Source organism: Streptomyces sp. NPDC048001, assembly GCF_043203115.1.
Taxonomy (GTDB): Bacteria; Actinomycetota; Actinomycetes; order Streptomycetales; family Streptomycetaceae; genus Streptomyces; species Streptomyces sanyensis.
The window spans coordinates 170351-228021 of the sequence record NZ_JBIDBN010000009.1 but is presented as its reverse complement, the minus strand read 5'-3'; the positions used below and the strand labels follow the sequence as shown (position 1 = coordinate 228021).

The following is a 57671-nucleotide window of genomic DNA, read 5'->3' as shown; positions in this document are numbered from 1 at the left end:
GAGCACGAGCTGGCCCTCGCGGCGAACGCCCGGGAGATGCTGGAGCAGACCGAGCGCGCCCTGGAGCGCCTCGACGCGGGGACCTACGGGCTCTGCGAGAGCTGCGGGAAACCCATCGGCAAGGCCCGCATGCAGGCCTTCCCGCGCGCGACCCTGTGCGTGGAGTGCAAGCAGAAGCAGGAACGGCGCGGCTGACGCCGGGAACGCGTGTCGTACCCTCGACCCAGGGCGTGTCGCCCTGGTCGGCACCTAGGTTGAGGGACACACGTGGCAGAGGCGGAGCGCACCATCGGTACGCCGGACGTTGACGACGACGGGACGGCACCGGCCGAGCAGCCCCGGGGCAGGCGCCGGATCGTCGCGCTGTTCGCCGTGGCCGTCGCGGCCTATGTGCTCGATCTCGTGAGCAAGATCATCGTCGTGGAGAAGCTGGAGCACCGCGAGCCGATCCAGGTCGTCGGCGACCTGCTCACCTTCCAGGCGGTGCGCAACCCCGGCGCCGCCTTCGGCATGGGCGAGGCGTTCACCTTCGTGTTCACCTTCATCGCCGCGGCCGTCATCGTGGTGATCATCCGCCTGGCCCGCAAGCTCTACAGCCTGCCCTGGGCCATCGCCCTCGGGCTGCTCCTCGGCGGGGCGCTGGGCAACCTCACCGACCGGATCTTCCGGTCCCCGGGCGTCTTCGAGGGGGCGGTCGTCGACTTCATCGCGCCCGCGCACTTCGCGGTGTTCAACCTGGCCGACTCCGCCATCGTGTGCGGCGGCGTGCTGATCGTGCTGCTGTCCTTCCGGGGCCTGGACCCCGACGGGACGGTCCACAAGGACTGACAAGGCATACTCGACGGGTGAGTACGCTTCCCGAGATCCGCACCCTGCCCGTACCCGACGGCCTGGAGGGCGAGCGCGTCGACGCCGCCATCTCCCGCATGTTCGGCTTCTCCCGCACCAAGGCGGCCGAGCTCGCCGCCGCGGGCAAGGTGCTGGTCGACGGCGCGGTGGTCGGCAAGTCGGAGCGGGTCCGCGGCGGTGCGTGGCTGGAGGTCGAGATGCCCCAGGCCCCGGCCCCGGTGCAGATCGTCGCCGAGCCGGTCGAGGGCATGGAGATCGTCCACGACGACGAGGACATCGTCGTCATCGTCAAGCCGGTGGGCGTGGCCGCGCACCCGAGCCCCGGCTGGACGGGCACCACCGTGATCGGGGGCCTCGCCGCCGCCGGGTACCGCATCTCCACCTCCGGTGCCGCCGAGCGCCAGGGGATCGTGCACCGCCTCGACGTCGGCACCTCCGGGCTGATGGTGGTGGCCAAGTCGGAGCGCGCCTACACCCTGCTCAAGCAGCAGTTCCGGGACCGCACCGTCGACAAGCGCTACCACGCCCTGGTGCAGGGGCACCCCGACCCGATGAGCGGCACCATCGACGCCCCGATCGGCCGCCACCCCACCCTCGACTACAAGTGGGCGGTCACCGCCGAGGGCAAGCCCTCGGTCACCCACTACGACCTCATCGAGGCCTTCCGCGGCTCCTCCCTGCTGGACATCAAGCTGGAGACGGGCCGCACCCACCAGATCCGGGTGCACATGGCCGCCCACCGGCACCCCTGCGTGGGGGACCTCACCTACGGCGCCGACCCCCGGCTGGCGGCGCGGCTGGGGCTCACCCGCCAGTGGCTCCACGCCGTGCGCCTCGGCTTCGAGCACCCCTCGGACGGGCGCTGGGTCGAGTACGAGAGCGCCTACCCCGACGACCTCCGCAAGGCCCTGGACGTCATCGCGGCGGAGAGCGCGTGAGCGCCTGGACCGTGCGACCCGCCGCCGGGCCCGCGGACCGGGCTGCCTGCTTCGCGGTCCGCAGGGAGGTCTTCGTCACCGAGCAGCGGGTCCCGGAGGAGATCGAGTACGACGCGCACGACGCCGAGGACGCGGCCACCGTCCATGTGCTCGCGGTCCGTGCGGACGGCACCCCGCTGGGTACCGGGCGGCTGCTCCACGGTCCCGCCGCCGCCTCCCGGACCGGCGGCGACCCGGGCGTCGGTGCGCTGGGGCGGCTGGCCGTGACCCGGTCCGCCCGCGGACTGGGCGTGGGCGCCGCTCTGGTGCGCGCCGTCGAGGACGCGGCCCGCGCGCTGGGCCTCGCGGCGGTCGACCTGCACGCCCAGACCCACGCCCTGGGGTTCTACGAGCGCCTGGGCTACCGGGCCTACGGCGCCGAGTTCCCGGACGCGGGCATCCCCCACCGCTCGATGCGGCGCGCCCTTCGGACCTGACGGGCCCGGCGGCCCGTGCGCCGCGCCCGGACACCGGCGCCCACCCGGTCGGCACGGCGCCGCCGCGGCTGCCGGCGCCCGTGGCAGGGTGTTGACCTCGATCCACGAGGTTCGCACGTCCGAAAGGCCACGCCGTGGACCAACTGGCGCTGCTGTTCACGCTGTTGCTCGGCGCCGTGGTCACGGTCCCGCTCGGCCGCCGGGCCGGGCTGCCCCCGCCGGTGCTGATGACCCTGCTCGGCGCCGTCCTCGCGGTGCTGCCCTTCGTCCCCGACATCGACGTCCCCCCGGACCTCATCCTCCCGCTGGTGCTGCCCCCGCTGCTCTACGCGGCGGTGCAGCGCACCTCGTGGCGGCAGTTCGCCGCCAACGCCCGCCCGATCCTGCTGCTCGCCGTGGCGCTGGTCCTGGTCACCACCGCGGCCGTGGCGGCCGTCGCCCACGCCGTCGTCCCCGGTCTGCCGCTCGCGGCCGCGGTCGTCCTCGGAGCGCTGATCGCCCCGCCCGACCCGGTCGCCGCCACCGCGGTCGCCGGCTCCCTCGGGCTGCCGCGCAGACTGGTGTCGATCATGGAGGGCGAGGGACTGTTCAACGACGTCACGGCGATCGTGGTCTACCACGTGGCCGTCGCGGCGGTGGTCAGCGGCACGTTCTCCTGGGGCCGGGCGGCCGGGGAACTGGTCCTGTCGGCGGTGGTCGCCCTGCTGGTCGGCGGGGTGCTCGGGTGGGCCGGGGAGAAGCTGACGGGGCTGCTGGACGACCCCACCCTCCAGACCGGGCTGACCCTCCTGGTGCCCTTCACCGCCTACGCCCTCGCCGAGCAACTGCTCGGTTCCGGGGTGCTCGCCGTCCTCACCTCGGCCCTCCACCTGGCCCACCGCACCGCCGATGCCGACGACGTGACGGGGCGCCTCGCCGGAAACGCCTTCTGGGAGGTGGTGGACACCCTGGTCACGGGGGTGGCCTTCGGCCTGATCGGGCTCGAACTGCACAACGTCTTCCGCACCGCCGAGGGCCGCCCGGGCGAACTCCTCGCCTGGAGCGCCGTGGTCGTGGCGGTCGTCGTCGGCGTGCGGCTGCTCTGGCTGCTCCCGGCCTCCTGGCTCGCGAGCCGCCTGCACCGGCGGCGGGACGTGGACGAGGACGTGCCCACCGGCTGGCGGGAGACGGTCGTCGTCTGGTGGGCGGGGATGCGGGGCGTGGCCTCGGTGGCGCTCGCCCTGGCCATCCCGAGGGAGACCGACGCCGGGGCGCCGTTCCCGATGCGGGACACCGTGATCTTCCTCGCCTTCGCGGTGATCATGACCACGCTGGTCTGCCAGGGGCTGACCCTGCCCCGGCTGGTGCGCCGCCTCGGGGTCCGCGCCGACGCCGACGCCGAGCGGGAGCTGGAGCGGGCCCTCGCGCTGAGGGCCGCCAGGGCGGCCCGCCGCAGGCTGCGGGAACTGGAGGCGGCCGAGGAGCTGCCGGAGGAGGTCAGCGAACGGCTGATGCGCAGCGCCTACGACCTCGGGGCGCGGATCAGCCCCGACGTGGCGGAGGAGGAGCGGCGCGAGTGGTTCGCCGCACACGTGAGGCGCCGTGAGACGCTGACCCGCATCCGCAGGGAGATGCTCTCCGCAGCGCGCCACGAGGTGCTCTCCGCGCGCAACGAGCCGGGAGCGGACCCGGAGATCGTGGACCGGGTGCTGCACCGGCTGGACGTCCGCAGCCTGCACTGACCCGCCCCCTCGGCGGACGGGCCGCGGGGCGGGCCGTGCTCGGCCGCCCGGTCGTGTCCGACACATCCCGCTTGGCGCGCGACGGGCGGCCGGCGCCAGGCGTCGGACACGGCCTAGCCGCGGCCGGTGCGCGGGGTGTCCGCCTCCACCGGGAGGGAGGGCTCCCGGGCCGGGCCGGGTACCGAGGGGCGGGCCGCGGCCGGACCGGTGGCCACCTTGGGCAGGGCGTAGGGGTGCTCCTCCTGGAGCCAGGCCACCATCTGCTCGCGCACCGTGCAGCGGGCCGTCCAGATGTCGTTGGCGTCCTTGGCCGTCATCACGGCCCGCACCTGCATCGTGGTCGGCGTGGTGTCGGTCACCGCGATGCTCCAGTCGCGGCGGTCCCAGGCCGGGCACTCCTCCAGGATCCGCTGCATCTTCTCCCGCATCAGCCCCACCGGCGCCGTGTGGTCCAGGTGGAAGTAGACCGTGCCCGTCATCTGGGCCCCGCCCCGGGACCAGTTCTCGAAGGGCTTGGAGGTGAAGTACGACACGGGCATGGTGATCCGCCGCTCGTCCCAGGTCCGCACCGTCAGGAAGGTCAGCGTGACCTCGTCCACCACGCCCCACTCGCCGTCGACGACCACCGTGTCGCCGATGCGCACCATGTCGCCGAAGGCGATCTGGAAGCCCGCGAACAGGTTGCCGAGCGTGGACTGCGCCGCCACACCGGCGACGATGCCGACGATTCCCGCGGAGGCCAGCATCGAGGCGCCCAGCTTCTCCATGCCCGGGAAGGTGAGCAGCATCGCCGCGGCCGCGACCACGGCCACCACGGCCGTGACGATGCGCATGATCAGCGTCACCTGGGTGCGCACCCGCCGGACGCGGGCCGCGTCACGGGTCGCGGCGGCGTAGCGGGCGTAGGTCGACTCCACCGCCGCGGAGGCGATCCCGAGGACCAGCCAGGCGCTCGCGGCGATCAGCACCAGCGACAGGACGTGGTCGATGCCCGCCCGGTGGTCCGCCACCAGCGGCTGCCGGATCTGGCCGTAGGAGGCGCGCAGCACCAGCCCGAGGACCACGGCCTGCAGGGGCGTGCGGCAGCGGCGCAGCAGCCCCCACAGGGGCGTCTCGGGGTGGCGGTCGTCGGCGCGCCGCATCAGCCGGTCGACGGCCAGGCCGACGAGCAGCGTCAGCAGCACCGAACCGCCGACGACGACCAGCGGGCGCAGTAGGTTCTCCATGTCTTCCTGACTCCGTGTCTTTCCTGGTGCGTGGGCCCGGCCGGCCGCAGGGGCGGTCACTGGCAGGATGTCGGGATGAACATCCTGCTCCTCCACTCCACGTACGGCCTGCGGCCGGCGGTGCACGCGGCCGCGGACCGCCTGAGGGCCGCCGGGCACGAGGTGCGCGTGCCCGACCTCTTCGACGGGCAAACCGCCGGGTCCACCGAGGAGGGCCGGGCGCTCATGGAGGGCATCGGCAGGGACGAGTTGCTGCGCCGCGCCGCCCTCGCCGCGGCACCCCTCTCGGAGGCGGGCCTCGTCTACGCGGGGTTCTCGCTGGGCGCCGCCCTCGCCCAGGACGTGGCCCTGGCCGACGAGAAGGCCCGCGGCCTGCTGCTCCTGCACGGTACCTCGGATGTGCCCGGCACGGTCGCGCCCGAGGACCTGCCGGTGCAGCTGCACCTGGCCGAGCCGGACCCCTTCGAGTCGGAGGACTGGCTCAACGCCTGGTACCTGCGGATGCTCCGGGCCGGAGCGGACGTGGAGGTCCACCGCCACCCCGGGGCGGGCCACCTCTTCACCGACCAGGGGCTGGACGACTGGGACGCGGAGGCGGCCGAGCGGACCTGGCGGGTGGCGCTGGGCTTCCTCGGCACCCTGTGAGACCGGCCCGGCCGGCGGGTCGCGCCCGACGCTCCCCGTGAGAAGGCTCACTCCGCCCGGGTGGCCGACGCCACGCGGCGGGGGCGCCCGGTGCCGCCGCCGGGCCGGGACGCGGTGCGCCCGCCCCGGTCCTCGACGACGGGGGCGGGCGCGAGGGGGTCCGCCGCGGTCTTCACGACGGGGGCGGGCGCGAGGGGGTCCGCCGCGGTCTTCACGACGGGGGCGGCGCGAGGCGTCCGCCGTGCGCGCGGGGCCTACCGCACCGGCGCGTTCACCCGCTCCACCTTCTGGGTGCCGCTGCGGGTGCGGTACGAGCGCGCCCACGCCGTGGTGGCGTCCTTGCGGGTCCGGTCGGAGACCGTGTAGTAGTCCATCTGCGTGCGCTCGGCGGTGACGTCCAGCACCCCGTAGCCGTGGGCGTCCATGTCCACCCATCTCACATGGCGGTTGGCGGCCTTGACCGCGGTCTCCGCCACCAGGGACAGGGTGTTCGGGGCCACGTGGAGCAGGTCGTCCAGGTTGTCCGAGGTCACCGAGGTGACCACGAACTCCGTCGCCGCGGAGCGGGACAGCGGGTAGGTCGAGGCCCGCACGGGGACGTCGTTGGCCCAGGCCATGTGGATGTCGCCGGTGAGGAAGACGGTGTTCTCCACGCCCCGGTCCGTCAGATGGGCCAGCAGTTCCCTGCGGTCGTCGGTGTAGCCGTCCCACTGGTCGGTGTTGACGGCGAGGCCGCCCTCCGGCAGGCCCAGCAGCTCGGTGAGCGGCCGCAGCAGGCGGGCGGGCATCGAGCCGAAGGCCACCGGGGAGATCATCACCGAGGTGCCGACCAGCTGCCAGCGGGCGTCGGAGGCGGTCAGGCCGGCCTTCAGCCAGTCCAGTTGGGCGCGTCCGGTGATGGTGCGGTCCGGGTCGTCGACCTCGCCGCTGCCGACGCCGGCCTGCTGGGAGCGGAAGGAGCGCAGGTCCAGCAGGTGCAGGTCGGCCAGGCGGCCGAAGCGCAGGCGGCGGTAGACGGTGCCCTCGGTGGAGGTGCGTACGGGCATCCACTCGAAGTAGGCCTGCTTGGCCGCCGCCACGCGGGCCGCGTAGTCGCCCTCGGTGCCGGGGGTGTGGTTCTCCGCCCCTCCCGACCAGGCGTCGTTGGCGATCTCGTGGTCGTCCCAGATGGCGACCACGGGGTGGGCGGCGTGCAGCGCCTGGAGGTCGGTGTCGGTCTTGTAGGTCGCGTGCCGGAGCCGGTAGTCGGCGAGGGTGAGGATCTCGTGCCGGGGCTCGTGCGGCCGCACCGTGTACTTCTCGGAGGGGTAGGAGCCCGAGCCGTACTCGTACAGGTAGTCGCCCAGGTGCAGTACCGCGTCCAGGTCGGAGCGTGCGGCCAGGTGCCGGTAGGCGGAGAACCAGCCGGCCTCCCAGTTGGCGCAGGAGACCACGCCGAAGCGGATGCCGGGGCCGGAGGAGTCGGGGGCGGGGGCGGTGCGGGTGCGCCCGGCGGGGGAGCGGACGTCTCCCGCGGTGAAGCGGAAGTGGTAGTCGGTGGCCGGGCGCAGCCCGCGTACGTCCACCTTGACGGTGTGGTCGAAGGCCGCGCGGGCGGTGTAGGAGCCGCGGGCGGCGATCCGGGTGAACCCGCGGTCCTCGGCCACCTCCCAGGCGACCGCGGTGTCGGCGCCTCTGCCCGACCCGGGCACGGCGTCCGGGCCTGGTGTCACACGCGTCCACAGCAGGACGCCGTCGGGCAGCGGATCGCCGGAGGCGACACCGTGGAGGAAGGCGGGCCGGGTGTCCGCGGCGGTGGCGGAGCCCGCGGCGGCAGCGGCGGCGGGGAAGGCGGCGGCGGTCGCGGCGGCGGCCTTGACGACCGTACGGCGGCTGGGAGTTGAGAAGAGTCGACTGGTCACGGCCGATCAGACTACTGACGAGTAGGCCGAATGTCTGGCCGAAAACCGAAAGTTTCTCGTGCCGTCGTGCCGCGGTGCCCCCGGCGTTCCCGGGCCGTCCCGTTTCCCCGTCTCCCCGTCTCCCCGCCTCCCTGCCTCCCCGGCCGGGAGCACCCCGGGCGCCCCGGGCGGGCTCCCCGCCGGGCCCGGTCCGCGCGCGGACGCGCCAAGGGCCGGCGGCCACCCCGCCCGGGGTGGCCGCCGGCCCTTCGGGCGCCGCCGCGGCCCTGCGGGACGGCCCCTACTTCACGCCGAGCTTCTCCAGCTCCGCGGGGAGCGCGGTCTGCTCGACGTCCTTGCCGTCGATGCGGACCGTGGGAGTGCCCTTGATCCCGGCCTCGTTGAACTCGTCGATCACCGTCAGGGCCCACTTGTCGTAGGTGCCCTTCTCGACGGCCTGGCTGAACTCCTCGCTGTCCTTCAGCGCGTCGACGTTCTTCGCGACGTCGAGGAGGTAGGAGTCGTCGGCGAACTTGTCGTCGATCTCCTCGGGGTGGTGCTCCGCCGAGTACAGCAGGCCGTGGTACTCGGCGAAGGCCTCCGGGCTGACGTTCAGGGCGGCGCCGAGCGCGCTGACGGCGTTCTTGGAGCCGCTGCCGCCGATGTTGTCGTCGATGATCGAGCCCAGGTGGACGCGGAGGGTGAGCTTCCCCTCCTCGGCGCCCTTCTTCAGCATCTCGCCGTTGGTCTGCTCGAAGGCCGCGCACGCGGGGCAGCGCAGGTCCTCGTAGATGTCGATCGTCTTGCCGCCGCCCTTGCCCAGGCTGACGGTGAGGCCGTCGCCGCCCGAGTTGGCGGGCTTCACCAGCGTCTGGTCCTTGGCCGCCTCCCATTCGGAGGGCTTGTTGGCCTGCACGACGGCGTAGCCGATGCCGCCGGCCAGGGCCAGCACCAGGGCGCCGGTTCCGGCGACGACCAGCTGCCGCCGCATCCTGTCCTTCTTGGCCTGGCGCTCGCGCTCCTCGCGCAGACGCTCGCGGGCCGCGGTCTTGCTGGCCTGGCTGTTGCGCTTGCTCATGGTGGTGTCACTCCGTGTGGGGATGGGGAACGGCTGGGTGCGCGCCCGGCAGGGCCGCGGGCCGCCCCGGGACGGGGGCGGGCGGAGGCGGGGCGCGGGGGTCGAACGGGGCGGGTGGCCGCACGCGGGGCGCGGGGGAGCCGCGCACGAGGGTCTCGGGCGCGGAGGGTCCGGGCGTCAGGCGCAGTGCGGCACGGCGCCCGGTGGACCGCGCCGGCCCACGGTGTGCACCAGCAGCCGGGTGCGGGCGGCCCGCGGTGCCCGGGCCGGGGGCCGGGGAAGCCGCCGGGGGCAGGGCGGGCGGACCGCGGCCACCGCCAGCAGCAGCGGCCGGAAGGCCAGGGCGCAGGCGGTGCGCAGCAGTTGCGCCAGCGCGGCCTCACCGCGCCGCAGCCAGGCCGCCGCCACCGCGCCGACGGCGATGTGCGCCGCGAGCAGCAGCCACGGCACGGCCGGGTCGGGGGAGCCGTGCAGCGCGGCGGGCGCCGGGCCGCCGCCCGCCCCGAGCGGGGCGAGCCCGCTGCCGACGCCGCTGCACAGCACGTCCAGGCCCACCGAGCGCAGCGAGCCGGTGACCGGCCCGCCGGCCGCCCCGTAGCAGGCGTGCTGCCCGGTGGTGAAGACCGTGTCCGCGGCCAGCTCCAGGGGGATCAGCAGCCCGGCGATCCGCCAGTAGCCCCGCTCCCGGCCGGAGAGGGCGTAGGCGACGCCGAACACGGCCGCCGACAGCAGCGCGACCGTGGCCACGGGCAGCGGGGCCTGCGAGAGCAGCACATGGGAGGCCGCGGACAGCGTCACGACCAGTGCCGTGAAGACCGCCGCCCGCAGCACCCGCGTCTGCGTCCCGGATATGTCCATCGTGGGTGAGTGTGCCACGCCTTCCTGTCGGGGCGGTGTCAGGCCCCGGGGCGGGCGGCCGGAAACACGGTGGGCGGGGCGGCCGCCAGTCCGGGTATCCGCCCGTTGCGGAAGAGGTCGACGAAGATCATGTGATCGGCCCGGGCGCGGGCGGCGTAGTCGTGCGCGAAGTCCACGAGCAGCTCCGCGAAGCCCTCCTCGTCCGCGGCGATCGCCGCGTCGATGGCGCGCTCGGTGGAGTACGGCACCAGCGAGTGGCCGCTCTCGTCGTCCGCCGCCGCGTGCATGGTGGCCGTGGCGCGCCCCAGGTCGGCCACGACGGCGGCCATCTCGGCGGGGTCGTCCAGGCCGGACCAGTCCAGGTCCACCGCGTACGGCGAGACCTCGGCGACCAGCTGGCCCGCCCCGTCCAGCTCCGTCCAGCCGAGCCAGGGGTCGGCGTGCGCCTGGAGCGCGCGCTGGGAGATCACGGTGCGGTGGCCCTCGTGGCGGAAGTAGGCGCGCACCGCGGGATCCGTGACATGGCGGGAGACGGCCGGGGTCTGGCCCTGCTTCATGTAGATCACCACGTCGTTCTCCAGGGCGTCGCTGCTGCCCTCCAGGAGGATGTTGTACGAGGGCAGGCCCGCCGAGCCGATCCCGACGCCGCGCCGGCCCACCACGTCCTTGACCCGGTAGGAGTCGGGCCGGGCCAGGCTGGCCTCGGGCAGCGTCTCCAGATAGCCGTCGAAGGCGTCCAGCACCTTGTAGCGGGCGGCCGCGTCGAGTTCGACGGCCCCGCCGCCGGAGCCGAAGCGGCGCTCCACGTCGTGGACCTCCGTCAGCGAGTCCAGGAGCGAGAAGCGGGTCAGCGAGCGGGCCGCGCGCAGGGCCTCCAGCAGGGGGCCCTCGGCGGTGTCCAGCATGAACGGCGGCAGCTCCTCGCGCCCCGCGCCGGCGGCCAGCGCACCGATCCGCTCCCGGTAGGCGGCGGCGCAGATCCGCACCAGTTCGCTGATCTGGGGGTCGCTGAGCGCCTTGGTGTGGCCGATCAGCGCCAGGGAGGCCGTGAGGCGCCGCAGATCCCAGGTGAACGGGCCGACGTAGGCCTCGTCGAAGTCGTTGGCGTTGAAGACCAGGCGGCCCGTGGCGTCCATGTAGGTGCCGAAGTTCTCCGCGTGCAGGTCGCCGTGGATCCACACCCGGCCGGTGCGCTCGTCCAGGAACGGCCCGCCCTCCCGCTCCTCGCGCAGGTCGCCGTAGAACAGGCAGGCGCTGCCCCGGTAGAAGGCGAAGGCCGAGGCGGCCATTCTGCGGAACTTGACCCGGAAGGCCGCCGGATCGGCGGCCAGGAGCTCGCCGAAGGCGGAGTCGAAGACGGCGAGGATCTCCTCGCCGCGCTGCTCGGCGTCGTGCTGCGGGAGCGGCATCGCGCGGTGCCTCCAGGGGGATCGCGGGGCGTGGCCTGTCGCCCGGTACCAACGCGCGGCGCCCTCCCGGAGTGCCCGCCCGCCGTCGGCGCCGGCACGTAGACTTCCGAGCTGTCCCCCCAGACCGCGCCCAGCCTGGCGACCGACGTTCCCCGGAGGCCTTCCGCCGTGACCAAGCCGCCCTTCACGCACCTGCACGTCCACACCCAGTACTCCCTGCTGGACGGTGCCGCGCGGCTCAAGGACATGTTCGACGCGTGCAACGAGATGGGCATGACCCACATCGCCATGTCCGACCACGGCAACCTGCACGGCGCGTACGACTTCTTCCACTCCGCGCAGAAGGCCGGGATCACCCCGATCATCGGGATCGAGGCCTATGTCGCCCCCGAGTCCCGGCGGAACAAGCGGAAGATCCAGTGGGGGCAGCCGCACCAGAAGCGGGACGACGTCTCCGGCTCCGGCGGCTACACCCACAAGACCATCTGGGCGGCGAACGCCACCGGCCTGCACAACCTCTTCCGGCTCTCCTCCGACGCCTACGCCGAGGGCTGGCTGCAGAAGTGGCCGCGGATGGACAAGGAGACCATCGCCCGGTGGTCCGAGGGGCTGATCGCCTCCACCGGCTGCCCCTCCGGCGAGCTCCAGACCCGGCTGCGCCTCGGCCAGTTCGACGAGGCGCTGAAGGCCGCCTCCGACTACCAGGACATCTTCGGCAAGGACCGCTACTTCCTGGAGCTGATGGACCACGGCATCGAGATCGAGCGCCGGGTCCGCGACGGCCTGCTGGAGATCGGCCGGAAGCTCGGCATCCCGCCGCTGGTCACCAACGACTCGCACTACACCTACTCCCACGAGGCGCAGGCGCACGACGCGCTGCTGTGCATCCAGACCGGCAAGAACCTCTCCGACCCGGACCGCTTCCGCTTCGACGGCACCGGCTACTACCTGAAGTCGACGGACGAGATGTACGCCATCGACTCCTCCGACGCCTGGCAGGAGGGCTGCCGCAACACCCTCCTGGTCGCGGAGCAGGTCGACACCACGGGGATGTTCGAGAAGCGCGACCTGATGCCCCGGTTCGACATCCCCGAGGGCTACACCGAGGTCTCCTGGTTCCGCGAGGAGACCCTGCGGGGCATGGAGCGGCGCTTCCCCGGCGGCATCCCGGAGGACCGCCTCAAGCAGGTCGAGTACGAGATGGACACGATCATCTCGATGGGCTTCCCCGGGTACTTCCTCGTGGTCGCCGACTTCATCATGTGGGCCAAGAACCAGGGCATCGCCGTCGGCCCCGGCCGGGGCTCCGCGGCCGGCTCGATCGTCGCGTACGCGCTGGGCATCACCGACCTCGACCCCATTCCGCACGGGCTGATCTTCGAGCGGTTCCTCAACCCCGAGCGCATCTCGATGCCCGACGTCGACATCGACTTCGACGAGCGCAGGCGCGTCGAGGTGATCCGGTACGTGACCGAGAAGTACGGCGCCGACAAGGTCGCCATGATCGGCACCTACGGCACCATCAAGGCCAAGAACGCGATCAAGGACTCCGCCCGCGTGCTGGGCTACCCGTACGCGATGGGCGACCGGATCACCAAGGCCATGCCCGCCGACGTGCTCGGCAAGGGCATCCCGCTCTCCGGCATCATCGACCCCTCCCACCCCCGGTACTCGGAGGCGGGCGAGGTCCGCGGGATGTACGAGAACGAGCCGGACGTGAAGAAGGTGATCGACACCGCGCGGGGTGTGGAGGGCCTGGTCCGGCAGATGGGCGTGCACGCGGCCGGCGTGATCATGTCCAGCGAGACCATCACCGACCACGTCCCCGTCTGGGTGCGCCACACCGACGGCGTCACCATCACGCAGTGGGACTACCCGAGCTGCGAGTCGCTCGGCCTGCTCAAGATGGACTTCCTGGGCCTGCGCAACCTCACGATCATGGACGACGCCGTCAAGATGGTGAAGGCCAACAAGGGGGTCGACATCGACCTGCTGAGCCTCCCGCTCGACGACCCGACGACCTTCGAGCTCCTCCAGCGCGGCGACACCCTGGGTGTCTTCCAGTTCGACGGCGGGCCGATGCGCTCCCTGCTGCGGCTGATGAAGCCCGACAACTTCGAGGACATCTCCGCCGTCTCGGCCCTGTACCGGCCGGGCCCGATGGGCATGAACTCCCACACCAACTACGCCCTGCGCAAGAACGGCCAGCAGGAGATCACCCCGATCCACCCCGAGCTGGAGGAGCCGCTCAGGGAGGTCCTGGACGTCACCCACGGCCTGATCGTCTACCAGGAGCAGGTGCAGAAGGCCGCCCAGATCATCGCCGGGTACTCGCTCGGCGAGGCCGACATCCTCCGCCGGGTGATGGGCAAGAAGAAGCCCGAGGAGCTGGCGAAGAACTTCACCATCTTCCAGGCCGGCGCCCGCAGGAACGAGTTCAGCGACGAGGCGATCCAGGCGCTGTGGGACGTGCTGGTGCCCTTCGCGGGCTACGCCTTCAACAAGGCCCACTCCGCCGCCTACGGCCTGGTGTCGTACTGGACGGCCTACCTCAAGGCCAACCACCCCGCCGAGTACATGGCGGCCCTGCTCACCTCGGTCAAGGACGACAAGGACAAGTCCGCCGTCTACCTGAACGAGTGCCGGCGCATGGGCATCAAGGTGCTGCCGCCCAACGTCAACGAGTCGCAGCCCAACTTCGCCGCCCAGGGCGACGACGTGATCCTCTTCGGCCTCACCGCGGTCCGCAACGTCGGCACCAACGTGGTGGAGTCGATCATCCGCACGCGCAAGGCGAAGGGGAAGTACAGCACCTTCCCCGACTTCCTCGACAAGGTCGAGGCCGTGGTCTGCAACAAGCGCACCGTCGAGTCGCTGATCAAGGCCGGCGCCTTCGACGAGATGGGCCACACCCGCAAGGGCCTGGTCGCCCACCACGAGCCGATGATCGACAACGTGGTGGCGGTGAAGCGCAAGGAGGCCGAGGGGCAGTTCGACCTCTTCGGCGGGATGGGCGAGGAGGAGAGCAGCGAACCCGGCTTCGGGCTGGACGTCGAGTTCTCGGACGTGGAGTGGGACAAGTCCTATCTGCTCGCCCAGGAGCGGGAGATGCTCGGCCTCTACGTCTCCGACCACCCGCTGTTCGGCATCGAGCACGTGCTCTCCGACAAGACGGACGCGGCGATCGCCCAGCTGACGGGCGGCGAGCACTCCGACGGCGCGGTCGTCACCATCGGCGGGATCATCTCCGGTCTCCAGCGCAAGATGACCAAGCAGGGCAATGCCTGGGCCATCGCCACCGTCGAGGACCTGGCGGGCTCGATCGAGTGCATGTTCTTCCCCGCGACCTACCAGCTGGTGTCGACGCAGCTGGTCGAGGACACCGTGGTCTTCGTCAAGGGGCGGCTCGACAAGCGGGAGGACGTGCCCCGGCTGGTGGCCATGGAACTCCAGGTCCCCGACCTGAGCTCCGCCGGCACCAACGCGCCGGTGGTCGTCACCATCCCGACCGTCCGGGTCACCCCGCCCATGGTCGCCCGCCTCGGCGAGATCCTCAGCCACCACAGGGGCAACACCGAGGTGCGGATCAAGCTCCAGGGCCCCCGCACGACCACGGTCCTGCGGCTCGACCGCCACCGGGTCCAGCCCGATCCCGCCCTCTTCGGCGACCTGAAGGTGCTGCTCGGCCCCTCCTGCCTGGCGGGCTGAGCCGACGCGGCGCTCCGCCGCCCCTCCCCGCGCAGCAGGGGCGCGCCCGACGGGCGCGCCCCTGCTGCGTGACCGAACCGGTCGCTGCGCTCAGTTGTGGCCGAAGCGCTTCTGGCGGCCCTTGCTCGCCACGTCGGCGGGCGTCACCTGCGTCATGCGCTGCTCGGCCTGGGCCTCCATCGACGACTTCTGCGCGTCCTGGCGGCCGCGCTCCGCCTGCGACTGCTTCTGGTGGGCGCGATCTCGGTTCTTGTTCTTGGCCATGGTCGTTGCCTCCTGTGAAGGTCTGCGGGCCTCGGGAAAGCGGTGCGCCCGGGGCCGCGACCAGACTCACACAAGCCAAGTACCCCCGCATTTTGGATCATTGCGGACAGTAGCGGCGCGAGGTGACGGCCCCGGCGCCCGATCCGCCACGCCGATGATCGAGTTCCGGCCGCCAACCCGTGCGCGGTCAGGCAGACTCGAAGGAAACCCGGGACAATTCCCGCTCCGGATCCCGGTCGACCCCCGGCCGCCGGAGCCGGGAGACGGCAGGGGAAGGCGGCGGGCCCCGGCCCGGTCCGCCCCGGCGGCCGGGGCGGACCCGGTGCCCCGAACGAGTCCCCGAAAGAGGGTGGAGCGCGTGGACCGATGCGTCGTCCTGGTGGACGCCGGGTATCTCCTGGGGGCCGCCGCGAGCCTGCTCGCGGGGGAACCCGCGCGCTCGCGGATCACCGTCGACCACGCAGCGCTCGTCCGGGGGCTGCGCGACCTCGCCCAGACCGACACCGAGCAGCCCCTGCTGCGCATCTACTGGTTCGACGGGGCACCCGACCGGGTGCCCCAGCCCGAGCACCGGCGGCTGCGCGTCATGCCCCGGGTCACCGTCCGGCTGGGTGCCCTGACCCGCAGCGACGGCCGCTGGGCCCAGAAGGGCGTCGACGCGGCCATGCACGCCGAGCTCACCGAGCTGGCCAGGAACCGCGCCTGCTCCGACGTGGTCCTCGTGACCGGGGACGGCGACCTCCTCCCCGGTCTGATGTCCGCCAAGGAGCACGGGGTCGCCGTCCACCTCTGGGCCGTGCAGGCCGCCGACGGCGACTACAACCAGTCCGAGGACCTCGTCGCCGAGGCGGACGAGCGCCGGGTGCTGGACCGCGTCTGGATCACCCGCGCCATCCGGGCCAAGGAACTCACCGCGGTCTGCGCCCCGCCGCCCGTGCCGCGCCCGGAGATCGCGGCCATCCTCTCCGCCCCGCTGCCCGAGTCCGCGCTCGCCGCCTCCGCCGAGCGCGCGGCCGCCGAGCGGGCCGCCCAGGCGCCGGACCGGGACACCGCCCCCGCCGCCGAGGACACCGCCCCCGAGGCCCCCGGCGCACCGGCGCCGCCCAAGGGCGTGCCCACGCCGAAGGACCTCGCCTCGCTGCACCCCCACGGCCATCCGCCGGCCGCACCGCAGCCCGCCGGCGCCACCCTGCGCTGGTCCTCCGACCGGGGCTGGGTGGAGCGTCCCGGCGGCGCGCCCGGGGAACCGCCCGAGACCGCCTCGCTGCCGACCCTCGCCCAGCTCACCAGCGCCGAGCAGCGCTGGGCCGACCGCGAGGAGGACATCACCACCGTCGGCGGCGACCCCTTCGAGGTGGGCCAGGTCTTCGCGCGCCGCTGGATGGAGCGGCTGCCGGAGTCCGGGCACGTCCAGCGCCTCGCCGGCCTCTACCCGCGCATCCCGCACCGCATCGACGGCGAGCTGCTGCGCTACGCCGCCCGCTTCGGGCTGCTGGCCCACAAGGACGACCAGATCGACGAGCACGACCGCTATGCGATCCGGGCCGGGTTCTGGCGCGAGATCGACGTGCGCACCGCGGCCGAGCACGCCCCGAGGAGTGACCACCCGGGGCCCGAGGGCGTCCGGGGCGGCCGGACCCCGTAGTCTCGTACCTCGTGAGTACGGTGTGCGTGGTGCGGGACCTGGTCAAGACGTACCCGGCCGCCCGCGGGCGCCGGGGTGCGCCGGGCACACCCGAGGTGCGGGCCACCGACGGGGTCAGCCTGGACGTGGGGGAGGGCGAGATCTTCGGCCTGCTCGGGCCCAACGGCGCAGGGAAGTCCACCCTGGTGCGCCAGCTCACCGGGCTGATGCGCCCCGACTCCGGATCGGTCGAGCTGCTCGGCCACGACCTCGTGCGCCACCCCGAGCGCGCGTCCCGCCTCCTGGGCTATCTGGGGCAGGAGTCCACCGCACTGGACGAGATGACCGTCTCCCTGGCCGCCGAGACCACCGGGCGCCTGCGCGGCCTCTCGGCGCCCACCGCCCGACGGGAGGCCGGCGGCGTCCTCGACGAGCTCGGTCTGGCCCCGCTCGCCGACCGGGCCCTGCGCCGCCTCTCCGGGGGGCAGCGCCGGCTCGCCTGCTTCGCCGCCGCCCTGGTCGGCCCCCGGCCCGTGCTGGTCCTGGACGAGCCGACCACCGGCATGGACCCCGTCGCCCGGCGGGCCGTGTGGGCCGCGGTGGACCGGCGCCGCGCGGAGAACGGGGCGACCGTGCTGCTGGTCACCCACAACGTCATCGAGGCGGAGACCGTGCTCGACCGGGTCGCCGTCCTCGACCGCGGGCGGGTCATCGCCTGCGACACGCCGATGGGGCTGAAGGAGCGCGTCGCGGGGGAGGTCCGGGTGGAACTGGTCTGGCGGGCGGGGGCCCCGGTGGAGGTCCCCGAGGTGGCCGCGCTGCGGTCCCTGGCCCAGGAATCCGGACGGCGCTGGGTCCTCAGGCTCGCCCCCGACCAGGCCCGGGCCGCCGTGGCCGCCGTCACCGGCGGGGCGGCCTTCGCCGCACTCGACGACTTCACCCTGGCCACGCCGAGCCTGGAGGACGTCTATCTCGCACTCGGCGGAGACACCACGAAAGGGCTGGTCAAGGCGTGAGCATCGTGTCCGCTGAGTCCGCGGGCCCCCCGGGGCCGCTCGGTACCGCGCCGAGCCCGGACGCGGCAGCCGCCCCGGCGGGGCGCGCCCCCGCCCCGCTCGCGCCCGCCGCCCGGCTGCTCCCCGCGCTCGTCGCGGTCTACCGGGCCCAGCTGTCCCGCGCCCGGGTGGCGCGGATCCCGCTGCTGTTCGTCGCCACCTTCCAGTCCGTCGGGATCATGGTCCTGATGCGCGGGGTGGTGGACGGCGGTTCGGAGGCGCGGGCGGTCGTCGCCGGGGCGAGCGTGCTGGTCGTCGCCTTCGTCGCGCTGAACCTGCTCGCCCAGTACTTCGGCCAGCTGCGTGCCGCCGGCGGTCTCGACCACTACGCCACGCTCCCCGTGCCGCCCGCGGCGGTGGTGCTCGGCGCGGCCGGGGCCTACGCCTCCTTCACCGTCCCCGGGACGGTGGTCACCGCCGTGGCCGGATCGGTCCTCTTCGGGCTGCCGATGGTGCACCTGTGGGTGCTGGCGGCGGTGATCCCGCTGTCCGGGGCGGCGCTGGCCGGCCTCGGAGCGGCGCTCGGCCTCCTCGCGCCCCGCCAGGAGCTGGCCACCCTGCTCGGCCAGCTCGGCATGTCCGCGGCGCTGCTGCTCGGGGTGCTGCCCGCGGAGCGGATGCCCGGGCCCATCGCCTACGCCCGGGACCTGCTGCCCTCCACCTACGGCGTGGAGGCGCTCGCCCGCACCTTCGAGGCCCGCCCCGACTGGGGCGCCGTGGGCGTGGACCTCGCGGTCTGCGCGGTGGTGGGAGTGGTGTCCCTGGCCGTCGCCACCCTGGCCTACCGGCGGGCCGCGGTCCGGTGAGGCGGGGCCCTGGCGGGCCTGGCACGATGGCGGGGTGACCGCACCGCTGACGCCACCCCACCGGCCCTCCTCCTCGTCCTCGTCCTCGTCCGGGGACGGCGATCCCTGGCGCGCCCCGGCGGGCGGCACGGTCCCGCACGGCGCGCCGTGGGGCGCGCAGGAGGACGCCGCCGAGGCCGAGGCCAAGGCCCGGGAGCTGCGCAGGGACCTCCGCGACGCGGCGGTCGTCCTGGCGGGGGTGACGGTGCTCGGTGTGGTCCTCGGGCTGCTGTGGCTGTGGCTGGCGCCGCGGGTCCCGCTGGTCTCGGACGGCGAAGCGGTCTTCCTGAGGAACACCGAGAGCGAGGAGGCCGTCGGCGCGGACGGGATGTTCGCCCTGCTGGCGGCCGGGCTGGGCGTGGTGAGCGCCGCCGCCGTCTTCCTCTTCCGCCGCCGGGGCGGCATCGCCCTGGTCCTCGCCCTCGCCCTGGGGGGCCTGCTCGCCTCGCTGCTGGGCTGGGGTGTCGGCGTCTGGCTGGGCCCGGGCACGGATGTCGCGGAGCGCGCCCGGCAGGTGGGGGAGGGCGTCACCTTCGACGCCTACCTCCAGCTGAGGGCGAAGGGGGCGCTGCTGGCGTGGCCGCTGGCCGCGATGGTGGCCCACCTCGGGCTGACGGCGCTCTTCGGGCCGGACGATCCCGAGCCCGTCCGGCCCGAGCAGCAGGAGTGGCCCCCGCGGGGGGCGTGACGCCTTCCTTCGCGGGAGTGCGCGGCAGAGCAGGGGCGGCCCGTCCGGGCCGCCCCTGCCGCGTCCGGGGGCTCGGGCGCCGCTCCGGCGGCGCCCGGGCCCCCGTGCCGTGGAGGTCGCGGGCCGTTCCCGGGGCGGCGGGGGTGCGGGGGCGGCGTCCTTGCGAGGTTCCGGTCCGCCCGGGCCCGGCGGTGCCGTACAGTAAAAAAATGTAACGACCGTTCAATCTTGTGCGGTCGCTCAATTTCCTGTGCCCGACCGCGGCCCCGGCCCGGCCGACGGTCTCCGACGGAACGAGGTGGCCCGTGGCCAATCCCTACCGCGAGCTCTTCCGCGCACCCGGCTCCGCGGCCTTCTCCGCCGCGGCGTTCCTGGGCAGGATGCCGATCTCCATGACCGGGATCGGCCTCGTCACGATGCTGTCGCAGCTGCGGGGCGCCTACGCGCTCGCGGGGGCCGTCTCCGCCGCCTTCACGCTCTCCACCGCGTTCTTCGGTCCCCTGGTGTCGCGGCTGGTGGACCGCCTGGGCCAGGGACGGGTGCTGCTGCCCGCGACGGGGGTGAGCGTGCTGGGGATGGGGGCCCTGCTGCTCTGCGCCCGCTACCAGGCCCCCGTCTGGACGCTGTTCGCCTGCGCCGTCCTCGCGGGCACGCTGCCGAACATGGCGGCGATGGTCCGCGCGCGGTGGACGCATGTCCACCGCGACCCCTCGGCCCTGCACACGGCCTTCTCCCTGGAGTCGGTGGTCGACGACCTGACCTTCGTCGTGGGCCCCGCCCTGTCGGTCGCCCTGTCCACCGCGCTCTTCCCGGAGTGCGGACCGCTGGTGGCCGCGGGCCTGCTCCTCCTCGGGGTGCTGCTCCTCGTGCCCCAGAAGCGGACCGAGCCGCCCGTCCACCGCGCCGGACCGGGCGGGGGGCGCACCGGATCGGCGATCCGCGTCGGCTCCGTCCGCCTCCTCGCCGCGATCCTGGCGGCCGGCGGTGTCATCGTCGGCACGGTGGACGTGGTGAGCGTGGCCTTCGCCGAGGAGCGGGGGGCGCCCGCCGCCGCGGGCATCGTCCTGTCCTGCTACGCGGTCGGGTCCGCGCTCTCCGGACTGGCCCTCGGCATGGCGAGGGTCGCCCTCCCGCTGCCCCGGCTGCTGCTCGCGGGCGCCCTGGGGACGGCCCTGACCACCCTGCCCCTGGTGCTGTCCGGCGGGATCGCCACGCTCTCCGCCTCCGTCTTCCTCGCCGGACTGTTCTTCGCGCCCATGATGATCGTCGTCATGCGACTGGTGGAGCGGACCGTGCCCCCGGCGCAGCTGACGGAGGGGATGACCTGGGCGATCACGGGGCTGGGCGTCGGGGTGGGCCTGGGCGCTGCCGTGTCGGGGGCGATGGTGGACCGCCACGGTCCCGCGGGCGGCTTCGCCGTGGCGATCGCCGCGGGCGCCGCGGTGGCGGTCCTCGCCTCCTGCTCCGTGCGGCCCCTCGGCCGACGTCTCGCCGCCCGGCCCGCCGGGGGCGCCCCGGCACCGGTCACGGAGCCCGGGGCCGCGGCGTGCACCGGGGACGCGCGAGCGTGACCCCGAAGGCGCGCGGGGTATCGTCCGGGGAGACGTACGCCGGAACGCGGGGGACCCAGGTGAGCGAGCCGACCACCGACGGGCGCCGCATCAAGGGCGAGCGCCGCAGACAGGAGCTGATCGAGGCCACCGTCCGCGTGGTCGCACGCGAGGGGGTGGCCGGGGTCAGCCACCGCGCCGTCGCCCGGGAGGCCGGCCAGCCCCCCACCGCGGCGGCCTACTACTTCACGAGCATCGACGACCTGCTCACCGCCGCCCTCACCCGCTGCCTGCGCGAGGACGCCGCGCGGATGCGCGCGCTGGCGGAGGAGGCGGGCGGCTCCGAGGCCGGGCTGCGGGCGCTGGCCGAGCTGATGTGCTCCGTCGTCGCCGGCCCCGAGCACCTGCTGGCCGAGTACGAGCTGTACCTGCTCGCGGCCAGGCGTCCGGAGCTGCGCGGGCCGGCCCGCGACTGGATCTCCGCGGTGGCGGAGTTCGGCCGCTGCTACACCGACGACCCGGTGCGGCTGCGGATCCTGCCCGGTGTGGTCGACGGCCTGCTGATGCAGGCCCTGCTCACCGACTGGCAGCCCACCGCCGAGGAGTTCACCGAGGTACTGCGGACCGTCCTGCTCTGAGGCCGGCGACGGGCCCGGGCCCGTCCCGCCCCGGGCCCTCGCGGGTCGGGTACTGCAACGGTGTTTGCCGTGACGAGGCTTCAGCTCCTGGACTGTGGCCTCGTCCCCCGCCACGGCGCTGTTCGGGAAGTCGTGGCCGTTCGGTCTGGATCCAACAGGTGTCACCGCGGTCGGCGGCCGCCCGGAGCAGAGCCTCAGCCCCCGCCTCACATGGTGGTGGTCATACCGCCAGATTGTGGAAGGCGCCGGCGGCGACGGCCTTCACCCCGGACAGCCCGGACACCTCCACCGGGACATCGGAGTTCTTCGTGGTGTCGTCGCCCAGCTGCCCGTAGAAGTTGTAGCCCCAGGCCTTGACCTGGCCGTTCTCCAGCAGCGCCAGACTGTGGTAGGTGCCGGCGGCGACGGCCTTCACCCCGGACAGCCCGGACACATCCACCGGGACATTGGAATTCTCCGTGGTTCCGTCGCCCAGCTCCCCGAAGCCGCTGGCGCCCCAGGCCTTGACCTGGCCGTTCTCCAGCAGCGCCAGACTGTGGAAACCACCGGCCGCGATGGCCTTCACCCCGGACAGACTCGCCACCTCCACCGGGACATTGGACTCGTTCACGGTTCCGTCGCCCAGCTGCCCGGAGCCGTTGGATCCCCATGTCTTCACCTGGCCGTTCTCCAGCAGCGCCAGACTGTGGTAGGTGCCGGCGGCGACGGTCTTCACCCCGGACAGACTCGCCACCTCCACCGGGACATTGGACTCGTTCACGGTTCCGTCGCCCAGTTGCCCGTAGAAGTTATTGCCCCAGGCTTTGACCTGGCCGTTCTCCAGCAGCGCCAGGCTGTGGCCGGTTCCGGCGGCGACGGCCTTCACCCCGGGCAGACTCGCCACCTCCACCGGGACAGTGGCGTTCTTCGTGGTTCCGTCGCCCAGCTGCCCGGAGTCGTTGTAGCCCCATGTCCTGACCTGGCCGTTCTCCAGCAGTGCCAGACTGTGGTAGGCGCCGACGGCGACGGCCTTCACCCCGGACAGCCCGGACACCTCCACCGGGACAGTGGAATTCTTCGTGGTCCCGTCGCCCAGCTGCCCGAAGGAGTTGGCGCCCCAGGCCTTGACCTGGCCGTTCTCCAGCAGCGCCAGGCTGTGGCCGGTTCCGGCGGCGACGGCCTTCACCCCGGACAGCTCGGACACCTCCACCGGGACAGTGGCGTTCTTCGTGGTTCCGTCGCCCAGCTGCCCGGAGTCGTTGTAGCCCCAGGCTTGGGCGATTGCCCCTTGTGCGTTGTGAGGCTTCTCCGTGGTCTGGGCAGTTGCGGCGCAGGACAGCAGCGCGGCAAGGATTCCTGCCGTGCCGACCAGTGCCGCGGTGCCGCGCCTGCGGCTACTCGGCCGCAAGAGTGCAGACAAGTTGAGGTATGAACACATACAGTCACATTTATCGCATCCTGACCTTCTGTGCCGGTTTTGGTAGTGCTTGGTCGCATCGCCGCGGAGAAGAGCACGCCGAAGGCCAGCCCCGGCGGCAGATGGTCGAGGGCACTGCACCGGACCGACGTGGGACGTCCGGACCGGCGCACGCGTCGGGGAGCCCAATGCCGGGACCGCACCCGAGGGCACGTTCCGCGTCCAGCGGGCGGTATGCGTCGCCGTGGAGAGCCAGGGGCCCTGGTGGGCGGTGAAGGCCGACGCGCTCACCGCACCGCAGCACACCATCGGCCCAAGGTGTACGAGGCGGGCTTCGGCTTGGACGCCTCGACGGTGCCGGCCTCGGTCGCGTTCTCACTGCTCGTCGATGCATCGTCCTTGATCAGGAGTTGCACCGAACGTTGTGCAGTCCCCGCCTTGACGGGCGGACCCTGCCCGATGCGGCACTAGGACCGGGCGATGGGCGCCAGCACGGCCGAGGTGAGCGACCGCAGGCAGTCCGGGGCGAGCTCCACCTCCAGCCCGCGCCGTCCGGCGGAGACGCAGATCGTCTCGTGCGCCCCGGCCGAGGCGTCCAGTACCGTCGGCAACCGCCTGCGCTGGCCCAGCGGCGAGATCCCGCCCCGTACGTACCCCGTGCTGCGCTCCGCGGCCGCGGGGTCGGCCATGGCCGCCCGCTTGCCGCCGACCGCGGCGGCGAGGGCCTTCAGGTCGAGCTGCCCGGCCACCGGGACCACGGCGACGGTCAGCGCCCCGTCCACGTCCGCGACCAGGGTCTTGAAGACCCTCTCGGGGGAGACGCCCAGGGCCACGGCGGCCTCCTCGCCGTAGGAGGGCGAGGCCGGGTCGTGCTCGTAGGAGTGCAGGGTGAAGGCCGCCCCGGCCGCGGTGAGGGCCACCGTCGCGGGCGTCCCCCCGGACTGCCTCTTCGTCTTCTTCGCCACGTGCCGTGCTCCTCGCGTTCTGCGTCCCGCGTCAGTTGGGGCTCGTCGGCTGCCGGGTCAGCTCGACGGCGGGCAGCGACGGCAGATGGCGGAGCACCGCCGTCTCGGAGCGCAGCAGCGCGAGCTCCTCCCGCAGCCGCGTCGCCGTGTCCGGCGCCTGGAGCAGCCGCTGCTTGGCCGGGGTGTCGAGCACCGCCGCCGCCGCGACCAGGTAGGAGACCACCGAGGGCTCGTCGGGGAGCTCGGCCCCGGTCGACAGGGACCGCTCACGTGCTCCGGCCAGCCGCTGCTGGTAGGCGCGGAAGGCCCGCAGCACCCCCTCCGCCAGCGCCTCCGCGCCGTCGCCCGCGGCCTCCGGGATCTCCTCCAGCTCGGCGGTGAGGTAGGGGCCGTCGGCGTCGACGGAGAGCAGCCTCACCCGGGTGGTCCCGGTGGCCAGCACCTCGAAGGTGCCGTCCGGGCGCTCGCGGACGGTCGCCGCGTCGGCGATGCAGCCCACGCGGTGGAAGGCCTGGAGGGGGTCGGTGCCGAACCCGGCGGCGGGACCGCGCTCGACCACCGCGGTCGGGTCGGGCAGCCCGGGGGAGGTCGGCGCGACCTCCCGCCCGTCGCGGATGGCGACCACGGCGAAGCGCCGGGGTTCCGACTCGTCCGTCTTCAGCAGCTCGCGCATCATGGCGCGATATCGCTCCTCGAAGACGTTCAGGGGCAGTACGAGGCCCGGGAACAGCACCGAGTTCAACGGGAAGAGCGGCAGGCGAACGGTGGTCACAGCGGTCAAGCGTAATGGCCGCCGGATCCGGCGCGGACCCCGCGCAGCGGGATTCCGCAGGCGACCTCGATCCGCACCCCGTCGCGGGCCCTGAGGAACTGCCCCAGCGGATCGTCGGTCACGGAGGACCAGGGGAAGGACGTGGCGTACGGCCCGATGCGCCGGAACTGCTCCAGGGCGTCCCGCCACCGCCCCCGGGTGACCAGGACGTGGGCGAGCAGGTTGCGGACCTCGGCGGGCCAGGGGTCGCCGGGCGCGTAGTCCGCGGAGACCTCGATGGCGAGGTCGGCGGCCGCCTCGATCCGCTCGCGCTGCACCGAGGTGGCGGGCTCGCCCGTGAGCAGCTGGGTGAAGGCGGCCCGGGCGGGCAGGGCGCGCACCAGGGAGCCCGGCAGGCTGTCGGAGGCCGCCCGCTCCGCGAAGTCGAAGCACTCGCGGTGTGAGCCGTACCACTGGGCGGACAGGTAGGTGAGCGCCGAGACATGGCAGCCGTAGTGGTGCGGGGAGCGGCGGACCGCCTCCCCCCAGAGGGCCTCGAACGCGCCGTGCGGTGCGTGGGTGCCCCGGGCGTGGTCCAGCGCGAGGCGCCAGGGCACCGGGTCGGCGGACTCGGCCCGGGCCGCCGCGTCGATCAGCGGGCCCACCTCGCGCAGCCGCTCCGCGTGCGCTGGGGACACCCAGGCGCGGTCCACGGCGAGCTGCGCCTTGAGCAGCAGCGCGTCCGGGTCGCGGGGCGCGGAGGCGAGCCAGTCCGCCAGCCAGCCGTCCCGGCTGCGGGCGAAGGCGGACAGCCGCCTCACATAGCGGTCCCGGTTCTCCCACTCGGCCGAGACCCGGGTGGCGGCCAGCAGCGAGGCCGCCCCCTCGTACGCCCCCCGGGCCGCCGCCACCAGCGCCGGACCGAGCCGGTCGTCGGGGGCGTCGAGCAGGACCGACGCGTCGGGCACCAGTCCGTCGGACAGCCGGGGCGTGTGCCGGATCATGCGGGCGGTGCGCACCGCGGAGCGAAGCAAAGACATGGTGCGGACCATTGAAAGACGCAGGTGAGCACCGCGCCAGAGGGCATATGTAAGGATTCCGTAGCGGCCGGAAGGTTGTCCGGGATCAGGTCAAGAGACGGCAAAGAACACGCCCCGTGCGTCGCTCCGGTCTCACCCGCGCCGCAGGAGCCGGGACGCACCGGCGGCCACGGTGGTCGCCAGGATCCACCCCAGTAACACCAGGGAGGCCGCGCCCCACTGCCAGGTGCCGTCCAGCCGCCAGTAGCCCTCCTGGCCGAGATTGACCACCGGGATCAGCAGGTCCAGCGCGTACAGCGAGGGGTTCCACACGGGGTGCTCGTCCTGCTTGATCGGCTCCGGTTCGACCTGGGCGAAGGCCAGTGCGCCGGCCGCCCACAGCACCGCCATCCACAGCGCCGCGCGCCCGGGGCGGTAGCCGTAGGCCACCGTCCAGTCCTGGAGGTGGCCCCACAGCTTGCCGGCCAGCGGCAGCGTCTCGCGCCGCCGGCGCTGCTTGGCCAGCAGCACCTCCCGGGCGTCGGCGTCCTCGCCGCTGTTGCGCAGCACCGTGGCCAGCCGCTCGTAGGGCTCGGGCGAGTACTCCGGCGTGGCCGAGGCCACCCACTCCAGCCGCCGGGACAGCGGGAACTCCTCCTGCGGGACCAGGTTCTCGTAGACGAAGCCGCCCATCGCCAGGCCGCCCGGCCCCGGCCAGCTCGCCGCCAGGTCGACCAGGGTCACCACCTTGGCGCCGTTGAGCACGACCCGGCCCTCCTCCGGGCGCTCCGCGTTGAACCGGAGCTCCGGCACGGTGATCCGCCGGAGCGAGAGCTCCTCGCGCGGCCCGAGGACGAAGCGCGCCCCGTTGAGGTCCACCGCGTCGCCGAAGCGCCCGTCGTCCAGCCGTACTCCGCCGTGGCACTCGAAGGGCTGGAGCCGCGAACCGCGGGCCGCTCCCGCGGCACCGGTGCGGATGCCGAAGGGCGGGGTGGCGCCCTGGTCGCCGGTGGCCTCGCTCACCCAGGCCCCGGTCAGATAGAGGGTCCGCTCCACGCTCAGCTGCGGCGCGTTGAGCGCGCGGCGGTCGCCCGCCGCCCGCAGCCGGCTGCCCCGCAGGCTCAGGGACACGCCCACCTTCGCCCCGCGCAGACTCACCTCCCCGTAGCTCTCGACGAGCTCGGCCTGGAGGTCCTGGGCGACCGCGAGGCCGTCCGCGGTGATCGCCCGTCCGCGCCGGTCCGGCCGCACATGGACCTGGTTCAGCAGCAGGTCCGTGCCGATCTGCGCGTCGGTGAGGCGGATGCCGTGCTCGACGCGGCAGCGCGGCAGGTGCAGGTCCCCCTCGGTGCGCAGCCGCGCCGCCTCGATCCGGGGGATGGCACAGCTGATCAGGCGCATCGTGGCCAGATGCGCCTCCGGCATCAGCAGCTCGCTCTCGAAGCGGCACCCGTGGAGCTCGACGTAGGGCGAGATCGTGCCGCCCGCGAGCTTCAGGGTGCCGGTGATCTGCAGGCCGCGCAGTTTCAGGGCCGCGACCCGGCCCGGTCTCGGCTCCGGCCCGTTGAGCAGGAGACGCGCGACCACGGAGGCCCGGACAATGCGCTCAGGCCCCCAGGGGAACGGGGAGAAGGGGTTGTTCTGAAGGGGGTCGGTGTCGCTCAGGTCGAAGGTTCTGCCGTTCCGATAGGCGTTCCACATGGCTGCTTCGGCCGGGCTCACTCCCTCCGGAGGCCCGCCGTCCAGCGGCTCGGTCAATGCCGCCCCTCCGATTCGTTGGCTCGTACAGCTGTTCTTCCCGCTCCGTGACGGCCTGAACGCTAGTGGTGATGGTCGTCGCCCGGGGAACAGGATGGCCAGATCGCGCCGCTGGGGGAGCCGGTACCCCCGTGGGGTCCGGTGCTCCAGGGGCGGAGGCGACACGCGGGACACGGCGCGCGGCGCCCCCGCCCACCGGGCGCTGCGGCGACGTTGCGTATCAGCCACTGATACGGGAGACGGACGCCTCGGGCCGTCTGCGAGAATTGACCGCGTGATCTCTCGAATCGACCTGCGCGGCGACGCCCTCCCCGAGGGCACCGCCCTGCGCGACCTGCTGCCCCGTGCCGACTTCGACGTCGCGGCCGCCCTGGAGAAGGTGCGCCCGATCTGCGAGGACGTGCATCATCGGGGCGACGCGGCGCTGATCGACTACGCGCAGCGGTTCGACGGGGTCGCCCTGGAGCAGGTGCGGGTGCCTGCCGAGGCCCTGGAGCGGGCGCTGCGGGAGCTCGACCCCGAGGTCAGGGCCGCGCTGGAGGAGTCCGTCCGCCGGGCCCGCATCGTCCACCGGGCCCAGCGCCGCAAGGACCACACCACCCAGGTCGTGCCCGGCGGCACCGTGACCGAGAAGTGGGTTCCGGTCGACCGCGTCGGCCTGTACGCACCCGGCGGCCGCTCCGTCTACCCCTCCTCGGTGGTCATGAACGTGGTCCCGGCGCAGGAGGCCGGGGTGCCCTCGCTGGCGCTCGCCTCCCCCGCCCAGCGCGAGTTCGGCGGACTGCCCCACCCGACCATCCTCGCCGCCTGCGCGCTGCTGGGCGTCGACGAGGTCTACGCCGTCGGCGGGGCCACCGCCGTGGCGATGTTCGCCCACGGCACCGAGTCCTGCGCCCCGGCCAACATGGTCACCGGCCCCGGCAACATCTGGGTCGCCGCCGCCAAGCGCTACTTCACCGGACGGATCGGCATCGACGCCGAGGCCGGCCCGACCGAGATCGCCATCCTCGCGGACGCCACCGCCGACCCTGCGCACGTCGCCGCCGACCTGATCAGCCAGGCCGAGCACGACCCGCTGGCCGCCGCGGTGCTGGTCACCGACTCCGAGGAGCTGGCCGCGGCCGTCGAGCGGGAACTGGAGCCCCAGGTCGCGGCCACCCGGCACGTCGAGGACCGGATCAAGCCCGCCCTCACCGGCCGCCAGTCGGCGATCGTGCTGGTCTCCTCGGTGGAGGACGGACTGAAGGTCGTCGACGCCTACGGGGCCGAGCACCTGGAGATCCAGACCGCCGACGCCGCCGCGCTCGCCGACCGGGTGCGCAACGCGGGCGCGGTCTTCGTCGGCCCCTTCTCGCCCGTCTCCCTCGGGGACTACGCGGCCGGCTCCAACCACGTTCTGCCCACCGGAGGCTGCGCCTGCCACTCCTCGGGCCTGTCGGTGCAGTCCTTCCTGCGCGGCATCCACGTCGTGGACTACAGCCGCGACGCCCTCGCCGAGGTCACCCACCACGTGGTGACCCTCGCCGAGGCGGAGGACCTGCCCGCGCACGGCGCCGCGCTCAAGGCCCGCTTCGGCTGGGAGGTGCCCGGACGATGACCGGCGCCACCACCGCGCGCGCGACGGCCCCCGGGCCCGTCGGCATCGACGACCTGCCCGTCCGCGAGGAGCTCCGGGGCAAGTCCCCCTACGGCGCCCCGCAGCTGGACGTCCCCGTCCGGCTCAACACCAACGAGAACCCCTACCCGCTGCCGGACGCCCTGGTCGACCGGATCGCCGAGCGGGTCCGCGAGGCGGCCCGGCACCTGAACCGCTACCCGGACCGGGACGCGGTCGCCCTGCGCACCGAACTCGCCCGCTACCTGACCCGCACCACGGGCCACCCGGTCGCCGCCGGGAACGTATGGGCGGCCAACGGCTCCAACGAGGTCCTCCAGCAGCTGCTGCAGACCTTCGCCGGGCCCGGCCGCAGCGCCATCGGCTTCGAGCCCTCGTACTCGATGCACAGCCTGATCTCCCGCGGCACCGGCACCGAGTGGATCTCCGGTCCCCGCAACGAGGACTTCACCCTCGACCCGGCCGCCGCGGCGGAGGCGATCGCCCGGCACCGCCCCCACGTGGTCTTCGTCACCTCGCCCAACAACCCGACCGGGACGGCCGTCGGCGCGGACACCGTGCTCGCCCTGTACGAGGCGGCCCAGGCGGCCCGCCCCTCGCTGGTCGTCGTCGACGAGGCGTACGTCGAGTTCAGCCACGGCGACTCGCTGCTGCCGCTGATCGAGGGCCGCCCGAACCTGGTGGTCTCCCGGACCATGTCCAAGGCCTTCGGCGCCGCCGGGCTGCGGCTCGGCTACCTCGCCGCGCACCCCGCCGTCGTCGACGCGGTCCAGCTCGTCCGCCTGCCGTACCACCTCTCGGCCGTCACCCAGGCCACCGCCCTGGCCGCCCTGGAGCACACCGACACGCTGCTCGGCTACGTGGACCGGCTGAAGTCGGAGCGCGACCGGCTGGTCGGGGAGCTGACCGCGATGGGCTTCGAGGTCACCGCGTCCGACGCCAACTTCGTGCAGTTCGGCCGGTTCGACGACGCCCACGCGGCCTGGCGCCGGATCCTGGAGCGCGGCGTGCTGGTCCGGGACAACGGCGTGCCCGGCCGCCTGCGGGTGACCGCGGGCACCCCCGAGGAGAACGACGCGTTCCTCGACGCCGCCCGAGAGTTGACGTCCTACGTGGGCAACGGCCCCACGCCCCCTAAGGAGCAGAGCGCATGAGCCGCACCGGCCGCGTGGAGCGGACCACCAAGGAGACCTCGGTCGTCGTCGAGATCGACCTCGACGGCACCGGCAGGGTCGACGTCGCGACGGGCGTCGGCTTCTTCGACCACATGCTCGACCAGCTCGGCCGCCACGGTCTGTTCGACCTCACCGTCAAGACCGACGGCGACCTGCACATCGACACCCACCACACCATCGAGGACACCGCCCTGGCCCTCGGCGCGGCCTTCCGGCAGGCCCTCGGCGACAAGGTCGGCATCTACCGCTTCGGCAACTGCACGGTCCCCCTGGACGAGTCGCTCGCCCGGGTCACCGTGGACCTCTCGGGCCGCCCCTACCTGGTGCACAGCGAGCCGGAGAACATGGCGCCGATGATCGGCACCTACGACACCACGATGACGCGCCACATCCTGGAGTCCTTCGTCGCCCAGGCACAGGTCGCGCTGCACGTGCACGTCCCCTACGGCCGCAACGCGCACCACATCGTCGAGTGCCAGTTCAAGGCCCTCGCCCGGGCCCTGCGCTACGCCAGCGAGCGCGACCCCCGCGCCGCCGGCATCCTGCCCTCCACGAAGGGCGCGCTGTAACCGAGATGACGGGTCTGTCCACCATCCTGATCGTCGTGGGGCTCTTCCTCGCCGGCGGGGTCTACTCCTTCGCCAAGCAGGGCCTGCCCCGGGGCGTGATCGGGCTCCTCGCCGGAGCCTCCTTCATGTGCCTGCTCGCGGGCGTCCTGCGGATCCAGGGAATCTGGGAGTGAGCGCCATGAGCACATCCAAGAAGGTCGTCGTCTTCGACTACGGCTTCGGCAACGTCCGCTCGGCCGAGCGCGCCCTGGCCCGCGTCGGCGCCGAGGTCGAGATCACCCGCGACTACGACACGGCCATGAACGCCGACGGACTGCTGGTGCCGGGCGTCGGTGCCTTCTCCGCCTGCATGCAGGGCCTGAAGCAGGCCCGCGGCGACTGGGTCGTCGGCCGGCGCCTGGCGGGCGGCCGGCCCGTCATGGGCATCTGCGTCGGCATGCAGATCCTCTTCTCCCGCGGCATCGAGCACGGAGTCGAGACCGAGGGCCTCGACGAGTGGCCCGGCACCGTCGGCCCGCTGAAGGCCCCGGTCGTCCCCCACATGGGCTGGAACACCGTGGACGCCCCCGAGGACAGCGCCCTGTTCGCCGGGCTCGGCACGCAGGAGCGCTTCTACTTCGTGCACTCCTACGCCGTGCACGGGTGGGAGCTAGAAACCGCCAACCCGGCCCTGCGCGCCCCTCAGGTCACCTGGTCCACCCACGGCGAGCGCTTCGTCGCCGCCGTCGAGAACGGCGCGCTGTGGGCCACCCAGTTCCACCCCGAGAAGTCCGGCGACGCCGGAGCCCAGCTCCTCACCAACTGGATCGGAACACTGTGAGCAGCACGCTTGAACTCCTCCCCGCCGTCGACGTCCGCGACGGGCAGGCCGTCCGCCTCGTGCACGGCGAGTCCGGCACCGAGACCTCCTACGGCTCCCCGCTGGAGGCCGCCCTCGCCTGGCAGCGCGCCGGTGCCGAGTGGCTGCACCTGGTCGACCTCGACGCGGCCTTCGGCACCGGCGACAACCGGGAGCTGATCGCCGAGGTCGCCGGTGCCATGGACATCAAGGTCGAGCTCTCCGGCGGCATCCGCGACGACGCCTCGCTCGCCGCCGCGCTCGCCACCGGCTGCCGCCGCGTCAACCTCGGCACCGCGGCCCTGGAGACCCCCGAGTGGGTCGCCAAGGTGATCGCCGAGCACGGCGACCGCATCGCCGTCGGACTGGACGTCCGCGGCACCACGCTGCGCGGCCGAGGCTGGACCCGCGACGGCGGCGACCTCTACGAGACCCTCGCCCGCCTCGACTCCGAGGGCTGCGCCCGCTACGTGGTGACCGACATCGCCAAGGACGGCACCCTCCAGGGCCCCAACCTGGAGCTGCTGCGCAACGTCTGCGCCGCGACCGACAAGCCGGTCGTCGCCTCCGGCGGCGTCTCCTCCCTGGACGACCTGCGGGCGCTGTCCGCCCTGGTGCCCGAGGGCGTCGAGGGCGCCATCGTCGGCAAGGCCCTCTACGCCGAGGCCTTCACGCTCCAGGAGGCACTCGCGGCGGTGTCGGCGTGACCGGATCCGTCGACCGCGTCGGCTCGGACGGCCCCTGGGAGGAGGCCTTCGGCTACTCCCGGGCCGTCCGGCTGCCGAACGGCCTGGTCCTGGTCTCCGGCTGCACCTCCGTCGTCGGCGGCGAGATCGCCGCCGGCAGCCCCCACGAGCAGGCCCTGACCGCCTTCGGCGTGGCCCTCGACGCCCTGAAGCAGTTCGGTCTGGGCGCGGCCGACGTCGTGCGCACCCGGATGTACCTCACCCACGCCCGGGACGTCGACGAGGTCGGCCGCGCCCACCGGGAGCTCTTCGGGGACGTCCGCCCGGCCGCCTCCATGGTGATCGTCTCCGGCTTCGTCGACCCCTCGCTGGTGGTCGAGGTCGAGGTCGAGGCCTACCGGCACCCCACCGCGACCGAGGGAGGAACCGCATGACCCTCGCGGTACGCGTCATCCCCTGCCTGGACGTCGACGCCGGGCGCGTCGTCAAGGGCGTCAACTTCCGCGACCTGCGCGACGCGGGCGACCCGGTCGAGATGGCCAAGCTCTACGACGCCGAGGGCGCCGACGAGCTGACCTTCCTGGACATCACCGCCTCCTCCGGCAACCGCGAGACCACCTACGACGTGGTCCGCCGCACCGCCGAGCAGGTCTTCATCCCGCTCACCGTGGGCGGCGGCGTGCGCTCCGCCGACGACGTGGACCGCCTGCTGAGGGCCGGTGCGGACAAGGTCGGCGTCAACACCGCGGCCATCGCCCGGCCGGAGCTGATCCGCGAGATCGCCGAACGCTTCGGCCGCCAGGTGCTGGTGCTGTCGGTCGACGCCCGGCGCACCGCCGAGGGCTCCTTCGAGGTCACCACGCACGGCGGCCGCCGGGGCACCGGCATCGACGCGGTCGAGTGGGCCCACCGCGCGGCCGAGCTCGGTGCGGGCGAGATCCTGCTGAACTCCATGGACGCCGACGGCACCAAGGACGGCTACGACACGGAGATGATCGCCGCCGTCCGCCGGCATGTCACCGTCCCGGTGATCGCCTCCGGCGGCGCCGGGAGGGCGGCCGACTTCGCGCCCGCCATCGACGCGGGCGCGGACGCGGTGCTCGCCGCCTCCGTGTTCCACTTCGGCGACCTGCGGATCGCCGAGGTGAAGGACGCCCTGCGGGAGGCGGGCCACCCGGTCCGCTGACCCCCGCCCCGAAGGCCCCCGGGATCCGCCGCCACGGCGGTTCCCAGGGGCCTTCGCCGCGCCCGCCCGCATCCCGCTCCCCCCGAAAGGCCCCCGAGGTGACCCCGCCCACGGCCCCGCAGCCCCCGCCCCGCCCCGGGGCGCCCGGTGCCGCCGCGCCGGGCTGCCCGCCGCCCCCGGCGGCGCCGTCCCCCGGGCGCCCCGCCCACCGGGACGCCAACGTGCTCCGCTGGCTGGCCGCCTACGCGGCGTCGGCGACCGGGGACAGCGTCTACTACCTCGCCCTCACCTGGGCGGCGACCCGCTCCGGCGGTGCCGTCCAGGCGGGTGTGGTGATGGCCGTCAGCGCGGTCCCGCGCGCCCTGCTGATGCTCGGCGGGGGAGTGCTCGCCGACCGGCTCGGGCCGCGCCGGGTCGTGATCGGCACGGACGCCGCCCGCGCCGCGGTCGTCCTCGGCCTGGCCGCGTGGCTGTGGCTGGCCGCGCCCGGGCTGTGGCTGCTGGCAGCCGCCGCGCTGGTGTTCGGCGCCCTGGACGCGGTGTTCATGCCCGCGGTGGGCGCGCTGCCCCCGCGGATCGCACCCCTCGGCCAGCTCGCCAGGATCCAGGGCCTGCGCGGACTCGCGGGCCGCGGAGCCGCGGTCGTCGGCGCGCCGCTCGCCGGGGCGGCGGTCGCCCTCGGCGGGCCGGCGGCCGCCTTCGCCGCGGCCGGGGCCCTGTTCGCCGCCGGCCTGCCCCTGCTGCTCGCCCTGCGGGTGTCCCCGCTGCCTCCCGAGCCTCAGCAGGACCGGGCGGGGCGCGGCGGGTTCCCGGCGGAGCTGGCGGGCGGGCTGCGCCATGTGCGCCGCCACCCCGTCCTCGGGCCCCTGGTGGCCGTGGTCGCCGTCAGCGACCTCGGCTTCGTCGGCCCGCTCGGCGTCGGCCTGGCGCTGCTCGCCGACGCCCGGGGCTGGGGCGCCACCGGGCTCGGCTGGGTGCTCGCGGGCTTCGCCGCGGGCTCCGGCGCCGCCTCGCTGCTGCTCGCCGTGCGCGGCCGCCTGCCCCGGGCCGGTCTGGTGATGTGCGGGGCGCTGCTCGCCGGCTCCGCCGCCATCGCCGGGCTGGCCCTCGTCGCCCACCTCGCGGCGGCGGTGGCGGTGGCCGCGGCCGTCGGGGTGCTCACCGGCGTCAGCGGTTCGCTGTGCGGTGCGCTGCTGCAGACCGCGGCGGACCCCGCCCACCTGGGCCGGGTCACCTCGCTGGCGACCTTCGTCAGCCTGGGCCTGGCTCCGCTGAGCTTCCCGCTCACCGGAGCCGCCGTCGGCCTGTGGGGCACCGCCCCGGTGTTCGCCGTGAGCGCCGCGGTCTGTGCCGCGGGCGCCGTGCTCGGCCTCGCCCGGGGCCCGCTGCGGCGGGCCGAGCTGCCCGGCTGAGCCGCCCGCCGCACCGCGACCGCCCGCCGTACCGCCCGGCGGCGATCCGGGCGTCAGAAACCGAGCCGGGCCTCGGTCACCTGCGCGATGGTGTCCTTGTCGCCCTCCAGGTCGACCCGCGCCACCGCCTGCCGCCCGAAGGCGAACAGCGTCAGCTCGCCCGGCTGCCCGGTCACCGTGACCACCGGCGCACCCCGGTGGGCCACCGCCGTCCGGCCGTCCGGGCGCCGCAGCACCAGGCCGACGGGTGAGCGGCGGCCCAGCAGCCGCGCCGCCTTCTCCAGCCGGGCCCAGAGCACGTTCTCGAAGACCGGGTCGAGGTCCCGGGGGGTCCAGTCGGGCTGCGCCCGGCGCACGTCCTCGGCGTGCACGAAGAACTCGACCGTGTTGGCCGCCTCGTCGATCTGCTTGATCGCGTACGGGGACATCCGCGGCGGCCCCGTGCGGATGAGGGTGAGCAGCTCGCCGTACGGCTTGGCGGCGAACTCGGACCGGATCCGCTCCGTCCGCTCCTTCAACGCCGTGAGCAGGATCCCGCCCGCCGCGTCCGGCCGGCGCTCGCGCATCACCACATGGGCGGCGAGGTCCAGGGTCCGCCAGTCGCCGCACAGGGTCGGGGCGTCGGGGCCCGCGGCCTCCAACAGGTCTGCGAGCAGGAGCCGTTCACGCTTGGCATGGGTCGACATGACCGCCAGCGTACGGCGGTACCGCCCGGTGCGCCCAGCGGGCGCGCGGGGTGCGTCGCCGGTACCGCCGGCGGCCCGGGGCGCGGGCGGCGCCGGGTCCGGTGCACGGACGCGGCGTCCGCGCCCGCCCCGCGGCACGGCACAATGGCGTGCATGACCAGCAGCGTCCCCGACAGCGCCCTCGACCCCGCGGTCGCCGCCCGGCTCAAGCGAAGCGCCGACGGCCTCGTCCCCGCCATCGCCCAGCAGTACGACACCGGGGAGGTGCTGATGCTGGGGTGGATGGACGACGAGGCGCTCCACCGCACCCTGACCACCGGCCGCTGCACCTACTGGTCGCGCAGCCGCGGGGAGTACTGGGTGAAGGGCGACACCTCCGGGCACGTCCAGCTCGTGAAGTCGGTGGCGCTGGACTGCGACGCCGACACCGTGCTCGTCAAGGTCGACCAGGTCGGAGCCGCCTGCCACACCGGCGCCCGCACCTGCTTCGACGCCGACGTGCTCCTCGACCAGTAGGGTCTGCCGCCATGGATCTCGACACCTTCCGGAAGCTGGCCGCCGACCGCCGGGTCATCCCCGTGAGCCGCCGCCTGCTCGCCGACGGCGACACGCCCGTCGGGCTCTACCGCAAGCTCGCGGCCGAGCGCCCGGGCACCTTCCTGCTGGAGTCCGCGGAGAACGGGCGGTCCTGGTCGCGGTACTCCTTCGTCGGCGTACGCTCCGACGCCACCCTCACGGTCCGCGACGGCCAGGCCCACTGGCTGGGCACCCCGCCCGTGGGCGTGCCCGACGGCGGCGACCCGCTGCACGCCCTGCGCGAGACCATCCAGGCCCTCCACACGCCCCCCGCCCCCGCCGACGGCGGACCGGACTCGGTCATGCCCCCCTTCACCGGCGGCATGGTGGGCTACCTCGGCTACGACATCGTCAGGCGGCTGGAGCGGATCGGCCCGGGCGACCACGACGACCTCGGCCTGCCCGAGCTGACCATGCTGCTCACCTCCGACCTGGCCGTCCTCGACCACTGGGACGGCACCGTGCTGCTGATCGCCAACGCGATCAACCACAACGACCTCGACACCGGGGTGGACGAGGCGTACGCGGGCGCGGTCGCCCGGCTGGACGCCATGGAGGCCGACCTGGCCCGGGCCCTGCCCTCCGCTCCGGCCGTGCTGCCGCCCTCCGAGCTGCCGGAGTTCTCCGCCCGCTGGGGAGGCGCGGACTACCAGGAGGCCGTCGAGGACATCAAGGAGCGCATCCGGGCGGGCGAGGCCTTCCAGGTCGTCCCCTCGCAGCGCTTCGAGACGCCCTGCACGGCCAGCGCCCTCGACGTCTACCGGGTGCTGCGGGCCACCAACCCCTCGCCGTACATGTACCTCTTCCGCTTCGAGGGCTTCGACGTCGTCGGCTCCAGCCCCGAGGCCCTGGTCAAGGTCGAGGACGGCCGGGCCATGGTCCACCCCATCGCCGGCACCCGACCCCGCGGCGCCACCCCCCAGGAGGACCACGACCTGGCGGAGGAACTGCTCGCCGACCCCAAGGAGCGGGCCGAGCACCTGATGCTCGTCGACCTCGGGCGCAACGACCTGGGGCGGGTCTGCGCCCCGGGCACCGTCGAGGTGGTCGACTTCATGTCCATCGAGCGCTACTCGCACGTCATGCACATCGTCTCCACCGTCACCGGCCGGGTCGCCGAGGGGCGGACCGCCTTCGACGTCCTCGCCGCCTGCTTCCCGGCGGGCACCCTCTCCGGAGCCCCCAAGCCGCGCGCCATGCAGATCATCGACGAACTGGAACCCGCCCGCCGCGGCCTGTACGGAGGCGCCGTCGGCTATCTCGACTTCGCCGGGGACTCCGACACGGCCATCGCCATCCGCACCGCCCTGCTGCGCGACGGCACCGCGTACGTGCAGGCCGGGGCGGGTGTGGTCGCCGACTCCGACCCCGTGGCCGAGGACACCGAGTGCCGCAACAAGGCCGCCGCGGTGCTGCGGGCCGTGCACACCGCCAACCGGCTGGGCAGCCGCACCGGGGGGTGAGGGATAGTGGGGGGCGTGAGTGCCCTGCCGCCCGTACCCCCGCCCCGTGCCGAGGCCGCGCCCGACGCCCCGGCCGCGCCCGACGCCCCGGCCGCCCCCGCCCCCGGCGGCGCCCGCCGCAGTCTGGCCGCCGCCCTGCTCCTCGGCTCCGCCGGGTCCACCGCCGTCCTGCTCGCCTCCGGCCGGATCTGGGCCGAGGGCCGTGCCGAGGTCGGCGGGGGGACCGTGGCCCTGGAGGCCACGGGCAGCGACGTCACCGGTGTGCCCAGCGCCCTGGCGGTCGTCGCGCTGGCCGCCCTGGTCGCCCTCTTCGCGGTGCGGCGCGGGGGCCGGCTCCTCGTGTCCGCGCTCCTCGCGCTCAGCGGGGCGGGCACGGTGGCCGCGGCCCTGCTGGGCTCCTCCGACCGGGCCGCCCTGGACGAGGCGGCGGCCCGCACCACCGGCGACGCCGCGGCGGCCGTCCACGGCCTCACCCACACCGCGTGGCCCCATGCCGCCGCGGCCGGCGGGCTGCTGATCCTGCTCGCCGGGGTCCTCGCGCTGCGCTTCGGCGCCCGCTGGCCGGCGATGTCGGGCCGGTACGAGCGCGACGGCACGCCCCGCAGGCGCCCCGCACCCGCCGCCGTCGACCCCGATCGGCCCGAGGACCTGTGGAAGGCGCTCGACCGCGGCGAGGACCCGACCCGCGAAGCATGACCCCGGGTCATCGGCGCGCCCGGCGTGCGGGACAATGGCGGGGAGCGTCCGGCTCACCTCAGGAGCACCGGCTCACGACAGCGCATCGGACACGAGGAGCACACTCATGGCGGGCAGCAGCCACGGACACACCCCGGCCGCCTGGACCGGCGTCATCATCGCCTTCATCGGTTTCTGCGCCGCGGGCCTGTTCATGGTCGCGGACAGCCCCGTGGGGTTCTGGGCCGGCTGCGCCGTCATCGCGCTCGGCGCGGTCGTCGGCGGGGCCATGAAGGTCGCGGGCATGGGTACGCCGAAGGAGCCGGAGGCGGTCGTCGAGGCCCGTGCCCGTGCCGCTGCCCGGGAGGGCGCGGTCGCCTGACCCGGCGGCACCCGGCGCACCGAACGGCGGCGCAGCACGGAGGGCCGTGCTGCGCCGCCGTCGTCGAGCGGGGACAATCACCACCGTGACCGCGACCCCGCCCTCACCGGCCGCCCCGTCCACCGAGCCCTCCGCGTCCGCCACGCTCCCGCCGGGCCCCGCCGCGGCGCCGCCCGAGCCCGGCGGCCCCCCCGGCGCCCCGGAGGCCGCGCACGGCCCCGGAACCCCCGGGTGGCGCCCCGCCCATGCCCCCGGACGCCCCCCGGGGCCTTACCCCGGCGCCCCCGCTCCCGCGGCGCCCGGCGGGCCCCACTCCCTCGCCCGGCGGCTCGCCGCCCCGCTGGCGACCCTCGCCGCCGTGGCCGGCGCCTTCGCCTACGTGGGCGCCGTCGACCCGAACGAACCCGGCCACTACCCGGTCTGCCCCCTGCTCGCCCTCACCGGCATCTACTGCCCCGGCTGCGGGGGGCTGCGCAGCGCCCACGCCTTCGTCCACGGCGACCTGCCGGCCGCGCTCGGGTCCAACGCGGCGGCCGTCGCCGGATACCTGGCCTTCGCCGTCGTGTGGGTCGTGTGGCTGGTTCGCGCCGCCCGCGGCCGCCGTACCCGGATCGTGCTCGCGCCCGCCTGGTGGTGGCTCGTCGGGAGCCTCCTCGCCGTCTTCAGCGTCGTGCGGAACCTTCCCTTCGGCACCCTGCTGGCCCCCTGACGTCCCAGGTCGTGGGACAGGCGGTGGCCGGATGCGGGCCCACCGCCCGCATACGGATACCATCGAGACGGCTGTATCGGACCGCTACCACCTCCCGGAAGGGGGCCGCTCGCGTGAGTGTGCTCGACGAGATCATCGAAGGTGTGCGCGCCGACCTCGCGGAACGGCAGGCGCGCGTCAGCCTCGACGAGCTCAAGGAGCGCGCCGCCAAGGCCCCGGCGGCCCGGGACGGCGTCGCCGCACTGCGGGGCGAGGGCGTCCAGGTGATCTGCGAGGTGAAGCGCTCCAGCCCCTCCAAGGGCGCGCTCGCCGCCATCGCCGACCCCGCCGCGCTCGCCGCGGACTACGAGGCGGGGGGCGCCGCCGTCATCTCCGTGCTCACCGAGGAGCGCCGCTTCGGCGGCTCGCTCGCCGACCTGGAGGCCGTTCGCGCCCGGGTCGACGTCCCGGTGCTGCGCAAGGACTTCATCGTCACCGCCTACCAGCTCTGGGAGGCCCGCGCCTACGGTGCGGACGTGGTGCTGCTGATCGTCGCCGCGCTGGAGCAGGAGGCGCTGGTCTCGCTGATCGAGCGCGCCGAGTCCATCGGCCTCACGCCCCTCGTGGAGGTCCACGACGAGGAGGAGACCGAGCGCGCGGTCGAGGCGGGGGCCCGGATCATCGGCGTCAACGCCCGCGACCTGAAGACCCTCAAGGTCGACCGCTCCACCTTCGAGCGCGTCGCCCCCGAGATCCCCGCGCACGTCGTCAAGGTCGCGGAGTCCGGTGTGCGCGGCCCGCACGACCTCATCGCCTACGCCAACGCCGGTGCCGACGCCGTGCTGGTGGGCGAGTCCCTCGTCACCGGACGCGACCCGAAGGCGGCCGTCGCCGACCTGGTCGCCGCGGGCGCCCACCCGGCCCTGCGCCAGGGCCGGGACTGACCCCGCCATGACCCCCGCGCCCCGCTCCGCACCGGCCCCGGGCACCCGCCCGGGCGGCTCGGAGGTGTCGCCCGCGGGCCGTGCCGCCCGCGCCGCGGCCGCGGCGGCGCCCGGGGACCCCTACGCCCGGCTCGCCCGCGGCTGCCGTCCGCGCGGCTGCCGGGCGCCCGCACGCCGCGTCCACGGACGCCGGGTGCGCTATGTGATAGGCGACGAGCCGGGCCAGGTCAACGGGATGCGATGGCGCCCGGAGCGAGCGCGCGACGGCCGCTGACCGTCTGCGGCACCGTCCCGACCGGAACGCGGCACACCCCTGCCCGCCCCCGTGGCGTGCGGGTCGGCCGCCCCGGACCGCCCCCGGCTGCGCCGGACCGGGCGTCCGCCCCCTCGGGACCCGCCCGGACGGCCCGCCCGCCGCGTCGCCGCGGAGCACCCGCCGCTCCCCACCCCCGCCCCGACCGCCGCACGGCCGGCCGCGGGCGCGGCACCCCCGCGCCCGCCGTCCGCCGCCCGGGCGCAGCGCGGCGGGGCACGGGACGCGGCGGCCCGCGCGCTCCCCGCACCCGCAGACCCCACGTCCCCTGAGCTAAGGAGCTCCGTCGCCATGTGCAGCGACTTCTTCATCCCGGACCCGGAAGGCCTGGTCCCCACCGCGGACGGCTACTTCGGCGCGTTCGGCGGCACGTTCATCCCGGAGGCGCTCGTCGCCGCCGTCGAGGAGGTGGCCGCCGAGTACGAGAAGGCCAAGGGCGACCCCGCGTTCGCCGAGGAGCTCGGCGCCCTGCTGGCCGACTACACCGGCCGCCCCAGCGCGCTGACCGAGGTGCCCCGCTTCGCCGAGCACGCCGGCGGAGCCCGGATCTTCCTCAAGCGGGAGGACCTGAACCACACCGGCTCACACAAGATCAACAACGTGCTGGGGCAGGCACTGCTCACCCGGCGCATGGGCAAGACCCGGGTGATCGCCGAGACCGGCGCCGGGCAGCACGGCGTGGCGACCGCCACCGCCTGCGCCCTGTTCGGCCTCGACTGCACCATCTACATGGGCGAGGTCGACACCCGGCGGCAGGCGCTCAACGTGGCACGGATGCGGATGCTCGGCGCCGAGGTCGTGGCCGTGGGGTCCGGCAGCCGCACCCTGAAGGACGCCATCAACGAGGCGTTCCGCGACTGGGTCGCCAACGTGGACCACACCCACTACCTCTTCGGGACCGTCGCCGGACCCCACCCCTTCCCGGCCATGGTGCGCGACTTCCACCGCGTCATCGGCGTGGAGGCCCGCCGCCAGCTGCTGGAGCGGACCGGGCGGCTGCCCGACGCGGCCGTGGCCTGCGTGGGGGGCGGCTCCAACGCCATCGGCCTCTTCCACGCCTTCGTGCCCGACACCGGGGTCCGGCTGATCGGCTGCGAGCCGGGCGGCCACGGGGTGGAGACCGGGGAGCACGCGGCCACCCTGACCGCGGGGGAGCCCGGCATCCTGCACGGCTCGCGCAGCTACGTCCTCCAGGACGACGAGGGCCAGATCACCGAGCCGTACTCGATCTCGGCGGGCCTCGACTACCCGGGCATCGGCCCGGAGCACGCGTACCTCAAGGACAGCGGGCGGGGCGAGTACCGCGCCGTCACCGACGACGCCGCGATGCAGGCCCTGCGGCTGCTGTCGCGCACCGAGGGCATCATCCCCGCCATCGAGTCCGCGCACGCCCTCGCGGGCGCGCTGGAGGTCGGGCGCGAACTCGGGCCCGAGGGACTGCTCGTGGTCAACCTCTCCGGCCGGGGCGACAAGGACATGGACACCGCGGCCCGCTACTTCGGGCTCTACGACACCGACGCCCGGGTCGAGGCCGACGCCTCCGCCGACGACGGCGCCGCCGAGATCCAGGGGGACGCCGAATGAGCGGCACCGTCGACCTGCTGAACCGGACCCTGGCGGCCGCCCGCGCGGAGGGCCGGGCGGCGCTCATCGCCTACCTGCCCGCGGGCTTCCCGACCGTCGAGGTCGGCATCGAGGCGGTCAAGGCCGCCTTCGACGGGGGAGCCGACATCGTCGAGGTGGGGCTCCCGCACAGCGACCCGGTCCTGGACGGCCCCGTCATCCAGACCGCCGACGACATCGCCCTGCGCGGCGGGGTGCGCATCGCCGACGTCCTGCGCACGGTGCGCGAGGCCCATGCGGCGACCGGCAAGCCGGTCCTGGTGATGACCTACTGGAACCCGGTGGACCGCTACGGTGCCGAGCGCTTCGCCGCGGAGCTCGCCGAGGCCGGCGGTGCCGGGTGCATCCTGCCCGACCTGCCGGTCCAGGAGTCGGCGCTGTGGCGGGAGCACGCGGAGAAGCACGGGCTGGCCACCGTCTTCGTCGTCGCCCCCAGCAGCAAGGACGAGCGGCTGGCGAAGATCACCGCCGCCGGCAGCGGCTTCGTGTACGCGGCCTCCCTGATGGGCGTCACCGGAACCCGTGCCTCCGTGGGGGAGCAGGCGGCCGACCTGGTGCGCCGCACCCGGGCCACCTGCGAACTGCCGGTCTGCGTCGGGCTCGGCGTCTCCAACCCCGAGCAGGCCGCCGAGGTGGCGTCCTTCGCGGACGGGGTGATCGTCGGCTCGGCCTTCGTCAAGCGGATGCTGGACGCGGACGGGGACGCCGCGGCCGTGGCCGCGGTACGCGAACTGGCGGGCGACCTCGCCCGGGGTGTCCGCCGGTCCGGGTAGCTCGAACGGGTGGATGTGGGACCGGGGAGGCACGCCCGTGCCTCCCCGGTTCGTTGGCGGTGCGTGAGCGACAACCAAGAACGCAAGGGGAGCGCCCGCGAGCGGCTCCAGAAGGAACGCGAGCGGGAGAAGGCGCGTGAGCGCCGCCGCCGTACGGTGATCGTGGCCGCGGCGGTCGTGGGCGTCCTCGGCCTGGCGGCCGTGGTGGGCCTCCTCGCGGCGAACAGCGGCAAGGACTCGGGCGGGTCGCAGGCGGGACCGCTGAGCGCCCCGAGCGGTGCGCAGGGCGAGGAGCAGCTCGCCATCCCCGTCGGCGCGGACGACGCCCCGTCCACCCTCACCGTCTGGGAGGACTTCCGCTGCCCCGCCTGCGCCCAGTTCGAGAACGCGCTCCGGGGCACCATCCACGACATGGTCGGCGCCGGGGAGCTCAGGGTCGAGTACCACCTGGCCACCATCATCGACGGCAACATGGGCGGTTCCGGCTCGCTGCGGGCCGCGAACGCCGCCGCCTGCGCCCAGGACGCGGGCGAGTTCGCCGCGTACCACGACGTGCTCTTCGCCAACCAGCCGCCGGAGCAGGACGACGACTTCGCGGACAACGCCCGCCTGATCGAGCTGGCGGGCCAGGTGGAGGGGCTGGACACCCCCGCGTTCCGCAGCTGTGTGAACGAGGGCGTCCACGACACCTGGGTGGAGAAGTCGGGGCTGGCCTTCACCGAGGGCGGCTTCCGCGGTACGCCGACCGTCCTGCTCAACGGGGAGTCGATCTTCCCGACCAAGGGCGAGGAGCAGATCTCGGTGGCCAACTTCAAGAAGTGGGTCGAGGAGGCGAACGAGGGCAAGGAGCCCGGTGCGGCGACCCCGGCCCCGGGCGCCGGGAGCTCCGAGGCCCCCTGAGCCCCTGGTCCCGCCGGCCCGAGGGCGCCTCGTTACCCAGAAGTTGCCGGGTGGGCTGCCCCGTGTCCCGCCCGGCAGGGTAGCGTCGTTGCTGCCATGGACATCGCCTACATTCCCAGCCCCTCGACCGGAGTCCTCGAACTCGGACCGGTCCCGCTGCGCGGCTACGCCTTCTGCATCCTCGCCGGTCTGTTCACCGCCCTCTGGATCGTCGACCGCCGCTGGGTCGCGCGGGGCGGGAAGAAGGGCACGACCTGGGACATCGCCGTCTGGGCGGTTCCGTTCGGACTCGCCGGCGGGCGCCTGTACCACGTCATCACCGACTACCAGCTGTACTTCGGCGAGGGCCGCGACTGGGTCGACGCGTTCAAGATCTGGGAGGGCGGCCTCGGCATCTGGGGCGCGGTCGCCATGGGCGCGCTGGGTGCCTGGATCGGCTGCCGCCGCCGGGGCATCGCGCTGCCGCCGTACGCCGACGCCGTGGCACCGGGACTGGCGATCGCGCAGGCCATCGGCCGCTGGGGGAACTGGTTCAACCAGGAACTCTACGGCCGCCCGACGGACCTGCCCTGGGGGCTGCGGATCGATCCGGCGTACCGCCCGGACGCCACCCCCGAGCTGGCCACCTACCACCCGACCTTCCTCTACGAGTCGCTCTGGTGCCTCGGGGTGGCGGCGCTGGTGTTCTGGGCGGACCGGCGCTTCCGCCTCGGCCACGGCCGGGCCTTCGCCCTGTACGTCGCCGCCTACACGGCCGGTCGCGGCTGGATCGAGTACATGCGCGTCGACGAGGCGCACCACATCCTCGGCCTGCGGCTCAACCTGTGGACCTCGATCCTGGTCTTCACCGCGGCGGTCGTCTACATGATCGTCTCCGCGCGTCTGCGGCCCGGGCGCGAGTCCGTGGTGGAGCCGGAGCTGCCGTCCTCGGCGAAGGCCGGCTCCGAGGGGCGCAAGGGCGGGAAGCCGGACGCGGAGGGGACCGCGGACACGGACCCGGCGACCGCTGCCGACGGCGACGGCGCGGCGGGTTCCGGCGAGGCGAAGCCCTCGGACGGGGCTGCGGACGGCAAGCCGTCCGGTGGCGCGGCCGACCGGACGGCCGAGGCGCCCGGGACGACCGCCGACGCCGCGGCGTCGGACGCCGGCGGCGAGTAGCGGCCGGTCGCCGCACACCCCGCATCCGCGAGGACCGCCCCGGGCACCCGCCCGGGGCGGTCCCGCGTCTCCGGCCGCCGCGCCGGCCTGGTGCCGCGGCCGGGCACGCGCGGCCGGGCGGGGCACCCGCGGCCGGGGCCGTCCGCTCGTCCGGGGCACCGCCGGACGGCCCGGCCCGGGCGGCCCCGGTGCTCCCCTCCTCCGGGTAAGTACGGCCTGCCTTGCTAGCGCACCCCTTACATCGTGCGTATTTTCGAAGCATCGCAGGGCGGTTCCGCACGCAGCGGACCGCCGGAGAGGGGAGAGTCGTGTCCGTCATCGAGTCCGGGGCCGCGCTGCACGAGGCGCACCGGGACAACCACACCCACCGCGACGTGAACGGCGGCTGGCTGCGCCCGGCGGTCTTCGGGGCGATGGACGGGCTGGTCTCCAACCTGGCCCTGATGACCGGCGTGGCCGGCGGCGCCGTCTCCCAGCAGACGATCGTCGTCACCGGGCTGGCCGGTCTGGCCGCGGGCGCCTGCTCGATGGCGGCCGGCGAGTACACCTCGGTCGCCTCGCAGCGCGAGCTCGTCCAGGCCGAGCTGGAGGTCGAGCGGCGCGAGCTGCGCAAGCACCCGGTCGACGAGATGGAGGAGCTGGCCGCCCTCTACGTGGCCCGCGGGGTCCAGCCCGACCTGGCCCGCGAGGTGGCGATGCAGCTCTCGAAGGACCCGGAGCAGGCGCTGGAGATCCATGCCCGCGAGGAGCTGGGCATCGACCCCGACGACCTGCCCTCGCCGCTGGTCGCCGCGGTCTCCTCGTTCGGGTCCTTCTCGCTGGGCGCGCTGCTGCCCGTGCTCCCGTACCTGCTCGGGGCCCAGTCCCTGTGGCCGGCCGTGCTGCTGGGGCTGGTCGGTCTCTTCGCCTGCGGCGCCCTGGTGGCAAAGGTCACAGCGCGCGGCTGGTGGTTCAGCGGGCTCCGGCAGCTGCTCCTCGGCGGTACGGCCGCGGCCGTCACCTACGGGCTCGGAACCCTGATCGGCGCCGCCGTCTGACCCACGGGGGTGCCCGCCCGGCCGCCCCCGCAGGAACGCTTTTCCGCCGTGCCGTCCCGGATTCCGGGACGGCACGCTGGCGTTTCCGCGCCCGGTGCCCGACCCTGTGACATACGTCCCTCCCCTGGACGCCCCGGGAGTGGGACACTATGCAAGGCGCCACATATGTAGTCGTTACCCGGTGGTTTCGATTCCGCAATCCCCGGGCATGAGCCGAAAGCGCTGCGGGCAACGAAGCCCGGCCGCGTCCGCCCCTCGGGGGCCGTGGGTCCATCCGATTCCTCCCGTTCCTCCGGTCCTCCCCTCCGGGGCGCCTCCCGTCACCGCATCCTCTGCGGTGTCCGCATGTTGGAATGCTCTATCCACTTTCCGAGAAGCACGCCATCATGTAACCTGCACGAAATTTCGCCAGGGCCAACGTCGTCCCTCGGCACAGCACATGCCACGACGACGACGGGAGAGCCGATGCGTTCCGACGCCTGGTCGCCCATGGACGGTCGCCCCGCCCCCCAGGGGATGTACGACCCCCGTAACGAACACGACGCCTGCGGTGTCGGGTTCGTGGCCACCCTCACCGGTGTTGCCAGCCATGAGCTGGTCGAGCAGGCGCTGACCGTACTGCGGAACCTCGAGCACCGCGGCGCCACCGGCTCCGAGCCCGACTCGGGCGACGGCGCGGGCATCCTCCTGCAGGTGCCCGACGCCTTCCTGCGCGAGGTGGCCGGCATCGACCTCCCCGAGGCCGGCTCCTACGCGGTCGGCATCGCCTTCCTGCCGGCCGAGGAGGACGGCACCGCGACCGCCCGCATCGAGGCCCTGGCCGCCGAGGAGGGCCTGGACGTCCTCGGCTGGCGCGAGGTCCCCGTCGCGCCCGACCTGCTCGGCAACGGCGCGCGCGCCACCATGCCGTCGTTCCGCCAGCTCTTCGTCGCCGACGGCGAGAGCTCCGGCATCGCCCTGGACCGCAAGGCCTTCGTGCTCCGCAAGCGCGCCGAGCGCGAGGCCGGGGTGTACTTCCCCTCGCTCTCCTCGCGCACGATCGTCTACAAGGGCATGCTGACCACCGGCCAGCTGGAGCCCTTCTTCCCCGACCTGTCCGACCGGCGCTGCGCCACCGCGGTCGCCCTCGTGCACTCGCGGTTCTCCACCAACACCTTCCCGAGCTGGCCGCTCGCCCACCCGTACCGCTTCGTCGCCCACAACGGCGAGATCAACACGGTCAAGGGCAACCGCAACTGGATGCGCGCCCGCGAGTCCCAGCTCGCCTCCGGGCTCTTCGGCGAGGGCGAACTGGACCGCATCTTCCCGGTCTGCACGCCGGACGCCTCCGACTCGGCCTCCTTCGACGAGGTGCTGGAACTGCTCCACCTCGGCGGCCGCTCGCTGCCCCACGCCGTGCTGATGATGGTCCCCGAGGCGTGGGAGAACCACGACTCCATGGACCCCGCCCGCCGCGCCTTCTACCAGTACCACTCCACGATGATGGAGCCCTGGGACGGCCCCGCCTGCGTCACCTTCACCGACGGCACCCAGGTCGGCGCCGTGCTGGACCGCAACGGGCTGCGCCCCGGCCGCTACTGGGTCACCGACGAGGGCCTCGTGGTGCTGTCCTCCGAGGTCGGCGTCCTCGACATCGACCCCGCCAGGGTGGTCCGCAAGGGACGCCTCCAGCCCGGCCGCATGTTCCTGGTGGACACCGCCGAGCACCGGATCATCGAGGACGACGAGATCAAGTCCGCCCTCGCCGCCGAGGCCCCCTACGCGGAGTGGCTGGAGACCGGCGAGATCGAGCTGGAGGACCTGCCCGAGCGCGAGCACATCGTCCACACCCACGCCTCGGTCACCCGCCGCCAGCAGACCTTCGGCTACACCGAGGAGGAGCTGCGCGTCCTGCTGGCCCCGATGGCCCGCAGCGCCGCCGAGCCGATCGGCTCCATGGGCACGGACTCGCCGATCGCGGCCCTCTCCGAGCGCCCCCGGCTGCTCTTCGACTACTTCACCCAGCTGTTCGCGCAGGTCACCAACCCGCCGCTGGACGCCATCCGCGAGGAGCTCGTCACCTCGCTGCACTCCTCGCTCGGACCCCAGGGCAACCTGCTGGAGCCGACCGCCGCGTCCTGCCGCAGTGTCACGCTGCCCTTCCCGGTGATCGACAACGACGAGCTGGCCAAGCTCATCCACATCAACGCCGACGGCGACATGCCCGGCATGAAGGCCGCCACCCTCGCCGGCCTGTACCGGGTCTCCGGCGGAGGCGACGCCCTCGCCGCGCGCCTGGAGGAGATCTGCGCCGAGGCCGACGCGGCCATCGCCAACGGCGCCCGCCTCATCGTCCTGTCGGACCGGCACTCCGACGCCGAGCACGCGCCGATCCCCTCGCTGCTGCTCACCTCCGCCGTGCACCACCACCTCATCGGCACCAAGCAGCGCACCCAGGTGGGCCTGCTGGTCGAGGCGGGCGACGTCCGCGAGGTGCACCACGTCGCGCTCCTCATCGGCTACGGCGCGGCCGCCGTCAACCCCTACCTGGCCATGGAGTCCGTCGAGGACCTGGTCCGCGCCGGCACCTTCATCGAGGGCACCGAGCCCGAGAAGGCCATCCGGAACCTGATCCACGCGCTCGGCAAGGGCGTGCTGAAGGTCATGTCCAAGATGGGCATCTCCACCGTGGCCTCCTACCGGGGCGCGCAGGTCTTCGAGGCCGTCGGCCTGGACGAGGGCTTCGTGGCCCGGTACTTCCACGGCACCGCCACCAAGATCGGCGGCGCCGGGCTGGACGTCGTGGCCCAGGAGGTGGCCGCCCGCCACGCCAAGGCGTACCCCGCGTCCGGCATCCCCTCCGCGCACCGCGCGCTGGAGATCGGCGGCGAGTACCAGTGGCGCCGCGAGGGCGAGCCCCACCTGTTCGACCCGGAGACCGTCTTCCGCCTCCAGCACGCCACCCGCACCAAGCGGTACGACGTCTTCCGGCAGTACACGGACCGTGTCAACGAGCAGTCCGAGCGCCTGATGACGCTGCGCGGCCTGTTCGGCTTCTCCTCCGAGCGGCCCTCCGTCCCGCTGGAGGAGGTCGAGCCGGTCTCCGAGATCGTCAAGCGCTTCTCCACCGGCGCCATGTCCTACGGCTCCATCTCCCGGGAGGCGCACGAGACCCTGGCGATCGCCATGAACCGGCTGGGCGGCAAGTCCAACACCGGCGAGGGCGGCGAGGACCCGGAGCGCCTGTACGACCCCGAGCGCCGCTCCTCCATCAAGCAGGTCGCCTCCGGCCGCTTCGGCGTGACCAGCGAGTACCTGGTCAACGCGGACGACATCCAGATCAAGATGGCCCAGGGCGCCAAGCCCGGCGAGGGCGGCCAGCTGCCCGGCCACAAGGTCTACCCGTGGGTGGCGAAGACCCGGCACTCCACGCCGGGCGTCGGGCTCATCTCCCCGCCGCCGCACCACGACATCTACTCCATCGAGGACCTCGCCCAGCTCATCCACGACCTGAAGAACGCCAACCCGGCGGCCCGCATCCACGTGAAGCTGGTCTCCGAGGTCGGTGTCGGCACCGTCGCCGCGGGCGTCTCCAAGGCCCACGCGGACGTCGTCCTGATCTCGGGCCACGACGGAGGCACCGGCGCCTCCCCGCTGACCTCGCTGAAGCACGCGGGCGGCCCCTGGGAGCTCGGCCTCGCCGAGACCCAGCAGACGCTGCTCCTCAACGGCCTGCGCGACCGGATCGTGGTGCAGACCGACGGCCAGCTCAAGACCGGCCGCGACGTGGTCATCGCCGCCCTGCTGGGCGCCGAGGAGTTCGGCTTCGCCACCGCGCCGCTGGTCGTCTCCGGCTGCGTGATGATGCGCGTCTGCCACCTGGACACCTGCCCGGTCGGCATCGCCACCCAGAACCCGGTGCTGCGCGAGCGCTTCTCCGGCAAGGCCGAGTTCGTGGTGAACTTCTTCGAGTTCATCGCGGAGGAGGTCCGCGAGCTCCTCGCCGAGCTCGGCTTCCGCACCCTTCAGGAGGCCGTCGGCCACGCCGAGCTGCTCGACACCACGCGGGCGGTCGACCACTGGAAGGCGCAGGGCCTGGACCTGGCCCCGCTCTTCCACGTCCCCGAGCTGCCCGAGGGAGCGGTGCGCCACCAGCTCGTCGAGCAGGACCACGGGCTGGCGAAGGCGCTCGACAACGAGCTGGTCAGGCTCGCGGCCGACGCGCTGGGCGCCGCGAGCGCCGAGCAGGCGTCGCCGGTGCGCGCCCAGGTCGCCATCCGCAACATCAACCGCACGGTCGGCACCATGCTCGGCCACGAGGTGACCAAGCGGTTCGGCGGTGCGGGGCTGCCCGATGACACCATCGACATCACCTTCACCGGCAGCGCCGGCCAGTCCTTCGGCGCCTTCGTGCCGCGCGGTGTCACCCTCCGCCTGGAGGGCGACGCCAACGACTACGTGGGCAAGGGCCTCTCCGGCGGCCGGGTCGTCGTCCGCCCCGACCGGGGCGCCGACCACCTCGCGGAGTACTCGACCATCGCCGGCAACACCATCGGCTACGGTGCCACCGGCGGGGAGATGTTCCTCCGCGGCCGCACCGGCGAGCGCTTCTGCGTCCGCAACTCCGGCGCGCTGGTCGTCTCCGAGGGCGTGGGCGACCACGGCTGCGAGTACATGACCGGCGGCCACGCGGTCGTCCTCGGCGAGACCGGCCGCAACTTCGCGGCCGGCATGTCCGGCGGCGTCGCCTACGTCATCGACCTGGACCGGGACAACGTCAACGCCGGCAACCTGGCGGCGATCGAGGCCCCGTCCGAGGCCGACCTGCGGTGGCTGCACGACGTCGTGCGCCGCCACCACGAGGAGACGGGCTCCACCGTCGCCGAGAGGCTCCTTGCCGACTGGCCCGCCGCCGCGGCCCGGTTCAGCAAGATCATCCCGACCACGTACAAGGCCGTGCTCGCCGCCAAGGACGCCGCTGAGCTCGCCGGTCTCTCCGAGCAGGAGACCACCGAGAAGATGATGGAGGCGGCGACCCATGGCTGACCCCAAGGGCTTCCTGACCACCGGGCGCGAGGTCGCCGAGACCCGCCCCGTGGCGGAGCGCGTCAGGGACTGGAACGAGGTCTACGTCCCCGGCTCCCTCCTGCCGATCATCAGCAAGCAGGCCGGGCGCTGCATGGACTGCGGCATCCCGTTCTGCCACAACGGCTGCCCCCTCGGGAACCTGATCCCCGAGTGGAACGACTACGCCTACCGGGAGGACTGGTCGGCCGCGTCCGAGCGACTGCACGCGACCAACAACTTCCCGGAGTTCACCGGCCGCCTCTGCCCGGCGCCCTGTGAGGCCGCGTGCGTGCTCGGCATCAACCAGCCGGCCGTCACCATCAAGAACGTCGAGGTCTCGATCATCGACCGGGCGTGGGACTCCGGCGGCGTCACCCCGCAGCCGCCCGAGCGCCTCTCGGGCAAGACCGTCGCCGTCATCGGCTCCGGCCCCGCGGGCCTGGCCGCCGCCCAGCAGCTCACCCGGGCGGGCCACACCGTGGTCGTCTACGAGCGCGCCGACCGCATCGGCGGGCTGCTGCGCTACGGCATCCCCGAGTTCAAGATGGAGAAGGTGCACATCAACCGCCGCATCGAGCAGATGCGCGCGGAGGGCACCAAGTTCCGCACCGAGGTGGAGATCGGCACCGACATGCCGGCGGACGCGCTGCGCCGCCGCTACGACGCGGTCGTCATCGCCGCCGGTTCCACCGTCTCCCGCGACCTGCCGGTCCCCGGCCGCGAGCTGAACGGCGTCCACTTCGCGATGGAGTACCTGCCGCTCGCCAACAAGGTGCAGGAGGGCGACTTCGTGGCGCCGCCCATCACGGCCGAGGGCAAGCACGTGGTCGTGATCGGCGGCGGCGACACCGGCGCGGACTGCGTCGGCACCGCCCACCGCCAGGGCGCGGCCTCGGTCACCCAGCTGGAGATCATGCCGCGCCCGGGCGAGGAGCGGAACGCCGGGCAGCCGTGGCCCACCTTCCCCATGCTCTACAAGGTCACCTCGGCGCACGAGGAGGGCGGCGAGCGGGTCTACTCCGTCTCGACCACCGCCTTCGAGGGCGACGAGGAGGGCCATGTCCAGGCACTGAACCTGGTGGAGGTAGAGTTCAGGGACGGCAAGCTGGAGCAGAAGCCCGGCACCGAGCGTCGTATCCCGGCCCAGCTGGTGACGCTCGCCATGGGCTTCACCGGCATCGACCAGTCCAACGGCCTGGTCGAGCAGTTCGGGCTGGAGCTCGACGCCCGGGGCAACGTCGCCCGCGACGCGGACTTCGCGACCAACGTCGACGGCGTGTTCGTCGCCGGTGACGCGGGCCGCGGCCAGTCGCTGATCGTCTGGGCGATCGCGGAGGGCCGCTCGGCCGCCCGCGGTGTCGACCGCTACCTGACCGGTGCGAGCCAGCTGCCGGCGCCGATCCGGCCCACGGACCGCGCGCTGACGGTCTGACGACCGGCACCGCCGCCCCCGACGGGGCGGTGACCGGCCCCGAGGGGGCCATCGAAGACGTCCCGTACAACGGCGTGCGGAACTAGCGCGGCGCCCGCCCGTCCCCGACCGGACCCGGCGGGCGCCGCGGCATGTCCGGGTCCGGTCGCGGACGGCCGCACCCCGGCCCTTCCGGGGGGCGTACGATCGCCACGGGCCCCGCCCGCGCTCCGGTCCGCCGCGGCCCGGGCCCGCGGGCACGGCCGCCGTCCATCGCACACGAGGGGCCCGCCGGACGCCGCGGCCGGAGCGGGCAGGGGGGAACGGCCATGGCCGGCGTGGGACTGGGCACGGTGCAGGAGCGGGCCCCCGGGCTCGTCAGCCTCTACAAGTCCGCCGGGGCCAGTCTGCGCAAGCACGGCCTGGCGGGGCAGCGCGCCGCCGTGTACCTGGTCGTCGACTACTCCGGCTCGATGCGCGACTACTACCGCGACGGCAGCGTCCAGGCGCTCGCCGACCGGGTGCTCGGCCTCTCGGCCAACCTCGACGACGACGGGGTGGTCCCCGTGGTGTTCTTCTCCACGGACGTCGACGCGGTGGAGGACATCGCCCTGGACAACCGCCGCGGGCGCATCGACGAGATCGTCTCCCGCCTCGGCCACATGGGCCGCACCAGCTACCACCTGGCCATGGACGAGGTCCTCGACCACTACCTGGACAGCGGTGCCGACGCCCCCGCCCTGGTCGTCTTCCAGACGGACGGCGGCCCGATCAGCCGGCACGCCGCGGAACGGTACCTGTGCAAGGCCGCCCGTCTGCCGCTGTTCTGGCAGTTCGTCGGATTCGGCGACAAGCGCAGCAACCAGTTCGACTTCCTCCGCCGCCTGGACGGGCTCGCCGTCCCGCGCCACCGGGTGGTCGACAACGCGGGCTTCTTCCACGCCGGGCCCGATCCCCGCCGCGTCCCCGACGCCGAGCTCTACGACCGCCTGCTGGGGGAGTTCCCCCAGTGGCTCGCGGCGGCCCGGGCCCGGGGCATCGTGCGGGGCTGAGCGCGCGGCGCGGAGCCCGGGGCGGTGCCGCGGGCAGGGGCGCGTGCCGACCGCCCGTGCAGGACCGCGGCGGCTCCGTGCTAGGGTAGTGGCGTTGCGGTTTTGGTACCCATGCTCTGTGTGCGCCTGACGGAATGATCCTCAGGCGCACGTCGTGTTTCCGGACTCTCTCCGGAGGGGGTCAATGCAGCGACGGGGATTTCGCGAGGTGCGGAGTCCCGGCTTGCCCCGTTCAAGGAGAACAGTATGGCTACCGGCATCGTGAAGTGGTTCAACTCGGAGAAGGGCTTCGGCTTCATCGAGCAGGACGGCGGCGGCCCCGACGTCTTCGCCCACTACTCCAACATCGCCACCTCCGGCTTCCGCGAGCTGCAGGAAGGCCAGAAGGTCACCTTCGACGTCACGCAGGGCCAGAAGGGCCCGCAGGCGGAGAACATCCTCCCGGCCTGACCGCCGGACGCGCGTCAAGCGACCGGGGCCCGCACCGCACGGTGCGGGCCCCGGCCCGTCTCCGTCCAGCCCAGGAGGGCCGACCCCGTATGAACCGCTCCGAACGCCCGGCACGCAAGCGTCCGGCCGCCGCTCCCCGCTCCGAATCCCGCGGCGGAGCCCGCAGCACGGCGCGCACCGCGGCCCCCGCCGGCCGCCGCGCGGGCAAGGGCGGGGCCGCGCGGCCGTCCGGCCCCCCGAAGGAGTTCGCGCTCCCCGAGACGGTGACCCCGGCGCTGCCCGCCGTCACGGCCTTCGAGGAACTCGACCTGCCCGCCGCCGTCGCGAAGACCCTCGCGGCCCAGGGCGTGACCGAGCCGTTCCCGATCCAGGCCGCCACCCTCCCCAACTCCCTCGCGGGACGCGACGTGCTCGGCCGCGGCCGCACCGGCTCCGGCAAGACGCTGGCCTTCGGCCTGGCCATGCTCGCCCGTACCGCCGGCCGGCGTGCGGAGCCGAAGGCGCCGCTGGCCCTGGTCCTCGTCCCCACCCGTGAGCTCGCCCAGCAGGTCGGCGACGCGCTGGAGCCCTACGCGTCCGCCCTGGGCCTGCGGCGCACGACCGTGGTGGGAGGGGTCTCGCTCACCCGCCAGGCGGGCGCGCTGCGCCGGGGCGCCGAGGTGCTGGTGGCCACGCCGGGGCGGCTGATCGACCTCGTCGAGCGCGGCGACTGCCGTCTCGACCGGGTCGAGGTCACCGTCCTCGACGAGGCCGACCAGATGGCCGACATGGGCTTCATGCCGCAGGTCACCAAGCTCGTCGAGCAGACCGCGCCGGACGGGCAGCGGATGCTGTTCTCCGCCACTCTCGACGGCAACATCGACCGGCTGGTGCGCCGCTTCCTGACGGACCCCGTGGTCCACTCCGTCGACCCGACCGCGGGCGCCGTGACCTCGATGGACCACCATCTGCTGCATGTCGCCGACGAGACCGACAAGCGCGCCGTCGCCCTGCGTATCGCGGCCCGGGACGGCCGGACCATCCTCTTCGTCGACACCAAGCGCGCCGCCGACCGGTTCGCCAAGCGGCTGCTGGCCAGCGGCGTGCCCGCGGCCGCCCTGCACGGCGGGCGCTCGCAGCCCCAGCGCACCAGGACCCTCGAGCAGTTCCGCACCGGCACGGTCACCGCGCTGGTGGCCACCAACGTGGCCGCCCGGGGCATCCACGTGGAGGACCTGGACCTCGTGGTCAACGTGGACCCGCCCGTCGACCACAAGGACTACCTGCACCGCGGCGGGCGCACCGCCCGGGCGGGCCGCTCGGGCACGGTGGTCACCCTGGTGCTGCCCGCCCAGCGCCGGGACACCGACCGGCTGATGGCGGAGACCGGGATAGCGCCCCGGGTGACCCGGGTCCGCTCCAGCGACGAGGAACTGGCCCGGCTGACCGGTGCGCGGGAGCCCTCCGGCGTCCCGGTGACGATCGCGGTCCCGCAGCAGGCGCCCGCCCGCTCGGCCGCGCCCTCGGGGGCCTCGGGCTCCCGCCGCCCGGCACGGCGCGGCGGCACCGCCCGGTCCGCGTCCGGGAGCACCTCCGGCCGCACCCCCGGGCGGCAGGCGCGCCGGGGGAGCGGCCGCGACAGCGCGGCGGCCTCCGGGGCGGAGCCCCGCACGCGGGGCGGCGCCCAGCCGGCGGACGGCTCGGGCGGCCGGCGTCCGCGCACGCGCCGCGCGGGGCGGGGCCAGAGCGCCTGACGGTGCGCGGGGAGCCGTCCGCGCTTCGCCGTCCCCCGCCCGCCCGTTCGGGGTGACGGGACGGCCGCGCGGACGGTCCTCAGGTGTCGCAGTCGAGAACGGTGCGGCACAGCCCGCAGCGCACCCGGGCCCGGCCGCGGACCGCCACCCGGATGCGCTGGTGGCAGGTGGTGCAGGGGAAGGTGACGCGGACTCCGTCCGGGCCGGGCTCGAAGGCGTAGGCGCCGTGGCCCTCCTGGTGTGAGCCGGGGTGCTCCAGCGCACGGCGGCGGTCCCGGGCGTAGCGCAGGCGTCCCACCCGCCCGGCCGAGGCGAGCGGGGGCCTGCGCGCGTCGCTCAGGGCGCGGGCCCGCCCCGCGGTGTAGGCCCGGTACGCCTGGGGGCTGGTGAACCAGGGGGAGGGGTCCTCGCCGAAGAGCGCCGCGCGGGCGGCGAGGACGTAGCCGAACTCCTCCGGTGTCAGATAGCCCAGCTTCTGGCGGGACACCCCGTCCTCCCGGAAGGCGTCCAGCAGGAGCCAGCCGGCGCCGAGGTAGGCCGTCACGGTGTCCGTGAGGATCTCGTTGTCGCGCGTTCCGGGGAACGAGAGCCCGAGCCGGTGCAGGAGCACATGGGTGATCTCGTGGGCGAGCGCGGCGCCGATGTCCCGGCGGTGGGTGCGGAACCGGTCGTTCAGTTCGATGAAGTACTCCGGCCCCGCCGTCAGTTCCACGCTCGCGGCGTGCTCCATCTCCCGGAAGGCGACGATCATCCGCGCCTCGGGGAGCCGCAGATGGGCGACGAGGGCGCGGGCGACCCGCTGGGTGCCGAGGTACAGGTCGTCGTGGTCGGCGAAGGCGACGTCCGCGGGCAGCACGCTCGCCGCGTAGGCGCCCACGCCCTCGGGGGACAGCCGCCGGTAGAGCGCCGTGACCGCGGCGTGCACCGTGTCGAGGTGGGGGAAGCCGTGCACCACCTCGTCGCTCCCTGCCATGACCACCCCCGTGGACGACCGTCCGGCGCCCCCACTCTACGGCGACCGGACCGTTCGCGGCGCGGGTGGCGGGCGGCGCGGCGCGGCGGCGGTGCGCCCCCCGGCGGATGGCCGAAAGCGGCTTCTTGTGGCCCTGTCGCCCGGTGCTCATAATCCGCAGTACGGCTTGTCGGGCGCATGTCATCCCCCTGTTCCGCGTCATGCGCACACCTGCCGGTGCATGCCTCAACCCCCCACGAAAGGCAGTGCCTTGAAGCAGCTTCTGCGTGCCCTCAAACGCTGCGCCGCCGCCGGAGCGGTCGTGCTCGCCGCGGTCAGCCTCCAGCCCACCGCCGCCACGGCGGCCCCCCAGCCCGTCGTCGGCGGAACCCGCGCCGCCCAGGGCGAGTTCCCCTTCATGGTCCGGCTCTCCATGGGGTGCGGCGGCGCGCTCTACGCCCGGGACATCGTCCTGACCGCCGCCCACTGCGTCGGCTCCTCCGGCAACAACACCAGCATCACCGCCACCGCCGGGACGGTGGACCTGCGCAGCCCCAGCGCGATCACGGTCCGCTCCACCAAGGTCCTGCGCGCGCCCGGCTACAACGGCAGCGGCAAGGACTGGGCCCTGATCAAGCTCGCCCGGCCCATCGACCTGCCGACCCTGAAGATCGCCGACACCACGGCGTACGACAACGGCACCTTCACGGTGGCCGGCTGGGGCGCCAACCGCGAGGGCGGCTCCCAGCAGCGCTACCTGCTCAAGGCCCAGGTGCCCTTCGTGCCGGACTCCACCTGCAGCCAGGCGTACGGCCGTGAACTCGTGGCGGACGAGGAGATCTGCGCCGGCTACAGCCAGGGCGGTGTCGACACCTGCCAGGGCGACTCCGGCGGCCCCATGTTCCGCCGCGACGCCGCCGGCGACTGGATCCAGGTCGGCATCGTGAGCTGGGGCTACGGCTGCGCCCGGGCCGGATACCCGGGGGT

Annotated in this window: 53 protein-coding genes (2 of these 53 running past the window's edge); 40 read left to right on the top strand and 13 right to left on the bottom strand. The window is 74.1% G+C overall.

Annotation, left to right across the window (positions count from 1 at the left end; translation table 11 throughout):
* From ACGF15_RS18690 to ACGF15_RS18670, 5 genes are all read left to right on the top strand, one after another.
* Positions 1–195: the end of a TraR/DksA family transcriptional regulator gene (locus ACGF15_RS18690; RefSeq protein ID WP_392800220.1), read on the top strand. The gene continues 243 nt to the left of window position 1, outside the view; 195 of the gene's 438 nt are visible here — the last part of the coding sequence; its start codon lies off the left edge, out of view; its stop codon occupies positions 193–195.
* 72 nt (positions 196–267) lie between these two features.
* Positions 268–828 (top strand): signal peptidase II, encoded by a 561-nt coding sequence (gene lspA / locus ACGF15_RS18685; protein WP_345614640.1) that lies wholly within the window; start codon positions 268–270, stop codon positions 826–828.
* A 17-nt stretch (positions 829–845) separates the two neighbouring features.
* Positions 846–1787 carry an RluA family pseudouridine synthase gene (locus ACGF15_RS18680; RefSeq protein WP_256526316.1) on the top strand — a complete coding sequence of 314 codons (942 nt, stop codon included), beginning with the start codon at positions 846–848 and terminating at the stop codon, positions 1785–1787.
* The gene (locus tag ACGF15_RS18675) at positions 1784–2263 is read left to right on the top strand and encodes a GNAT family N-acetyltransferase (protein WP_392800216.1); all 480 of its coding nucleotides are present in this window, start codon (positions 1784–1786) and stop codon (positions 2261–2263) included. The genes ACGF15_RS18680 and ACGF15_RS18675 overlap by 4 nt, the downstream gene beginning before the upstream one ends.
* A 134-nt stretch (positions 2264–2397) precedes the next feature.
* Positions 2398–3984 (top strand): Na+/H+ antiporter, encoded by a 1587-nt coding sequence (locus tag ACGF15_RS18670; protein ID WP_392800213.1) that lies wholly within the window; start codon positions 2398–2400, stop codon positions 3982–3984.
* Between the two features lie 113 nt (positions 3985–4097).
* Here the strand turns inward: ACGF15_RS18670 and ACGF15_RS18665 are convergent, their stop codons facing one another.
* Entirely contained in the window at positions 4098–5210 is a 1113-nt protein-coding gene (locus ACGF15_RS18665; RefSeq protein ID WP_345614643.1) for a mechanosensitive ion channel domain-containing protein, read from the bottom strand.
* A 75-nt stretch (positions 5211–5285) separates the two neighbouring features.
* On the opposite strand from ACGF15_RS18665, the gene ACGF15_RS18660 reads away from it, so the two are divergent.
* A complete protein-coding gene (locus tag ACGF15_RS18660; RefSeq protein ID WP_392800209.1) occupies positions 5286–5855 on the top strand; it encodes a dienelactone hydrolase family protein in 570 nt (189 codons plus the stop codon).
* 254 nt (positions 5856–6109) lie between these two features.
* Here the strand turns inward: ACGF15_RS18660 and ACGF15_RS18655 are convergent, their stop codons facing one another.
* From ACGF15_RS18655 to ACGF15_RS18640, 4 genes are all read right to left on the bottom strand, one after another.
* The gene (locus ACGF15_RS18655; RefSeq protein WP_392800206.1) at positions 6110–7756 is read right to left on the bottom strand and encodes an alkaline phosphatase D family protein; all 1647 of its coding nucleotides are present in this window, start codon (positions 7754–7756) and stop codon (positions 6110–6112) included.
* A 280-nt stretch (positions 7757–8036) separates the two neighbouring features.
* The gene (locus ACGF15_RS18650; protein WP_345614646.1) at positions 8037–8813 is read right to left on the bottom strand and encodes a thioredoxin domain-containing protein; all 777 of its coding nucleotides are present in this window, start codon (positions 8811–8813) and stop codon (positions 8037–8039) included.
* A 177-nt stretch (positions 8814–8990) separates the two neighbouring features.
* Positions 8991–9671, bottom strand: a complete 681-nt coding sequence (locus tag ACGF15_RS18645; RefSeq protein ID WP_345614647.1) for a hypothetical protein — start codon at positions 9669–9671, stop codon at positions 8991–8993.
* A gap of 38 nt (positions 9672–9709) precedes the next feature.
* Positions 9710–11080, bottom strand: coding sequence for a DUF2252 domain-containing protein (locus ACGF15_RS18640; protein ID WP_392800201.1), 1371 nt, complete (start codon positions 11078–11080; stop codon positions 9710–9712).
* Between the two features lie 168 nt (positions 11081–11248).
* Here ACGF15_RS18640 and dnaE point away from each other — a divergent pair, with 168 nt between their 5' ends.
* On the top strand, positions 11249–14788 hold the full coding sequence (dnaE, locus tag ACGF15_RS18635; protein WP_345614649.1) for a DNA polymerase III subunit alpha: 3540 nt from the start codon (positions 11249–11251) through the stop codon (positions 14786–14788).
* Between the two features lie 90 nt (positions 14789–14878).
* On the opposite strand, the gene ACGF15_RS18630 is transcribed toward dnaE, so the two are convergent.
* A complete protein-coding gene (locus tag ACGF15_RS18630; protein WP_345614650.1) occupies positions 14879–15052 on the bottom strand; it encodes a hypothetical protein in 174 nt (57 codons plus the stop codon).
* A gap of 349 nt (positions 15053–15401) precedes the next feature.
* Between ACGF15_RS18630 and ACGF15_RS18625 the strand changes: the two genes are divergently transcribed.
* The 6 genes from ACGF15_RS18625 (at position 15402) to ACGF15_RS18600 (ending at position 21452) form a co-directional block, all read left to right on the top strand.
* Positions 15402–16697 (top strand): NYN domain-containing protein, encoded by a 1296-nt coding sequence (locus ACGF15_RS18625; protein ID WP_392800197.1) that lies wholly within the window; start codon positions 15402–15404, stop codon positions 16695–16697.
* Between the two features lie 20 nt (positions 16698–16717).
* Positions 16718–17692 carry an ABC transporter ATP-binding protein gene (locus tag ACGF15_RS18620; RefSeq protein WP_345614743.1) on the top strand — a complete coding sequence of 325 codons (975 nt, stop codon included), beginning with the start codon at positions 16718–16720 and terminating at the stop codon, positions 17690–17692.
* The gene (locus tag ACGF15_RS18615; RefSeq protein ID WP_376428006.1) at positions 17689–18537 is read left to right on the top strand and encodes an ABC transporter permease; all 849 of its coding nucleotides are present in this window, start codon (positions 17689–17691) and stop codon (positions 18535–18537) included. The genes ACGF15_RS18620 and ACGF15_RS18615 overlap by 4 nt, the downstream gene beginning before the upstream one ends.
* A gap of 34 nt (positions 18538–18571) precedes the next feature.
* Entirely contained in the window at positions 18572–19264 is a 693-nt protein-coding gene (locus tag ACGF15_RS18610; protein WP_345614653.1) for an ABC transporter permease, read from the top strand.
* A 305-nt stretch (positions 19265–19569) separates the two neighbouring features.
* Complete coding sequence (locus ACGF15_RS18605; RefSeq protein WP_345614654.1) at positions 19570–20835, top strand: MFS transporter; 1266 nt, start codon at positions 19570–19572, stop codon at positions 20833–20835.
* 59 nt (positions 20836–20894) lie between these two features.
* A complete protein-coding gene (locus tag ACGF15_RS18600; RefSeq protein WP_345614655.1) occupies positions 20895–21452 on the top strand; it encodes a TetR family transcriptional regulator in 558 nt (185 codons plus the stop codon).
* A gap of 220 nt (positions 21453–21672) precedes the next feature.
* Here the strand turns inward: ACGF15_RS18600 and ACGF15_RS18595 are convergent, their stop codons facing one another.
* From ACGF15_RS18595 to ACGF15_RS18575, 5 genes are all read right to left on the bottom strand, one after another.
* On the bottom strand, positions 21673–22839 hold the full coding sequence (locus ACGF15_RS18595; RefSeq protein ID WP_392800192.1) for an RCC1 domain-containing protein: 1167 nt from the start codon (positions 22837–22839) through the stop codon (positions 21673–21675).
* 476 nt (positions 22840–23315) lie between these two features.
* Positions 23316–23813, bottom strand: a complete 498-nt coding sequence (gene ybaK, locus ACGF15_RS18590) for a Cys-tRNA(Pro) deacylase (RefSeq protein ID WP_362605928.1) — start codon at positions 23811–23813, stop codon at positions 23316–23318.
* Between the two features lie 31 nt (positions 23814–23844).
* Positions 23845–24585: an LON peptidase substrate-binding domain-containing protein gene (locus ACGF15_RS18585; RefSeq protein ID WP_345614658.1), complete on the bottom strand. Its 741-nt coding sequence runs from the start codon at positions 24583–24585 to the stop codon at positions 23845–23847.
* 5 nt (positions 24586–24590) lie between these two features.
* Positions 24591–25616, bottom strand: coding sequence for a hypothetical protein (locus ACGF15_RS18580; RefSeq protein WP_345614659.1), 1026 nt, complete (start codon positions 25614–25616; stop codon positions 24591–24593).
* A gap of 120 nt (positions 25617–25736) precedes the next feature.
* Positions 25737–27341 carry an oxidoreductase gene (locus tag ACGF15_RS18575; protein ID WP_392800187.1) on the bottom strand — a complete coding sequence of 535 codons (1605 nt, stop codon included), beginning with the start codon at positions 27339–27341 and terminating at the stop codon, positions 25737–25739.
* A 274-nt stretch (positions 27342–27615) separates the two neighbouring features.
* Between ACGF15_RS18575 and hisD the strand changes: the two genes are divergently transcribed.
* The 9 genes from hisD (at position 27616) to ACGF15_RS18530 (ending at position 34822) form a co-directional block, all read left to right on the top strand.
* Positions 27616–28938 (top strand): histidinol dehydrogenase, encoded by a 1323-nt coding sequence (hisD, locus tag ACGF15_RS18570; protein ID WP_345614661.1) that lies wholly within the window; start codon positions 27616–27618, stop codon positions 28936–28938.
* On the top strand, positions 28935–30110 hold the full coding sequence (locus ACGF15_RS18565) for a histidinol-phosphate transaminase (RefSeq protein WP_362605918.1): 1176 nt from the start codon (positions 28935–28937) through the stop codon (positions 30108–30110). Before hisD ends, ACGF15_RS18565 begins: the two co-directional genes overlap by 4 nt.
* A complete protein-coding gene (gene hisB / locus ACGF15_RS18560; protein ID WP_345614663.1) occupies positions 30107–30700 on the top strand; it encodes an imidazoleglycerol-phosphate dehydratase HisB in 594 nt (197 codons plus the stop codon). The genes ACGF15_RS18565 and hisB overlap by 4 nt, the downstream gene beginning before the upstream one ends.
* A gap of 5 nt (positions 30701–30705) precedes the next feature.
* Complete coding sequence (locus ACGF15_RS18555; protein WP_256526339.1) at positions 30706–30873, top strand: hypothetical protein; 168 nt, start codon at positions 30706–30708, stop codon at positions 30871–30873.
* A 5-nt stretch (positions 30874–30878) separates the two neighbouring features.
* Positions 30879–31520, top strand: coding sequence for an imidazole glycerol phosphate synthase subunit HisH (gene hisH / locus ACGF15_RS18550; protein WP_392800182.1), 642 nt, complete (start codon positions 30879–30881; stop codon positions 31518–31520).
* Positions 31517–32245, top strand: a complete 729-nt coding sequence (priA, locus tag ACGF15_RS18545) for a bifunctional 1-(5-phosphoribosyl)-5-((5-phosphoribosylamino)methylideneamino)imidazole-4-carboxamide isomerase/phosphoribosylanthranilate isomerase PriA (protein ID WP_256526341.1) — start codon at positions 31517–31519, stop codon at positions 32243–32245. Before hisH ends, priA begins: the two co-directional genes overlap by 4 nt.
* Entirely contained in the window at positions 32242–32658 is a 417-nt protein-coding gene (locus ACGF15_RS18540) for a RidA family protein (RefSeq protein ID WP_345614665.1), read from the top strand. The genes priA and ACGF15_RS18540 overlap by 4 nt, the downstream gene beginning before the upstream one ends.
* A complete protein-coding gene (gene hisF, locus ACGF15_RS18535; RefSeq protein WP_256526343.1) occupies positions 32655–33410 on the top strand; it encodes an imidazole glycerol phosphate synthase subunit HisF in 756 nt (251 codons plus the stop codon). The genes ACGF15_RS18540 and hisF overlap by 4 nt, the downstream gene beginning before the upstream one ends.
* A 221-nt stretch (positions 33411–33631) precedes the next feature.
* Positions 33632–34822 carry an MFS transporter gene (locus tag ACGF15_RS18530; RefSeq protein ID WP_392800410.1) on the top strand — a complete coding sequence of 397 codons (1191 nt, stop codon included), beginning with the start codon at positions 33632–33634 and terminating at the stop codon, positions 34820–34822.
* A gap of 53 nt (positions 34823–34875) precedes the next feature.
* Here the strand turns inward: ACGF15_RS18530 and ACGF15_RS18525 are convergent, their stop codons facing one another.
* Positions 34876–35508 carry a TIGR03085 family metal-binding protein gene (locus ACGF15_RS18525; RefSeq protein ID WP_345614666.1) on the bottom strand — a complete coding sequence of 211 codons (633 nt, stop codon included), beginning with the start codon at positions 35506–35508 and terminating at the stop codon, positions 34876–34878.
* 144 nt (positions 35509–35652) lie between these two features.
* Between ACGF15_RS18525 and hisI the strand changes: the two genes are divergently transcribed.
* The 17 genes from hisI (at position 35653) to ACGF15_RS18440 (ending at position 55732) form a co-directional block, all read left to right on the top strand.
* A complete protein-coding gene (gene hisI / locus ACGF15_RS18520; RefSeq protein WP_345614667.1) occupies positions 35653–36024 on the top strand; it encodes a phosphoribosyl-AMP cyclohydrolase in 372 nt (123 codons plus the stop codon).
* 11 nt (positions 36025–36035) lie between these two features.
* On the top strand, positions 36036–37547 hold the full coding sequence (locus ACGF15_RS18515) for an anthranilate synthase component I (RefSeq protein WP_345614668.1): 1512 nt from the start codon (positions 36036–36038) through the stop codon (positions 37545–37547).
* Between the two features lie 6 nt (positions 37548–37553).
* Positions 37554–38243 carry a TIGR02234 family membrane protein gene (locus ACGF15_RS18510; protein WP_392800175.1) on the top strand — a complete coding sequence of 230 codons (690 nt, stop codon included), beginning with the start codon at positions 37554–37556 and terminating at the stop codon, positions 38241–38243.
* 106 nt (positions 38244–38349) lie between these two features.
* Complete coding sequence (locus ACGF15_RS18505) at positions 38350–38604, top strand: HGxxPAAW family protein (RefSeq protein WP_392800173.1); 255 nt, start codon at positions 38350–38352, stop codon at positions 38602–38604.
* A gap of 85 nt (positions 38605–38689) precedes the next feature.
* Positions 38690–39313 carry a DUF2752 domain-containing protein gene (locus tag ACGF15_RS18500; RefSeq protein WP_392800170.1) on the top strand — a complete coding sequence of 208 codons (624 nt, stop codon included), beginning with the start codon at positions 38690–38692 and terminating at the stop codon, positions 39311–39313.
* A 113-nt stretch (positions 39314–39426) separates the two neighbouring features.
* Entirely contained in the window at positions 39427–40236 is an 810-nt protein-coding gene (trpC, locus tag ACGF15_RS18495) for an indole-3-glycerol phosphate synthase TrpC (protein WP_256526350.1), read from the top strand.
* A gap of 7 nt (positions 40237–40243) precedes the next feature.
* Entirely contained in the window at positions 40244–40510 is a 267-nt protein-coding gene (gene trpM / locus ACGF15_RS18490) for a tryptophan biosynthesis modulator TrpM (protein WP_345614672.1), read from the top strand.
* Positions 40511–40840: 330 nt separating this feature from the next.
* Positions 40841–42133 carry a tryptophan synthase subunit beta gene (gene trpB, locus ACGF15_RS18485; RefSeq protein ID WP_345614673.1) on the top strand — a complete coding sequence of 431 codons (1293 nt, stop codon included), beginning with the start codon at positions 40841–40843 and terminating at the stop codon, positions 42131–42133.
* Positions 42130–42945 (top strand): tryptophan synthase subunit alpha, encoded by an 816-nt coding sequence (gene trpA / locus ACGF15_RS18480; protein ID WP_256526353.1) that lies wholly within the window; start codon positions 42130–42132, stop codon positions 42943–42945. Before trpB ends, trpA begins: the two co-directional genes overlap by 4 nt.
* 63 nt (positions 42946–43008) lie before the next feature.
* Positions 43009–43845, top strand: coding sequence for a thioredoxin domain-containing protein (locus tag ACGF15_RS18475; RefSeq protein WP_392800165.1), 837 nt, complete (start codon positions 43009–43011; stop codon positions 43843–43845).
* Positions 43846–43941: 96 nt separating this feature from the next.
* The gene (lgt, locus tag ACGF15_RS18470) at positions 43942–45003 is read left to right on the top strand and encodes a prolipoprotein diacylglyceryl transferase (RefSeq protein WP_392800162.1); all 1062 of its coding nucleotides are present in this window, start codon (positions 43942–43944) and stop codon (positions 45001–45003) included.
* Between the two features lie 308 nt (positions 45004–45311).
* Positions 45312–46040, top strand: coding sequence for a VIT1/CCC1 transporter family protein (locus ACGF15_RS18465; protein WP_345614678.1), 729 nt, complete (start codon positions 45312–45314; stop codon positions 46038–46040).
* Positions 46041–46505: 465 nt separating this feature from the next.
* Positions 46506–51065, top strand: coding sequence for a glutamate synthase large subunit (gltB, locus tag ACGF15_RS18460; protein WP_345614679.1), 4560 nt, complete (start codon positions 46506–46508; stop codon positions 51063–51065).
* Positions 51058–52518, top strand: a complete 1461-nt coding sequence (locus ACGF15_RS18455; RefSeq protein WP_345614680.1) for a glutamate synthase subunit beta — start codon at positions 51058–51060, stop codon at positions 52516–52518. Before gltB ends, ACGF15_RS18455 begins: the two co-directional genes overlap by 8 nt.
* A 308-nt stretch (positions 52519–52826) precedes the next feature.
* Positions 52827–53549 (top strand): vWA domain-containing protein, encoded by a 723-nt coding sequence (locus ACGF15_RS18450; RefSeq protein WP_392800157.1) that lies wholly within the window; start codon positions 52827–52829, stop codon positions 53547–53549.
* A 246-nt stretch (positions 53550–53795) separates the two neighbouring features.
* Positions 53796–53999, top strand: a complete 204-nt coding sequence (locus ACGF15_RS18445) for a cold-shock protein (RefSeq protein ID WP_256526360.1) — start codon at positions 53796–53798, stop codon at positions 53997–53999.
* Positions 54000–54088: 89 nt separating this feature from the next.
* On the top strand, positions 54089–55732 hold the full coding sequence (locus ACGF15_RS18440; protein ID WP_345614682.1) for a DEAD/DEAH box helicase: 1644 nt from the start codon (positions 54089–54091) through the stop codon (positions 55730–55732).
* Between the two features lie 79 nt (positions 55733–55811).
* On the opposite strand, the gene ACGF15_RS18435 is transcribed toward ACGF15_RS18440, so the two are convergent.
* On the bottom strand, positions 55812–56705 hold the full coding sequence (locus tag ACGF15_RS18435; protein WP_345614683.1) for a hypothetical protein: 894 nt from the start codon (positions 56703–56705) through the stop codon (positions 55812–55814).
* 250 nt (positions 56706–56955) lie between these two features.
* Here ACGF15_RS18435 and ACGF15_RS18430 point away from each other — a divergent pair, with 250 nt between their 5' ends.
* A protein-coding gene (locus tag ACGF15_RS18430; RefSeq protein WP_392800152.1) for a serine protease crosses the window boundary here: on the top strand, positions 56956–57671 show its 5' portion. 58 nt of this gene lie beyond the right edge of the window; only the first 716 of its 774 coding nucleotides appear in the window; it begins with the start codon at positions 56956–56958; its stop codon lies off the right edge, out of view.

Excerpts from the sequence above, each read along its gene's own strand:
- ACGF15_RS18665 (WP_345614643.1), bottom strand. The coding sequence starts at position 5,210 with ATGGAGAACCTACTGCGCCCGCTGGTCGTCGTCGGCGGTTCGGTGCTG.
- ACGF15_RS18660 (WP_392800209.1), top strand. The coding sequence starts at position 5,286 with ATGAACATCCTGCTCCTCCACTCCACGTACGGCCTGCGGCCGGCGGTG.
- ACGF15_RS18650 (WP_345614646.1), bottom strand. The coding sequence starts at position 8,813 with ATGAGCAAGCGCAACAGCCAGGCCAGCAAGACCGCGGCCCGCGAGCGT.
- ACGF15_RS18645 (WP_345614647.1), bottom strand. The coding sequence starts at position 9,671 with ATGGACATATCCGGGACGCAGACGCGGGTGCTGCGGGCGGCGGTCTTC.
- ACGF15_RS18640 (WP_392800201.1), bottom strand. The coding sequence starts at position 11,080 with ATGCCGCTCCCGCAGCACGACGCCGAGCAGCGCGGCGAGGAGATCCTC.
- ACGF15_RS18630 (WP_345614650.1), bottom strand. The coding sequence starts at position 15,052 with ATGGCCAAGAACAAGAACCGAGATCGCGCCCACCAGAAGCAGTCGCAG.
- ACGF15_RS18580 (WP_345614659.1), bottom strand. The coding sequence starts at position 25,616 with ATGGTCCGCACCATGTCTTTGCTTCGCTCCGCGGTGCGCACCGCCCGC.
- ACGF15_RS18565 (WP_362605918.1), top strand. The coding sequence starts at position 28,935 with ATGACCGGCGCCACCACCGCGCGCGCGACGGCCCCCGGGCCCGTCGGC.
- hisB (WP_345614663.1), top strand. The coding sequence starts at position 30,107 with ATGAGCCGCACCGGCCGCGTGGAGCGGACCACCAAGGAGACCTCGGTC.
- ACGF15_RS18555 (WP_256526339.1), top strand. The coding sequence starts at position 30,706 with ATGACGGGTCTGTCCACCATCCTGATCGTCGTGGGGCTCTTCCTCGCC.
- hisH (WP_392800182.1), top strand. The coding sequence starts at position 30,879 with ATGAGCACATCCAAGAAGGTCGTCGTCTTCGACTACGGCTTCGGCAAC.
- hisF (WP_256526343.1), top strand. The coding sequence starts at position 32,655 with ATGACCCTCGCGGTACGCGTCATCCCCTGCCTGGACGTCGACGCCGGG.
- ACGF15_RS18525 (WP_345614666.1), bottom strand. The coding sequence starts at position 35,508 with ATGTCGACCCATGCCAAGCGTGAACGGCTCCTGCTCGCAGACCTGTTG.
- hisI (WP_345614667.1), top strand. The coding sequence starts at position 35,653 with ATGGCGTGCATGACCAGCAGCGTCCCCGACAGCGCCCTCGACCCCGCG.
- ACGF15_RS18515 (WP_345614668.1), top strand. The coding sequence starts at position 36,036 with ATGGATCTCGACACCTTCCGGAAGCTGGCCGCCGACCGCCGGGTCATC.
- ACGF15_RS18505 (WP_392800173.1), top strand. The coding sequence starts at position 38,350 with ATGGCGGGCAGCAGCCACGGACACACCCCGGCCGCCTGGACCGGCGTC.
- trpM (WP_345614672.1), top strand. The coding sequence starts at position 40,244 with ATGACCCCCGCGCCCCGCTCCGCACCGGCCCCGGGCACCCGCCCGGGC.
- trpB (WP_345614673.1), top strand. The coding sequence starts at position 40,841 with ATGTGCAGCGACTTCTTCATCCCGGACCCGGAAGGCCTGGTCCCCACC.
- trpA (WP_256526353.1), top strand. The coding sequence starts at position 42,130 with ATGAGCGGCACCGTCGACCTGCTGAACCGGACCCTGGCGGCCGCCCGC.
- lgt (WP_392800162.1), top strand. The coding sequence starts at position 43,942 with ATGGACATCGCCTACATTCCCAGCCCCTCGACCGGAGTCCTCGAACTC.
- gltB (WP_345614679.1), top strand. The coding sequence starts at position 46,506 with ATGCGTTCCGACGCCTGGTCGCCCATGGACGGTCGCCCCGCCCCCCAG.
- ACGF15_RS18455 (WP_345614680.1), top strand. The coding sequence starts at position 51,058 with ATGGCTGACCCCAAGGGCTTCCTGACCACCGGGCGCGAGGTCGCCGAG.
- ACGF15_RS18450 (WP_392800157.1), top strand. The coding sequence starts at position 52,827 with ATGGCCGGCGTGGGACTGGGCACGGTGCAGGAGCGGGCCCCCGGGCTC.
- ACGF15_RS18445 (WP_256526360.1), top strand. The coding sequence starts at position 53,796 with ATGGCTACCGGCATCGTGAAGTGGTTCAACTCGGAGAAGGGCTTCGGC.
- ACGF15_RS18440 (WP_345614682.1), top strand. The coding sequence starts at position 54,089 with ATGAACCGCTCCGAACGCCCGGCACGCAAGCGTCCGGCCGCCGCTCCC.
- ACGF15_RS18435 (WP_345614683.1), bottom strand. The coding sequence starts at position 56,705 with ATGGCAGGGAGCGACGAGGTGGTGCACGGCTTCCCCCACCTCGACACG.